This window comes from Turicibacter sp. GALT-G1 (genome assembly GCF_025594995.1).
Taxonomy (GTDB): Bacteria; Bacillota_I; Bacilli_A; order MOL361; family Turicibacteraceae; genus Turicibacter; species Turicibacter bilis.
In genome coordinates this window covers 1-45473 of sequence record NZ_JAMQUS010000072.1, presented here as the reverse complement: position 1 = coordinate 45473, position 45473 = coordinate 1, and the positions used below count along the sequence as shown (strand labels likewise).

General features: G+C 34.3%; 47 protein-coding genes and 1 other annotated feature. Of the genes, 5 read left to right on the top strand and 42 right to left on the bottom strand.

The window, feature by feature from the left end:
* Positions 1–298: 298 nt before the first annotated feature.
* From NEH74_RS12020 to NEH74_RS12010, 3 genes are all read right to left on the bottom strand, one after another.
* Positions 299–1465: a leucine-rich repeat domain-containing protein gene (locus tag NEH74_RS12020; RefSeq protein ID WP_262941411.1), complete on the bottom strand. Its 1167-nt coding sequence runs from the start codon at positions 1463–1465 to the stop codon at positions 299–301.
* 157 nt (positions 1466–1622) lie between these two features.
* Positions 1623–2882, bottom strand: a complete 1260-nt coding sequence (locus NEH74_RS12015; protein ID WP_055305331.1) for a VanW family protein — start codon at positions 2880–2882, stop codon at positions 1623–1625.
* Positions 2883–3011: 129 nt separating this feature from the next.
* Complete coding sequence (locus NEH74_RS12010; protein ID WP_055305330.1) at positions 3012–3629, bottom strand: hypothetical protein; 618 nt, start codon at positions 3627–3629, stop codon at positions 3012–3014.
* Between the two features lie 585 nt (positions 3630–4214).
* Here NEH74_RS12010 and NEH74_RS12005 point away from each other — a divergent pair.
* Positions 4215–4610 carry a hypothetical protein gene (locus tag NEH74_RS12005; protein ID WP_055305329.1) on the top strand — a complete coding sequence of 132 codons (396 nt, stop codon included), beginning with the start codon at positions 4215–4217 and terminating at the stop codon, positions 4608–4610.
* 110 nt (positions 4611–4720) lie between these two features.
* Here NEH74_RS12005 and NEH74_RS12000 read toward each other — a convergent pair whose 3' ends face one another.
* The 9 genes from NEH74_RS12000 to NEH74_RS11960 all read right to left on the bottom strand — a co-directional run bounded on the left by NEH74_RS12000 (position 4721) and on the right by NEH74_RS11960 (position 16156).
* Entirely contained in the window at positions 4721–5953 is a 1233-nt protein-coding gene (locus tag NEH74_RS12000; protein WP_262941410.1) for a DUF1002 domain-containing protein, read from the bottom strand.
* A 229-nt stretch (positions 5954–6182) separates the two neighbouring features.
* On the bottom strand, positions 6183–7574 hold the full coding sequence (locus NEH74_RS11995; RefSeq protein ID WP_262941409.1) for a 6-phospho-beta-glucosidase: 1392 nt from the start codon (positions 7572–7574) through the stop codon (positions 6183–6185).
* A gap of 335 nt (positions 7575–7909) precedes the next feature.
* Positions 7910–9337 carry a 6-phospho-beta-glucosidase gene (locus NEH74_RS11990; RefSeq protein WP_055244081.1) on the bottom strand — a complete coding sequence of 476 codons (1428 nt, stop codon included), beginning with the start codon at positions 9335–9337 and terminating at the stop codon, positions 7910–7912.
* An 80-nt stretch (positions 9338–9417) separates the two neighbouring features.
* On the bottom strand, positions 9418–10707 hold the full coding sequence (locus tag NEH74_RS11985) for a PTS sugar transporter subunit IIC (protein ID WP_055305328.1): 1290 nt from the start codon (positions 10705–10707) through the stop codon (positions 9418–9420).
* 28 nt (positions 10708–10735) lie between these two features.
* Complete coding sequence (locus NEH74_RS11980; protein ID WP_055275833.1) at positions 10736–11038, bottom strand: PTS sugar transporter subunit IIB; 303 nt, start codon at positions 11036–11038, stop codon at positions 10736–10738.
* A gap of 18 nt (positions 11039–11056) precedes the next feature.
* Positions 11057–11371, bottom strand: coding sequence for a PTS lactose/cellobiose transporter subunit IIA (locus NEH74_RS11975; protein WP_055244086.1), 315 nt, complete (start codon positions 11369–11371; stop codon positions 11057–11059).
* A 12-nt stretch (positions 11372–11383) separates the two neighbouring features.
* Positions 11384–12817, bottom strand: a complete 1434-nt coding sequence (locus NEH74_RS11970) for a 6-phospho-beta-glucosidase (protein ID WP_055305327.1) — start codon at positions 12815–12817, stop codon at positions 11384–11386.
* Positions 12818–13008: 191 nt separating this feature from the next.
* Positions 13009–13749, bottom strand: a complete 741-nt coding sequence (locus tag NEH74_RS11965) for a MurR/RpiR family transcriptional regulator (protein ID WP_055305326.1) — start codon at positions 13747–13749, stop codon at positions 13009–13011.
* 238 nt (positions 13750–13987) lie between these two features.
* Complete coding sequence (locus tag NEH74_RS11960; RefSeq protein ID WP_055305353.1) at positions 13988–16156, bottom strand: DNA topoisomerase III; 2169 nt, start codon at positions 16154–16156, stop codon at positions 13988–13990.
* A gap of 134 nt (positions 16157–16290) precedes the next feature.
* Here NEH74_RS11960 and NEH74_RS11955 point away from each other — a divergent pair, with 134 nt between their 5' ends.
* Entirely contained in the window at positions 16291–16893 is a 603-nt protein-coding gene (locus NEH74_RS11955; protein WP_055244091.1) for a C39 family peptidase, read from the top strand.
* Positions 16894–16897: 4 nt separating this feature from the next.
* On the opposite strand, the gene NEH74_RS11950 is transcribed toward NEH74_RS11955, so the two are convergent.
* Positions 16898–17062: a hypothetical protein gene (locus NEH74_RS11950; RefSeq protein WP_156343937.1), complete on the bottom strand. Its 165-nt coding sequence runs from the start codon at positions 17060–17062 to the stop codon at positions 16898–16900.
* 133 nt (positions 17063–17195) lie between these two features.
* Between NEH74_RS11950 and NEH74_RS11945 the strand changes: the two genes are divergently transcribed.
* A complete protein-coding gene (locus tag NEH74_RS11945; RefSeq protein WP_055244093.1) occupies positions 17196–18110 on the top strand; it encodes a cation diffusion facilitator family transporter in 915 nt (304 codons plus the stop codon).
* Positions 18111–18259: 149 nt separating this feature from the next.
* On the opposite strand, the gene NEH74_RS11940 is transcribed toward NEH74_RS11945, so the two are convergent.
* Both NEH74_RS11940 and NEH74_RS11935 read right to left on the bottom strand, forming a co-directional pair.
* On the bottom strand, positions 18260–18928 hold the full coding sequence (locus NEH74_RS11940; protein WP_055305325.1) for a hypothetical protein: 669 nt from the start codon (positions 18926–18928) through the stop codon (positions 18260–18262).
* A 100-nt stretch (positions 18929–19028) separates the two neighbouring features.
* Complete coding sequence (locus tag NEH74_RS11935; protein ID WP_055275844.1) at positions 19029–19829, bottom strand: HAD-IIB family hydrolase; 801 nt, start codon at positions 19827–19829, stop codon at positions 19029–19031.
* Positions 19830–20017: 188 nt separating this feature from the next.
* Between NEH74_RS11935 and NEH74_RS11930 the strand changes: the two genes are divergently transcribed.
* A complete protein-coding gene (locus tag NEH74_RS11930; protein ID WP_256637890.1) occupies positions 20018–20146 on the top strand; it encodes a hypothetical protein in 129 nt (42 codons plus the stop codon).
* A 94-nt stretch (positions 20147–20240) separates the two neighbouring features.
* Here NEH74_RS11930 and NEH74_RS11925 read toward each other — a convergent pair whose 3' ends face one another.
* On the bottom strand, positions 20241–20462 hold the full coding sequence (locus tag NEH74_RS11925; protein ID WP_055275846.1) for a hypothetical protein: 222 nt from the start codon (positions 20460–20462) through the stop codon (positions 20241–20243).
* A gap of 54 nt (positions 20463–20516) precedes the next feature.
* A complete protein-coding gene (locus NEH74_RS11920; protein ID WP_055305324.1) occupies positions 20517–20927 on the bottom strand; it encodes an alpha/beta fold hydrolase in 411 nt (136 codons plus the stop codon).
* Positions 20928–21062: 135 nt separating this feature from the next.
* Between NEH74_RS11920 and NEH74_RS11915 the strand changes: the two genes are divergently transcribed.
* A complete protein-coding gene (locus NEH74_RS11915; protein WP_055305323.1) occupies positions 21063–21494 on the top strand; it encodes a hypothetical protein in 432 nt (143 codons plus the stop codon).
* A gap of 133 nt (positions 21495–21627) precedes the next feature.
* Here the strand turns inward: NEH74_RS11915 and NEH74_RS11910 are convergent, their stop codons facing one another.
* From NEH74_RS11910 to hemA, 25 genes are all read right to left on the bottom strand, one after another.
* Positions 21628–21750, bottom strand: a complete 123-nt coding sequence (locus NEH74_RS11910; protein WP_262941408.1) for a hypothetical protein — start codon at positions 21748–21750, stop codon at positions 21628–21630.
* A gap of 248 nt (positions 21751–21998) precedes the next feature.
* Positions 21999–23306: an IS1380 family transposase gene (locus NEH74_RS11905; RefSeq protein ID WP_055305830.1), complete on the bottom strand. Its 1308-nt coding sequence runs from the start codon at positions 23304–23306 to the stop codon at positions 21999–22001.
* Between the two features lie 151 nt (positions 23307–23457).
* Positions 23458–23610, bottom strand: coding sequence for a hypothetical protein (locus NEH74_RS11900; protein ID WP_262948522.1), 153 nt, complete (start codon positions 23608–23610; stop codon positions 23458–23460).
* A gap of 86 nt (positions 23611–23696) precedes the next feature.
* Entirely contained in the window at positions 23697–24176 is a 480-nt protein-coding gene (locus tag NEH74_RS11895) for a glutathione peroxidase (protein ID WP_055305831.1), read from the bottom strand.
* A 77-nt stretch (positions 24177–24253) separates the two neighbouring features.
* Complete coding sequence (locus NEH74_RS11890) at positions 24254–24685, bottom strand: MarR family winged helix-turn-helix transcriptional regulator (RefSeq protein WP_055305832.1); 432 nt, start codon at positions 24683–24685, stop codon at positions 24254–24256.
* Positions 24686–25239: 554 nt separating this feature from the next.
* Positions 25240–25563, bottom strand: coding sequence for a hypothetical protein (locus NEH74_RS11885; RefSeq protein ID WP_055305833.1), 324 nt, complete (start codon positions 25561–25563; stop codon positions 25240–25242).
* Between the two features lie 314 nt (positions 25564–25877).
* Positions 25878–26207, bottom strand: coding sequence for a hypothetical protein (locus NEH74_RS11880; RefSeq protein ID WP_055305834.1), 330 nt, complete (start codon positions 26205–26207; stop codon positions 25878–25880).
* Between the two features lie 227 nt (positions 26208–26434).
* A complete protein-coding gene (locus NEH74_RS11875) occupies positions 26435–27145 on the bottom strand; it encodes a hypothetical protein (protein WP_055305835.1) in 711 nt (236 codons plus the stop codon).
* 534 nt (positions 27146–27679) lie between these two features.
* Positions 27680–29284 (bottom strand): hypothetical protein, encoded by a 1605-nt coding sequence (locus NEH74_RS11870; RefSeq protein WP_262941407.1) that lies wholly within the window; start codon positions 29282–29284, stop codon positions 27680–27682.
* Positions 29285–30129: 845 nt separating this feature from the next.
* Positions 30130–30546, bottom strand: coding sequence for a GNAT family N-acetyltransferase (locus tag NEH74_RS11865; RefSeq protein WP_202966210.1), 417 nt, complete (start codon positions 30544–30546; stop codon positions 30130–30132).
* A 5-nt stretch (positions 30547–30551) separates the two neighbouring features.
* The gene (locus NEH74_RS11860) at positions 30552–30953 is read right to left on the bottom strand and encodes a hypothetical protein (RefSeq protein ID WP_055275862.1); all 402 of its coding nucleotides are present in this window, start codon (positions 30951–30953) and stop codon (positions 30552–30554) included.
* Between the two features lie 206 nt (positions 30954–31159).
* Entirely contained in the window at positions 31160–32389 is a 1230-nt protein-coding gene (locus tag NEH74_RS11855) for a response regulator (protein WP_262941406.1), read from the bottom strand.
* 167 nt (positions 32390–32556) lie between these two features.
* Positions 32557–32748, bottom strand: a complete 192-nt coding sequence (locus tag NEH74_RS11850; RefSeq protein ID WP_262941405.1) for a hypothetical protein — start codon at positions 32746–32748, stop codon at positions 32557–32559.
* Positions 32749–33516: 768 nt separating this feature from the next.
* On the bottom strand, positions 33517–34506 hold the full coding sequence (locus NEH74_RS11845) for a phosphotransferase enzyme family protein (RefSeq protein ID WP_055275868.1): 990 nt from the start codon (positions 34504–34506) through the stop codon (positions 33517–33519).
* A 68-nt stretch (positions 34507–34574) separates the two neighbouring features.
* Entirely contained in the window at positions 34575–35297 is a 723-nt protein-coding gene (locus NEH74_RS11840) for an amino acid ABC transporter ATP-binding protein (protein ID WP_055244650.1), read from the bottom strand.
* Positions 35290–35973, bottom strand: a complete 684-nt coding sequence (locus tag NEH74_RS11835; protein WP_055244647.1) for an amino acid ABC transporter permease — start codon at positions 35971–35973, stop codon at positions 35290–35292. The genes NEH74_RS11840 and NEH74_RS11835 overlap by 8 nt, the downstream gene beginning before the upstream one ends.
* Before the next feature lie 25 nt (positions 35974–35998).
* Positions 35999–36772 (bottom strand): transporter substrate-binding domain-containing protein, encoded by a 774-nt coding sequence (locus tag NEH74_RS11830; RefSeq protein WP_055305839.1) that lies wholly within the window; start codon positions 36770–36772, stop codon positions 35999–36001.
* A gap of 174 nt (positions 36773–36946) precedes the next feature.
* Positions 36947–37171 (bottom strand) — a binding site (T-box leader).
* 92 nt (positions 37172–37263) lie between these two features.
* Positions 37264–37398 (bottom strand): hypothetical protein, encoded by a 135-nt coding sequence (locus NEH74_RS11825; RefSeq protein ID WP_262941404.1) that lies wholly within the window; start codon positions 37396–37398, stop codon positions 37264–37266.
* Positions 37399–37558: 160 nt separating this feature from the next.
* Positions 37559–38155: a bifunctional precorrin-2 dehydrogenase/sirohydrochlorin ferrochelatase gene (locus tag NEH74_RS11820; RefSeq protein WP_055275874.1), complete on the bottom strand. Its 597-nt coding sequence runs from the start codon at positions 38153–38155 to the stop codon at positions 37559–37561.
* A gap of 77 nt (positions 38156–38232) precedes the next feature.
* The gene (gene hemB, locus NEH74_RS11815) at positions 38233–39210 is read right to left on the bottom strand and encodes a porphobilinogen synthase (protein WP_262941403.1); all 978 of its coding nucleotides are present in this window, start codon (positions 39208–39210) and stop codon (positions 38233–38235) included.
* A gap of 16 nt (positions 39211–39226) precedes the next feature.
* On the bottom strand, positions 39227–40732 hold the full coding sequence (gene cobA / locus NEH74_RS11810; RefSeq protein ID WP_055305842.1) for a uroporphyrinogen-III C-methyltransferase: 1506 nt from the start codon (positions 40730–40732) through the stop codon (positions 39227–39229).
* Positions 40722–41627, bottom strand: coding sequence for a hydroxymethylbilane synthase (gene hemC / locus NEH74_RS11805; RefSeq protein WP_055305843.1), 906 nt, complete (start codon positions 41625–41627; stop codon positions 40722–40724). The genes cobA and hemC overlap by 11 nt, the downstream gene beginning before the upstream one ends.
* 80 nt (positions 41628–41707) lie before the next feature.
* The gene (locus tag NEH74_RS11800) at positions 41708–42499 is read right to left on the bottom strand and encodes a sirohydrochlorin cobaltochelatase (protein ID WP_055305844.1); all 792 of its coding nucleotides are present in this window, start codon (positions 42497–42499) and stop codon (positions 41708–41710) included.
* A 196-nt stretch (positions 42500–42695) separates the two neighbouring features.
* Complete coding sequence (gene hemL, locus NEH74_RS11795; RefSeq protein WP_055275882.1) at positions 42696–43991, bottom strand: glutamate-1-semialdehyde 2,1-aminomutase; 1296 nt, start codon at positions 43989–43991, stop codon at positions 42696–42698.
* Between the two features lie 17 nt (positions 43992–44008).
* Positions 44009–45244 (bottom strand): glutamyl-tRNA reductase, encoded by a 1236-nt coding sequence (gene hemA, locus NEH74_RS11790; protein ID WP_055275884.1) that lies wholly within the window; start codon positions 45242–45244, stop codon positions 44009–44011.
* Positions 45245–45473 lie beyond the last annotated feature (229 nt).

The window sequence follows — 45473 nt, the reverse complement described above, 5'->3', positions numbered from 1 at the left end:
CATATCAATGAAAGACCTTCAGAAGTGATCCAAAGACTCTGCGAAAAAATGTGAAAAACTTATCTGTTTCTATATATATGAACCAATAACCGTCATTGCTCGCCTAAGTGAAAATCTTAAAACGTCATAAAAACAGACTTCTTATAGAGCGAGCCTTATTATAACATCTCCTTTACTTCTTGCACATACATATTCAGTAGTTTACAACAAAAATCCCTTCATTTTCTCTATCATCCAACGAGAAAGATAGCTCTAATTCACGGATTATCCAAATAAAAAAGCGATCTAACGACCGCTTTTATTCTAATTCCTTGAATGAAAGACGAAGTTCACCACTAAATGGAATCTCTTCATTTTGATTATGAAAAAACACAGTAATCAGTGGCTCTAACTGATTAACAATCAGTCGTGATTTTAAAACGTCGTAGGTGACTGTTTTGGGACTGATGGCTGTAATCAATGGAACCTCCCCATTTGTATCAATTAATCTTCCTTTCAATTCAATCGCATATTCAGATTTATTAACCCAAATCGATTCCCATTCAACCGACTGATTTTCAAGGCTAATGATGGGTAATGCATGTATCCCCTTTAAAGAGGTAATTTGATTGCCTTGAGCAAGTAAAGCTAGCAAATGTGGAAGCTTAGTAATCGGCGTTAAATCTTTTACCCGATTATTCATAATACTTAATGCTTCTAATGACTCGACGCTAGCTAACGGTGTTAAATCCTCTATATGATTATGATTTAAATCTAAAAACTGAAGTTGTTTCAATTTTTTTAACGGCTCTAGATTCTCAATTTGATTTTGATTGGCAAATAACATTTGAAGGTACTTAAGTGCCGAAATTGGCTTCAAATTATGTACTTGGTTCCCATTAATATTGAGTTGGTACAATAAATATAACTGACTTAATGGTTCAAGTGATTGTATCTTATTATCATCTAAATAAAGGACTTCAAGATTCACGAGTGGTAACAAGACTGCCAAATTAGAAATCCCAACTCCTCTCATCGATAATAAGGTTAATTGTTTCATAAATCGAAGTTCATCATAGCTTTGAAGCGGATTATAATCAAGAAATAACGTCTTTAAGTTTTTTAATTTTGTTAAAGGCCATACACTTTGAATCTGATTTTTACTGAGGTTTAAACTTTGTAGATCTACGAGTGAACTCATAGGTCTTAAATCTTTGATTTGATTATTCATTAAGCTGATTTGTCGAAGATTAACCATATCTTTTAAAGGTGTAATATCAATAATCTCATTATGATTTAAATATAGTGCGGTAATCTGAGTTGCATAACTCATCCCAGTCAAATCTTTGATTTCTTTGTTATCTAACGTGACAGTTCCTTGTAAATTTGCTAACTGATCTTTAGTAATTACTTGGTCAGCTGGCTGATTTAAATATTGCTTATTTAAGGCAGCTTTTAATTTTTCGTCTCTTATAACATTATTCAATGGTCATCACATTCTTTCTAGTCTGCTACAAATTCCTTTCACTTATCTTGCTGTTAATATGACCAGGATACAATATAAGATATTCTCTGTTTCTTAGGTTGGCACGTTAAATGACATAAAAAAAGCTTCACTTCCGCTCGGAAGTGAAGCTTTTCTCTTACTTATAAGTACTTGTATCAATATATTCATTATACACCAAGCTACCATTTGTATCATACCCCAATAAGTAAGTTTGATATTTGTTCTGCCCTACTTGTTTAACCTGTGGTTTATACGTCACTCCATCCAGGGCATCTTCATTTGACCAAAATTCAATCGTTAACGTTCCACCACTCGTATAGGCATTAATATAAATTGGATAATCTAATGTATTTACGAATTTAAAATCGATTGCATTTTCTGCCATCGTCGCATCCAGTCCGACAGGTACATATCCAACTTGTAAACTATGATTACGACGTTCAGTAGGCATAATTCCAGCTAGTAACACAGTGTTATAAAGCGTTGACGATACTTGACAGATTCCGCCTCCAACTCCATTAACCGGTTGAGCGTTAACAAAGATAGTTGCATCAACATAACCATTTGAATAAATAACAGGTGACACTTTATCTGTATACGAGAACTCATCCCCAGGCATTAACAATGTCTTGTTAATTTTAGATGTTGCTAGTTCTACGTTTTTCGATCTTGGAATACCGACTGGGAAGCTTGAGCTATAAGTTGAGATTTTATAGTTCACTGACTTTAACAGTTCAGGATCTTTCGCTTGTTTATCAACGATTCCTTCTGCTGTCACTTCTATAGTCTCTGCGGAAACTTCATTTAATGCCGTTTTAACCTGCTCTTTAATTGCATCTGCATCAATCGAATAGCCTGCATGTCCTTCCGTCACTTCAAAGTTCCCTGCTGAAACCATTTTAAACGTTGGCTCTTCTTTGTCAACATAAAGCTGCTGTGCAATGGATTGAATCCATTCATCCACTAATGACTCATCATAGCTATATTCAATAGTATATTCAACTACTGGTGCTGCTTCAATTCTTTTTGCTTGTTCAAGAATTTCTAAATCTTTACCAAGTGCAAAAATTTCATCAGTTAATTCATTAACATCTTCACTCGCAACAAAGCCTAATTCTTTTAACGTCTTTGAAAAAGTTTGATCATCAATTTTAACTTCAATCAAACGTGATTCAAGCCCTTCAACTTCTTCTTTTAAGACAAGTTCTAAATTAGCTTTAGAGATTTCTGATACATCCTTCTCATTCACTTTAATATTTGGAAATGTAATGTCCTCATACGTCAGAACTAATTCTTTAGCCTGATAGTATTCATATGCTTTAATCCCCCCGAATACTAATCCAACAGTTAAAATTCCGACAGCCCCTCCAATTAATAATTTTTTCTTCTTACTCATAACATGACCCCTTTAATTCAGTCTTTAATCTCCTTATCTCTCTCTCATAAGCCCACATTTATCATAACATAATGTCACGTTTTTTTAAGAATATTTCATTTTTTTGGTGTTTTTTTCCAATAATTCGACTTACTCTTTGACATTAATCATGTAATTAAAATGTTCTCCCTTTCCACTTTCAAAACTGATGAGATATTCGCCAGGTCCTGCATAACTATAATAATTAAAACAGCTTTGATCCGTATTGGCTTGCAAATAGACGAGCTTACAAATCATTTCATCATTAACAATAGGTTCATAAAGAATATGAGGACTTTTAGCATAATTCCCAATATTATATGCGATGGTTGCTTCAGCTAAACTTTGTGGTTTTAATGCAATATCTTGATAAAAAACAGTCGGATGAACAACAGACTGTAACGTTTGAGACATAATAAACTCTGGCATAAAATAACGATAATTAAAATGGAGGACTAATGCCTTTTTAAATCCCTCATGCGAATCTTGAATAACTTCATAATCAGTCAACGTTACTTGCCAAAGGACATCGTTTTGATCTCCAGATAAAAAGACAACAGGATCTCCCATCGCATAAAATCGATTACTTTCATAATCCTCTCGATTAACCTCATCCATAATTAACAAACGTTGATGTTCTTCCGACACCTCATCATTAATAGGTTCAGATTTTTTTTCACACCCACAAAGATATATTCCTAGCATTAAGATAACAATCCAGCGCTTCATCTACCCCATCCTTCTTTTAAACTATTCTATCATTAACGGTTGTTTAATTGCGACACTTACCACTTGGTGACTAATGCCCTAAATTTTAAATCCTAATTCAAACTCAACAAATTCACGTGGTACCTCGCCATAAACGGACAACTCGCTTATCTTTCATAAAAACAACTAAAACCATTTAATCACTAAGGTCATCTGTCACTTCTATAACGACTAATTTATTATAAATTAAGACTACCATTAAACCCACTATCATGACAATAAAAAATAACCCTACACGTTTCATTTTCCCACCTTTTTTTCAATCTAATCCTTTTCACCCTCAAAATTCTATAAGTAATTTACAAAATGATGCAGGACTGTCATTAATGATCTAGCCTCATTTCTATTAATTAACATTTCCCTTAGTTCACTCGTCACAACGACCTTTTCTAACGATAAATCATTCTCTTCTCATTCATGTAACTACACTTATAGTGTATATTCATCTTAAAAATACAAATTGTAAAAATAAGGAAATAGACTCATTGAATCTTTAATCCATACAAACTATAATAAACTTAACGATTCAGGAATGGGGGAAATTAAATGAATCAAACGTTAATCATCATAAAAAAAGTTTTAAAAAACGGATTTTACTGTCTATTATGGTTCTGGATGCTTATAAACTTAGGATGGAGTTTAACCATTGGGTGTGCCGATCCAATGATTATCATGCCAGAAGAAGTCGTTCCATGGATGACGTCCATGTTCATTGTCACAATGATTTATTTATTAATGGTACCATCTCAAAAATGGAACTGGACACTCCTTCCCATTATCGGACTTTGGAGCATTCAATATATTTATGCACTTATTTTTCACTATCATCCGTACGATACATTAATGGATGGAATCGGATTTTTCGCAACTTTGACATGCTATTTACACAACTATCTAAACTCAAAAAAGCAATCAATAAACCAAACAAATAAAATGGCCTAATCGGCCATTTTTTTATCTCTTTGATTCTATTTGATATAATTCCTTTAAAAAAAGAGAACCCTTAAGGTTCTCAAATAAGTATTTTACTTTTCGCTTAAATATTAATTTTGTTATTCTGATACACTTTCGTTGTTTTCAAGATCATTGCTTGTCTCTTCTGGTACTACTTCTGCTTCATTTTCTTCAGAATTTTGTTCAACATTATCTTTTGGCTCATTTTCATCTACGTTCTCACCGGCTGTTAGATCTTCTGTGTTGATATCTGTTTCTTCTGAAGTGGTAGGTTCAAAAACTTCAACCTCTCCACTTTCATCACTATTTTCAATTGAAGCATTCATATCAGACGGTTCCTCTTCATTTAAAATAGGAAGATCTACTTCGTTTGATGAAATAAATAAACCTTTAATCCATTCACCAATTCCTCTGACTAAATCAACGAACCAGTTACCAATTTTTTCTAAAACCCCAGACTCTTTCAGCTTAACTCCCGCTTCTTTTAAACTTTCAGAAATACTGTCACCGATATTTTTCATCGTCTCTTTAATATCTTTATAATCGATATCTAATTTATTCACGTCTTCCATTAAGTTGGCTATTCTTTCAGTTGATTCTTCACTCAAATCGACTCCATAATTATTTGTGACGTTCACAATAATTTGTTCGATTTGAGTGGAGTTTGGAGAGTCTTTAATAACTTGCTGCTTAATATCATTGATAATCCCAGATGCTACCGTTGAAGAATCACTTGAAGAATTAATTTCATTGTCTGGATTATTCAATATTTCATCCGCTATTTCTAACGTTGTATCGATTTCTTCTTTAGCAACAATTTTATTTTCTTCAGATAAACTTTCTCCCATAATTTCCTCTGCACCCGCTAAAATCCCTGCTAATGCAGATTCACCCGTTACCATAAACGGTGCCGATACAATAACCTCACAATTTAAAATCCCAGAAGTGATTAATGCATTCGCAAACATTTCATTCGTTACTAAACTTACATTTTTAGAAGAAACATTAATTCCTCCTTGGTCCGTTAACTTCACATAAGCTGATGAATACCAGCCACCTTTATAGTCATCTAATGCATCTGGCGCTAATCCTAATTGTTTAATCGCTGTTTCATTATCTACATAGATAGCCTCCATCTCATCTGAAACACCAAAATAATCTCTTAATGCTGCTTCTTCACGTTGATTCAAACTTGAACCAAATGATAAAATTTCCCCTTGACGATACTCACCAGTAAATGATGATTTAGCAAAGGCTGTCATTGATACACTTAATCCAGCAACTACTGTTAAAGCTAGCACTGTTTTTTTAATCAAACTATTTTTCAACATATTATAGTTCCTCCCTAGTTCTGCTATATGATAACAAATCAGTCATTTATCTCTACCTCTTCCAAAATCAATGGTATTTTACCATGTTTTAATTCATGATGAAATATAAATTTAACAGAACTATCACTTAAAGTCATGTAAAAGCTGTATAAAAACAACACAATTTTTTAACTACTTCACAAAAAAAACGGAGCAAAATCACTCCGTTTTAGTTCTCTATTTGTAACAATTAATAGCCCTCGGCTATTAACCTTTGAACTTTTTCATCTTTAACCTTAACACCAGCTTCTTTTAATTCTTGAATTTTTTTTGCAAATTGAGGAAGATATTTTTCATTAGCAACTAACATTTCATCTAATACTTGCTTTGCAATATTTCCTCCCATCACTTGTGGATTTAATAAGAAAGCCTGTAAAGCTAAACCATAATCACCTGTTATTGCAGCTTCAATTGTACATTCTTCCATAGCCTTCATGACTTGTAGCCATCCTTTTTCAGCACTATTTAGTTTCCCCCACGCAACAGGAGATGCTCCCTTGGCTGTTAAATAACTCGTTACTTCAATGATACTATCAGCATCTAAATCAGGTAATGCTCCATTATTTTTTGTCGATACCACCATCGGAATATTTTTATTATTATAGATTGCATTAATACATTCGCAGGCAGCATCGCTATAATATGTTCCTCCACGTTGTGTGAGTTGTTCTGGCTTATAATTAAGAGTTGGATCTTTATATAATTCAAATAGTTCCGCTTCTGTCTTCTTAACTTGTTCTCCTCGTGTACCTATCCCATGATACTCTTCTAATCCATGCTTTAACATTTCATCTTGTAAATAATAATATCGATGATATCCACATGGAATGACTTTCATTTGTTCTAATTGTTCTCTCACAAAATCAACTTTAAAAATATTAGTAGGGGTTCCATCATCTTTGGTATACATGGCATCAATAATATCTTCTGTAATGTCTTTTCCTGTTTTATCAAATACTTTATGCCAGTGAAAATGATTTAAGCCAGCAAATTGATAAATTAATTCTTCCCCATTTATCGAAAGCATTTCAGGTTCTTTCATCATCGAGTTCACGGGTACATTACATAAACCAATGCATTTTTCCCATTTTCCATATTTGATCACTGTTTCCGTAATCATTCCACTTGGATTTGTAAAATTAATTAACCAGGCATCTGGACATAACTCTTTCATATCCTCTACGATATCTAAAATAACCGGAACTGTTCGGAAGGCTTTCATCATTCCCCCAGCCCCATTTGTTTCCTGACCAAGCATGCCATAAGAAAATGGAATTCGCTCATCTTTAATGCGTGCATTTAATAAGCCTACTCTAAATTGAGTTGTAACAAAATCTGCATCAATTAATGCTTCACGACGATCAAGAGTTAAATAAACTTTTACATCATACGGTGATGCATCCCACATTCTTTGTGCCATTTGTCCAACAATCTCTAATTTTTCTTTTCCCTCTTCTACGTCGACTAACCAAAATTCTTTAATCGGGCACTCTTCATATCGTTTGATAAATCCTTCCATTAATTCAGGAGTATAGCTACTTCCTCCCCCAATTGTTACAATTTTAATGCCATCCCTTTTCACCTTCATCTACCTCCGAATGAACTTATAAGAATCTGTTAAGAAATTACCTTTACTAATCAAGAAACGTAGAGGTTGCTCTCATGATCTCCAATTAAGATAAATATTCTTTTTTTTACCTAGACCTCAAAAGATAGTTCCTCTAATTATAATCAACCTTAGAAATCAAAAAGCTTTACCGTAAATCCCCTAGAATTTCTCAGAAAATATAGTTTTTGGCTAGAAGTGTTATCTCTCCTTCAATCAAAAAATTACCTATATTATAAAATAAGTTTATAAATTTGTAACTTTTCCCTACTCACGCTAATTTTAGAGTTTAGAGGTGAGAAAAATTTATATTACGCTAATTGTTCACCATTCGACTCAATGACTTTTTTATACCAATCATATGATTTCTTTTTCGAACGTTTTAGTGTTCCATTCCCATCATTATCTTTATCGACATAAATAAAACCATAACGTTTTTTCATTTCACCTGTTCCAGCGCTGACCAGGTCAATACACCCCCAAGTGGTATAACCTATTAAATCTACACCATCTAATTCAACAGCTTCTTTCATTGCTTTAATATGTTCACGTAAGTAATCAATTCGATAATCATCTTTCACATAACCGTTAGCATCAGGAACATCAACGGCACCTAGTCCATTCTCCACGATAAAGAGTGGTTTTTGATAACGGTCATATAAGGCATTCATTGTAATACGAAGACCTAATGGATCGATTTGCCATCCCCATTCACTAGCTTCTAAATATGGATTTTTTAGAGTTTCAAAAGCATTTCCGTCTGTTGTTTTATTCACTTCTGGATCTGCACTTGTTAAGCGAGATGAGTAGTAAGAGAATGAGATGAAGTCAACGGTATGATTTTTTAAGATTTCAACATCCCCTTCTTCAAATGGAATTTCAATTCCTTCACGTTCAAGTTGTTTTAATGCATAGGCTGGATATTCTCCACGTGATTGAACATCAATAAAGAAATAATTTTCTCGATCTTTTTCCATTGACTTCCAAACATCAGCAGGATGACATGTATTTGCATATGTATTTCCCGCTGCTAACATACATCCAATTTTAAACTCTGGATTAATTTCATGACCAATCTTTGTTGCTAATGCACTTGCTACGAGCTCATGATGAGCCGCCACATATTTAACTTGTTGTTTATTTTCACCTTCTTCAAAGCATAAACCAGCTCCCATAAAAGGGAAATGTAAAATCATATTAATCTCATTAAATGTTAACCAATACTTCACTTTGTTTTTATAGCGTTTAAAGATGACTTCACAATAGTGTACATAATGATCAATCATTTGGCGACTTCTCCAAGAACCAATGGTCTCAATTAGATGCATTGGTACATCAAAGTGACAAATCGTCACAAGTGGCTCAATCCCATACTTTAAGCATTCATCAAATAAATTATCATAAAACTGTAAGCCTGCTTCATTTGGCTCCAATTCATCTCCTTTTGGAAAAATACGAGACCAAGCAATGGATAAACGATAACACTTAAATCCCATTCCTGCTAACAGTGCAATATCCTCTTTATAATTATGATACATATCAATAGCCTCATGACCCGGATAAAAATGATCATCATCGCATCTAAACATCTTCATTTCACCTGAACCAACTGAAAAACGATCGACACCTGCAGGCATCACGTCAACATTCGCTAATCCACGTCCACCTTCTAAATATGCTCCTTCACATTGATTGGCTGCCGTTGCGCCTCCCCATAAAAAATCCTCTCTAAATGCCATACTACTTCCTCCTTATTATCGTCGAATAAATTTTCCTAATATTTAAAAAAACTAGCTGAAGAAATTCAGCTAGTTTTGAATTAATTAGTGCCTTTCTCTGCTTGTAAATTCATCTTATCTATTTTGCGAATAAATGGTAAGTAAACGAAGAAGGATAAAGCTAAAATAAAAGTTTGTAAGACAGCCATTTTCCATCCTCCTACTAAGAACCCTGAAACAATTGGTGGTGTTGTCCATGGAACCATTACTCCACCAAACATTGGGACTAATCCAACTGCAATTGAGAAGTATAAGATTAATCCAGAGATGACTGGCATAGCAATAAATGGAATCGCTAAGAATGGATTCATTACAATTGGCGTCCCGAATAAAATTGGCTCATTAATATTAAATAGCCCTGGAACCCCCCCTAATCTACCTAACTCTTTACATTGGGCAGACTTTGCAAAGAAAATCATGTAAATAACTAATCCAATTGTCATTCCAGCTCCTGTTACATTTATAAATTGATCAAGGAACTGTTGGGTTACGATGCGTCCACCATTTTCAATTGTTAAAGCCATTCCAGAATCTAGGATTGCTTGATTGGCTAATGAGTTAGCCGTTAAAACTGAACCGATAATTCCACCAACAATCGTTGATCCATGAATACCAAAGAACCATAAGAATGGAATCATTAAGGTCATCACAATAACTCCACCTAAAGAATCTGTTAAACCTTGTAATGGTGTTTGAATAAATGCATAAACAGCTTCAATGAATGTTGTATCTAAGACAAATTTAAAGAAGGAATAAATAAGTGTCGCTCCTGTAACAATGACAAACCCTGGAATCAACGCTGTAAATGAATTGGCCACTCCTTCTGGTACACCAGCCGGCATTTTAATTCGAATATCATTCTTCATGAACCAAGAATAAATCCAACCAACTAATAAACCAATAATAATTGCTGAAATCATCCCTTGACCTGCTGTCCATGTTTTGTTAATAACATTGCTTACAATTTCTCCACTTTCAGTTACAACAAAAGAATCTGTTGTTAAAATAAATGTTACCGCTGCCAATACCCCTGCATTTAATGCCTCATATCCTTCATTTTTAACATATTTATAAGCAATACCGATAACCCCAATAAGTGCAATAATATTAAATGTAGCACCATATGCTTGATTTAATGGGTCAATCCATCCCATTGAATCAAACCAATTAACAACAGCTGGAACTGGAAAATTAGCTAATAATAAGAATACTGAACCCACAATTGTTAATGGCATCGTATATAGTAGCCCATCTTTTAGGGCTACAACTCCCTTTAAACTAACAAACTTCATAATTGCTGGAATTACTTTGTTACTAAAAAACTCTTGCATCTAAATCCCCCCACTATATGTATAGTCTCTATTTTAATTTTAATGCAAAATCTAATACATTCTTTCCATTCATCATCCCGTAATCTACCATCGGAATTACAGCTACCGGAATATTTTTAGGCTTACAAATTTGCTCTGCTGCTTTTAATCGATAACCAACTTGTGGACCAAGTAAGGCGATATCACAGTCATTTGTTTCCTTTTCCATTTCAGCTTCAGGATAAGCTGCAATTTGTACCTCCATTCCCTTTACAGCTGCTGCTTCTTCCATTTTTTTAACTAACATACTTGTTGACATTCCACCTGCACAAAATAATTTGATTTTTAACATTTTACATTCCCCCTTGAATTATTGATGATATTTATCGCTATAGAGTTCAATAAACTCTTCCGCTACAATTTTTAATGTCTCAGTTGTCATTAATTGATCTTCGGCATGCATAAGTAATAAGCTAAATTCTGATTTTTCACCTGCTGCTTCTTTTTGAATCAATGAAGCATGTGCATGATGACCATCAACAAACACTTTAACTCCATCTTCAATTAACTGTTTTGCTGCTTGAATGTTACCTTTTTTTGCCTCTTGAATTGCCTCGACATACATACTTCGCGCTGTACCTACAGCTGAAATAATTTGAAAACTAATTAATTCATTTCCATTCACTCAATTTTCCTCCTATCCTAATTGTTGCCCATTACTTTCAATCACTTTTTTGTACCAATCAAATGAGAGTTTTTTGCTTCTAGCTAACGTTCCATTTCCTTCATTATCACGATCGACATAAATCATCCCGTAACGCTTCTTCATTTCACCTGTTCCAAATGAAATGAGATCAATACATCCCCAAACGGTGTATCCTATAACATTCACGCCATCTAAGTTAATAGCTTTTTCCATTTCCTCAATATGATTTCTTAAATAGGTAATTCGATAATCATCATAAATCATTCCATCTTCCGATATTTGATCAATAGCGCCAAATCCATTTTCTACGATAAATAGTGGTAATTGATAACGATCATATAAGATATTTAACGTGTAGCGTAATCCAACAGGATCAATCTGCCATCCCCAATCTGACGCTTTAATGAATGGATTTTTAACAAAGTTTTTAAAAGCTTCATTAGCTTTTGTTTCTAAATTGGCTTTAACGGCCGCCGACATGTAATAGCTTAACCCAATATAATCCACTTTACCTTCTTTAAGGATCTGTTCATCGCCAGGTTCGATTACAATATTTAGTCCGTTTCGTTCCCACATCTTTTTCGCATAGTTTCCATATGCACCACGACAATGAACATCGGCATAATACCAACGTTTTCTCATCTCTTCTTCACAAAGCATCATATCTTCTGGGGCACACGAGTACGGATAGATCGGAACCATGGCCATCATACATCCGATTTTAAAATCTGGATTTATTTCATGACCTATTTTCACGACTTTCGCACTTGCAACTAATTCATGATGAACAGCTTGGTAAACAACTTCTTCCCGATTGTCATCTTCATTAAATATAATTCCTGAATTACAAAACGGAAATAAATCTTCCTCAAAATCAGCTTGATTATTAATTTCATTAAATGTCATCCAATATTTGACCTTATCTTTGTATCGTTTCATAACCGTTTCAGCAAATCTTACAAAGAAGTCAATACATTGACGATTTCTAAATCCCCCGTACTCTTTAACTAAGTGATATGGCATTTCAAAATGAGATAATGTAATGACGGGTTCAATCTTATATTTTAATAATTCATCAAATAAGTTATCATAGAATTTTAACCCTTCTTCATTTGGTTCTAATTCATCTCCTTTTGGAAAAATACGTGTCCATGCAATTGAGGTTCTAAAACATTTAAACCCCATCTGTGCAAATAATGCCACGTCTTCTTTATAGTTTGAATAAAAATCAATTCCTGTATGATTAGGGTAATAGTTTCCATCCTGTATTCCATCAGTAATCTTTCGTTTGACACCATGAGAACCTGCTGTCATTACATCTGCAATACTTATTCCCTTTCCTCCCTCATTCCAACCTCCTTCAAGTTGGTGAGCAGCTACTGCTCCTCCCCATAGAAATCCTTCCGGAAATTTATTTGACATCATCAATCCTCCCCCTAGAGTTTGAACTCTCTTACTCTTGATTACACGCTCATTATAACAAACGCTTACAAGTCTGTCATTAATTTCAAATTTCAAAAAAACAAGTAACGAATTCAAAAATTTTTTCCATAAAAAAAACTTGTTTTTTACTATTTTACAAACAAAAAAAGCTTATGAATGCATAAGCTTTTAAGCTAAACGATCTCAATATCTTGTAGTAAGTGTTGAACTTTTTTTCCAATTTTCTCTAAAATAAAAATGACAGGCACTTGTGTGGTGAGGTCTCCATACTGTACTCTATCTATCGGCATATAGTAAGTTAAACAAACATCTGACATTTTAGCAATAGTACTTGTTTCACTATTTGTTAAACAAACAATCGCACAATTAAATCTAATAAAACGTCGCAATTGTTCCATCACTTGTCCCGTCTCACCTGAAACCGATAAAACAACAATTACAGCTCCATCATAAAATCCAGCTGGAACTGGATAATAGGGATCATCAATATACTGGGCAACCTTTCCACTATTTGTTAAATATCTCGCTCCATACTTTGCTACAATTCCTGAACTTCCAATTCCAAGGAAAATGACCTTTGAAGCATAATAAATTAAACTTGCTACTTCATCCAGCTGTTTATTAAACTCTTCTGAATCTGCTCTATAAAAAAAATTTACCAATACTCTAATATCCTCTTTTTTAGCCTGATTAGGAACCTCATTTAGGTACATCTTATACTTTACTTTAAATTCAGAATACCCATTACACCCCATTTTTTTACAAAATCGAAGAACTGTTGTAGTTGAAACATGTGAACCTTCAGCTAACTCTCTTATTTTCATCTCAAGAACTTTCTCTTGATGTCTCATAATATAATTATAAACTTCTAATTCCAAGTCATTTAAATCTTTAACCTGCTCATATTTAAACACTTTGATTCCCCCATTATTCAAAGATTTCTACTTTCCAACTCACTTGTCACTCTATTCATTATAAGCAAATAATTAACCGTTTACAGATGTTGATTTAAATTTAATTATACAGTTAATATTTTTTAAATTCAATATGAAAATAACCTGAGACAAAAGGATGATATGTTTATCTCTTTTTAAGAAACTAATGACTACACTTATAAGAATAAAAGCCTCTCAACATTGAGAGGACCTTATTTTATAGTTTTAAGTTAGCTAATGCATCAGCTAAAGCTGAATTCATAGGTTCTGCATTTTTTTCTTGTTCTCGAAGATATTTTTGAACGTCGCGCTTGCTTCCTTGTTTTTTCTGTTCTTGTTTTCGTTTATTATAAGTACTTAATTTTTCACGGTGACCACAAACACAGGCAAACATTCGGTTTTCGCCTTCACCACGAAGCTCTAACTTCTTATGGCAGTTTGGACAACGTGAATTTGTGATTTGAGAAATGGTTTTACGTGTTCCACATTCACGATCTTGGCACACAAGCATTTTTCCACGTTTTCCATTAACCGCTAACATTGGCTTTCCGCACTCTGGACATTTCGTTGTCGTCAGATTATCATGCTTATATTTTGCATCACTGCCTTTAATTTCTTGAACAACGGTTGTCGCATACTCACGCATTTGATTAACAAAACTTTGACGTTTCAATTTTCCACTAGCAATGTCACTTAATTTTTGTTCCCACTCTCCTGTTAGTTCAGGTGATTTTAAATCGGTTGGGGCTAAATCAAGCAACTGGCGTCCTTTTGAAGTCAAGTGAATCTCTTGACCTTTCTTTTCAATCATGAAACTATTAAATAACTTTTCAATAATATCTGCACGGGTTGCAACCGTTCCAAGTCCACCCGTTTCATTTAATGTTTTTACCACATCACTGGATACCCCATTCATAAAACGAGCTGGATTTTCCATTGCTGATAATAAGGTCGCCTCATTAAAGTAAGCAGGTGGTTGCGTACGACCTGATGTTTGAATGATTTTTAAAATTGGTAAAATAGTACCCGCTTCTACCAGCGGTAAGTTTTGATGATCATCAGCCTCTTCATCTTGATGGCTATAAATTTCTTTAAACCCTAATGAAAGGACGCGTTTTCCTTTCGCTACAAATGTCTCACTTCCAATTTTCGCTGTTAACGTTGTTTGTTCATAGACGAACGGTTTCGAGAGTACCGCTAAGAAGCGTTTCACGACTAAATCAAAAATCTTACGTTCTTTATCACTTAAATCCGTTAATAAAGCTGTTTGTTCGGTTGGAATAATCGCATGGTGATCACTTACCTTTTTATCATCAACGAACGATTTATTCGTCACAAGTTTACCTTTTAATAACTGATTTGCCACTGCACGATAAGGCCCAATCGCGACTGCTTTTAAACGTTCAGGTAACGTCTCGACGATATCTGTTGAAATGTAGCGAGAATCCGTACGAGGATACGTTAAGACCTTATGATGTTCATATAATTTTTGCATGATCGATAACGTCTCTTTCGCCGAGAAACCAAACATACGATTGGCATCACGTTGTAACTCCGTTAAATCATAAAGTCCTGGCGCATACACTTTTTTCTCTGTCTTCGCTACCTTCTCAATTTGAGCCGACTGGCCTTGTAACGACTTGAATAACTGCCCAATACGCTCCTCATTAAACGTCTTAATATCTTTCGACTTCCCATCTTGCCACGTCCACTTGATTCCTTGACTGATCGCCGTTAACCCATAATAAGTCTTTGGCTTAAACTGCTTAATCTCCTCCTCACGTTTAGCAATCATCGCCAATGTTGGAGTTTGAACCCGTCCACAAGATAGTTGCGCATTATGTTTCGTCGTTAAGGCACGTGTCGCATTCATCCCCACAATCCAATCCGCCTCTGAACGAGCAATTGCTGAAGAATATAGATTATCATAGTTGCGACCATCCTTTAACGTTTTAAATCCTTGTTGAATCGCTTTATCCGTCACTGAAGAAATCCATAAACGCTTGATCGGCTTTTTAACGCCAACTTTCTCAATAATCCAACGAGCTACTAACTCCCCTTCACGTCCTGCATCAGTAGCAATGATAATTTCAGAGACATCTTTTCGAAGCATTTGTTCCTTAACTGCTTTAAATTGTTTCGATGTTTTCGGAATCACCACTAATTTAAACTGTTTAGGTAACATCGGTAAATCTTCTAGATTCCATGATTTATATTTCACATCGTAAGCTTCTGGATCGGCTAATGTTACTAAATGACCAAGTGCCCAAGTTACAATGTAATCTTTTCCTTCTAAATAACCATTTCCTTGCTTGGTACAATTTAAAACGCGCGCAATATCGCGTCCAACGGATGGTTTTTCAGCTAACACTAATCGTTTGCTCATGTTTAACATCCTTTCTTGAGTTAAATTCTTATTCATTGTATCATTTTCACCTAAAAAAAACTACGCTTCGATATTTTTACAGAAAATGTAAACCTATGATATAATAACTCTAATCAAACAGGGAGGATTTAATCATGAAGAAATTTTTAATTTGGGGAAGTCTGATTTTACTCGTTCTGACGACATTAGTTCTTTATTACCTATCGCCATTTCCAACAAGTGATCCAGTACAAGTGAACTATCCCGATTCATTTATCATTACGACGGAGAATCATTTTGAAACACAAGTCATCAATGAATGTTCTGCGTTCTCAAGTGCTTATGTCATGCGACACTTTGGGGAAACTAAAAAAGGCCTTGAACTCTATGAGGAATTTGATTATAAACTTCCGTTTTCCGGATATGTCTTGCCAAAAGGAATTTTAGATTATTTCAAAGACAGTTCTTATGATGTCACTATGTATCATGGAACATTTGAAACGTTAAAAACACGACTCACAGAAGGCACGCCAATTATTGTTTTAGTCGGAGATGGGCTAAAATGGCAACATTATATGACAGTTGTTGGCTATGATGATTCACTCCATGAAGTCTATTTCTTTGACTCTTTACGTGAAGGGGATGAAAATCAAGAAGCACCAGGAAATCGCACCCTATCAACGGACTATTTTTTAAGTATGTGGGATAATGGGGTTCCAATCTTTCATCATGTCTACTTTACCACTCAAAAAAGGTAATCCTTTAAAATAGAAAAGGATTACCTTTTTTTTGTTTCTCTTGTTCTTGTTCAAACACTTCATGACGTCTGAGTTGTTGATCATAAGCACACCAACAAATAAGTCCCATCCAGACGACACTGAGAATACAAATGATTAAGAGTATTTGAATGAAGATGTTGACACTCACACTGAATCCTTCCTTTATGTTTAAGATAACCTTACTATTCCAAAATCACGCCTTATTATACATCATTAGGCACGAATCCTAACTTTTCTCATATTTTATCATAACGATTAATTGAAACTTAGAGGTGATTCGTATGACTCATTCTACTCGTGAGCAAATTGGTAATCGTACGATTTTAATAACGGTCGTCATGAATATCTTTTTATCCTTGATTAAATTACTAGCTGGATTCATTGGACATAGTACGTCAATGATTTCAGACGGAGTTCACTCATTATCTGATGTCATTAGTTCCATTGGCGTTTTTATTGGACTTCGAATTTCTCAAAAACCAGCGGATATTGATCATCCTTATGGGCATGAAAAGTTTGAAGCAGTCCTCAGTAAAATTTTAGCGTTCATCTTATTTTTAACAGGATTATCAATTGGATACTCTGCCATTGAAACGATTGTATCCAGCTCTTATATCATTCCTAAGATGATGACCATTTGGGCTGCCCTGTTATCAATCGGAGTTAAAGAATGGATGTATCATTACACCATTCGCCAAGCGAAAAAAATTGAATCAACCGCCTTAGCTGCTGATGCTTGGCATCATCGAAGTGACTCATTATCTTCGATCGGAGCCTTAATTGGGATTATAGGGGCACGTCTTGGATTCCCCATTTTAGATCCTTTAGCTGCATTAGTCATCACTCTCATCATTTTAAAAGTCGCGATTGAGATTTTCGTTGAAGCAACGAATCAAGTCATTGATAAGGCAGCCAGCCCTGAACTCGTTAATGAAATCATTCAACAAATTCAATCGGTTAATGGCGTTTTAGCGATTGATTCTTTAAAAACACGCGTTCATTCTAATCGAATTTATGTCGATTTAGAAATCTCAGTTGAAGCAACCTTAAGCTTAATTGAAGCTCATACGATTGCAGAAGCGGTTCATTATCAACTCGAACAAAACATTCATAAAATTAAACATTGTACTGTTCACGTTAATCCTCTGAAACTTCCAAGCGATCCTCCTTGTAAATATCATCATCCTCATGAATAAGCCTTTCATCCTATATTCTAATTATTACCCACAAATATTATTAGAGCACAACAAGAAGTAAAGAATCTGTTTTACTTGAAGTGAGTGATAACTTTGAAGTCGCAAACGATCAAATCCCATTAAAAAAAGCCCTACGCTAAGTGGGGCTTTTACTGTTGCACTGGAAACATATAATACGGCATCGCCGTTGTTACCGGGCGACCAACCGTTGGCAGTTGATAACTTGTCACACCCGATTGAACCATGGGATAGTTAGCAACAGCTTGTTGAGCCATTGGATAAGGTGTCATACCAGCTGGATACATCGCCGTCATTGGCATTTGATAAGTCGTGGGTTGGACATAGGTGGATTGCGCAGGAATGGTATACACATGGTGAGTCTCTTTAATCGGTTGTTTTCCCTTCCATTCATCAAAGTCAGGATATAACTCCTCATCTTCATCTACTGCACTTGATGAAATGATTTGTTTTTGTCCTTGTTGATTTTGAACTTGTGTTGCTTGTGGCGCAGAGCCATAAGGTGAATAGCCATACGGCATCGGCTGAGCAATTGGAATGGGTTGAACAACTGGCTGTGTAATAACAGGTTGAGCCGCTTGTGCATTTTTAGAACCAAATGCATTAGCCAAAAAAGCACCCGTTAACCCACCAATAATAAATGAACCTATACCACCAAAGCCAAATCCACCCCATGGACCACCACCTCCACAATTACCACCTGGTCCACATCCGTCTCCATCCCAAGCTCCATCATCCAAACCCCGATATCCTCTCATTAAATGATACGGGATTCTTCTATATGAACGTGGCCAATACATCAATTCACTCCCCTTCACTAGTCTGTTATATTATATCCAACTACACGGAAAGTGGTGTCTAACCTTGAAACAAAAAAAGCTAAAGTTCCCTTTAGCCTCTTTAATGATGATTTAAAATATAACGCAGAGCTTCCCCTACTGTTTCAAAAACTGCTTCTGCTTGTTCTTTAATTTCCTGACGAGCCTCAGGTAAAGTAAAACCATGATACTGTTCAAACATGGGAACATCATTAAAACTATCTCCCATACAATACACATGTTTATCTTTAATCTCATGAAGCTTCGCTACATATTCAACACCTGTTGCCTTTGATAAGCCTTTAGCTGAAATATCAACATGTCTTAAATTTGAAAAAGCAACCACTTGATCCCCAAACTCTTCATTAATTTGCTTCGCAAATGCCACGGCCTGCTTATGACTTTTTGTTTTAACTGAAATTTGTACAACAGGACGATTTAAGGCCTGTTCTAACGTCAAACTATACTTTCTTAAAAAAAGCTTAAACATAGCAAACAAATAAAATGTCTTATGCGTTAGACCAAATGTTGTTCGATAATGTCCACAAATTCCATCCGTTACCGCATATTGCAAAACATCCTCTTCTTGTATTCGCGTGATAATCTTTCGTGCCACTGCTTCATCCATCGATTGCTGAAATAAAATCTTACCCTCCCTAGACATAATAATTCCACCATTCAAGCCAACAATGTAATCATACACAATCCCATGCATTTTTTGCTCGAGTTTCATCATCGAAATTGGACGACCAGTGGCAAAAACAAATAAATGTCCCGCTTCTTGCCACCTTTTTGTCACTTTAATATTTTTTCGTAAGTCCAATTGCCCTTTCTTCGTATGCTTCCAATACGTTCCATCATAATCTGATGCAAATAGTTTCATAAACGTCCCCACCTAAATTTAATCTTACTGCCATTATAACTGATTTTGTTGAAAATGAACCCATTATTTCACTTTAATTTAACATCTAAGCATTAAACTTCCTTCTTTTTATTACCTTATGCACACTATCTAACCTCTAATTCCAACCACTTACCACTATTTAAAAGATTTTAACCAAAAGGTATCGTATGCTAAAAACATCAGAAGGTGAGTTAATGAAAATTGAACTTCAAATTAATGAAGAACTAGACGAACCAACTATTCTTATTCAAACGCCTAAGTTAACTGAAGATATCCAACAAATCCTTCAACAATAAAAACGTAATCTTGTTATTTAAGGCCCCAAAAAAGTAATTGTCCCCCTTGACGCGATTTATTTAATACGTATCGTCACATTACCCGACTAATAAATTATTTATGGAATAACTGGATTCCCGATAAGACAGAAATAGCTCCAATTAATGCAAGATGTGTCCACTCTAACCAGACCCCAAAATTTCCACCTAAAACCACACTTGGTGATGTATTAGCTTCATCCACATAAATTCCTAATTGATAAAATAATTTAGCTGAAATGATTAAACAAATTAAACTCAAAATAAATAAAATCAGCTGTAACCCTTTATTCTTCATCAACCATTCTCCTTATCATTATTTCTATTTTTTTAAAATCTTATCATTCTCATCCTACCTTGTAAATAGCTTTATTTTTTTCCTTTCTTGTTCTATGCATAATTGATTTTGAATCTCTGTTTCTTTTGCTTTATTTAAAAAGTAGGTTCTTCCTGTACTCCGTTGTTCCCAGTTAACGATCGTATACTCATCTTCTAAATATTTTTGATATTTATAAATCATCGGTGTCATTGGGCTTCCAGGTCCACCATGAACAAATAAAATGATTGGATGATTGGCATGTTGACCTCGAATGGATAACCACTGCTGGATGCCATTAATTTCAATCACTTTTTCTTCATCAAGGCTATCATTAGCTAATATTTCATAATCCTTTAATGCTTTTTTTCGATAATATTCTCGATAAAGTAAGGCACCTCCCACTAATCCAAGAATGCCTTTCAACAAAGCTTGTCTCACATTCATTTTTCCTCACTCCTCCTATTATCTTTTACACACTAAACTTATGCTCTTTTTTAGCAAATCAGCCCAAAACTAGGCATATATTGATAGTGAGAGTCTATATTCATCTCAAATGATGATTAAGGGAGATTGATGATCATGGCTAATGTAAAATTTAATGAGAAAACATATTATGTTCCATCTGAAAAGTTTTTAGTTGGTGTTAAACAGCATTGTAATGTCTATAAAGATCCTTCAACAAGCTCTAAAAAAGTAGCGTCTGTTGAAGAAAATCAAGTCTTTTCTGTTTCATCTAAAGTCAATGACATGTATCGAATTAAATTAGGCTGGCTTGAAAATGAAGCCTGTGACATTTTAAAAGGACCAACCAATGAAGTCATCCAATTAGCAGAGTCTTTCGTTGTTAAAATCATCAGTAATATCCCAGTCTTTACTGAACCTTCGATGAATGCTCATACCGCAACAGTTTTACGTATTGGGGACGTAGAGCGTGTCGTTGGGGAATCAGAAGACTTCTTTAAACTCGAACATGGCGGATATATCGAAAAACGCGGTTGTCGCCGTTATTAAGTTTCTATCCTGAATGCCTCCCCTTCATACACTTTAATTATTTTATGCTGTTCTTATTTTCCAATAATTTAATGTATTTTTTTACCAACAAATTTTGATATAAGAGAAGCCCGATTTGACATCGGGCTTTTTCTTATCCTGCTAAAGGTATTGCACATTCCTCTTGCTTCAATGTATACAATTCATAAAAAGCACCTTGACGTTGCACCAATTCATCAAACGTTCCCGCTTCTACAATTTGACCATGATCCATCACGATAATTTCATCATACTGTGATAAAATTTCCTCACTTAACTTATGAATAATCGTAATCCTGAATTATTCATGACCATTCAAAAAAAGCTGTGGACAGACTAAATTTTAGTCTAAACCACAGCTTTTTATCGTTTTGATTTTAAATTTGAGTCAATTGATACTCCAAATCTCTAAAAAAGGGTAGACTCCCCCCTTGGTGATGTGTTTCTCTAAAAAATATCTCATTTTCAAAGAACGACTTCAGTCACTTACTCTAACTGAATGGCCTGAATCGTTTTTAAACAATGATGGAAAACTTCTTTGTAAGGATGGTGACTACAGAGTTTGAACATGATTCTTCGTGATTGTTTCACTCGCTTGGCAGCGATTTTAATGAGTTTGATCCGTAAGGTTTCAATCTGCATCTTAGAAAACTCATGAGGTAATGTTAATCGTCTGACTCCATTGATGAGATTGTAAGCTAACACCATGAGTTGAATTCGGTTAACATTTGTCATCCAGTGCTTATGACTGACTTTATCCATTCTAAATCCATTTTTACACTCTTTGATATAGTTTTCCATCGTCCCACGTTTAGCGTATAGACTGATAACCATCTCCGGTCTTGTTTCCATGTTCGTCACTAAAAATAAATAATCGGGAATAAGTTCGCCTGCTTTTCGTCTCACTTGAACGATGACACGTCTTGGCCGATCCCAACTTTTTGCTTGATACTCAAACTCCCCATAGAATTGTTGAGAATATTGAAGTGAACACTCTTCCAAAAAAACATCCATTACTTCTTTAGCTAAACGATAGAGAGTAGCATTTGCCTTTAAACGGATCACATAGTTTGTGTTTAACGTTTCGCATAACTTATACAGTTCCTTATGAGCAAATCCACTATCTCCGCGAACGATTCGATAGCTCGATGTAAACCTCTTTTGATAGTGTGATAATAAGGGACCGATAAAAGAAACGATATTTCGTGAGGTATAAACATTCCCCGCACGAAGCTCAACTTTTAAACAGTCTCCAGTCATTCCATCAAAAACCATGAGAGGATGAAAGCCTTGTGCTTGATAGTGGGCATTAAAGGCCTTCCCATATTGATGACCATAGGTTTGAAAATGAGTGGAATCCACATCAAAAATAAAATGATGAGGCGTTTCGACTTGATAAAATTGCGATAATAGTTTTTGATTGATGAGTTCAAATTGCTTGCTTGTTTCCTTCGTCAATCGATGAGTAAAACGAGATAAAGTCGGTTGAGAAGCTAACGAGGGCTTATCAAGCAAAGTAGTTAATAAAGGGTCAACTCGTAACTCATCCGCATCATCAGCACAGTGATAACCAGCAATGGTTTGATAAATTTGTTGGAGACAGAGGTCGTGATTCGTATGAGTTCGAATCGCCTGATCAGTCTCTAAATAAAAATACTGTTTTAAGAGTTCTGGAAACTTCATGTGATGCATAAATTCTTGGATTAACAACAGTCCTGCATCCGACGTTAAATCCCCACCCTTGAAATTAAATTTAATCTTTTTATTGAAACGAAGTTGTTCTTGATGTATCATAAAAATGTAATCTCTCCTTAGTTTTGGTTTGGCGATTAAAACGATATCAAAAGAGAGATTATTTTCATAGTAAAATGCTTCACTTAAAAGGTGAAATAAAAAATAAAGAAAAAGCGTTGATTCCACTAAGGACTCAACGCTTTTTACATTTTTATAGTGAATAATTTAGGGTAATGACTGTTAACTCCTCAATTTCCAACAACGTCTTTTCAATGTCATACGCCGTTTGCAAATCAAGGGCTGACGTTCCTTCATCAAGCATTAAAATTGGCATCTGTTGAATAAGGGCACGTGCAATCGCCACTCGTTGCTTTTGTCCACCCGATAAATTTTTTCCATTCTCACCAACGCTCGTGTTTAAACCATAAAAAAAGACTACCTACGGTAGCCTTACTTTGATAATAATATTTCAATATCGTTCGCTATTTTTGATGGTTTAACTGTCGGCGCATAACGCTTAATCACATTTCCATCACGATCAATTAAGAATTTTGTAAAGTTCCACTTAATCTCTGAACCAAATAATCCTTTTACTTCTTGCTTTAAGTAACGATAGATCGGATGTGCATGAGCACCATTTACCTCAATTTTCTCAAACATGTTAAATGTAACCCCGTAATTTAACTGACAAAATTCTTGGATTTCTTGATTACTTCCTGAATCTTGTTTTGCAAATTGATTGCAAGGGAATCCTAAAATTTCTAATCCTTTTGAATGATAAGTCTGATACAATTCTTCTAACTCTTTAAATTGTGGCGTTAATCCACACTTACTTGCTGTATTAACGACTAAGACAACATTCCCTTTATACTGCTCCATTTTTACCATTTGACCATTCATTTTCTTTGCTTCTAATCCATAAAAATTCATTATTATCGCTCCTTATTATTTTATAAAATTTAATTTTATACAATTTATTGATGGAATAAAGAAGTTAAACCACTGGTTTAACCTAATTTGTGAAGTAATTGATCTAATAGTTGCTTAAGAGGTAGTAGCTCTTCATATGTTCCACTAATCTGACAGAACACGCGTTTTGGAACATCACTCATTTGATCCTTTAACTGTAAACCTGCTTCGGTGAGTTCAACGACTACGACTCGATCATCATTTGGATCACGATATCGATGAATTAAACCCATATTTTCTATTTTTTTTAAAAGAGGCGTTAAGGTTCCAGAGTCAAGATGTAACCTTTGACCAATCTCTTTTACTGTTAATCGCCTATCTTCCCACAACACCAACATCGTCACATACTGAGTATACGTTAAGCCATATTTATCTAGTACCGGTTTATATAACTTAATGACTTTGCGTGAAGCAGCATACAATGAGAAACATAATTGATTTTCTAACTTTAAATGCTCATAGTTATTCATGATGCTTCCCCTTTCGTCAAATTTAATTGCATACAATCAATTATGGGGTAATCATAGCATACTCCAAAGAACCTGTCAAATCTTATTATAAAAGGCTACATCTCATCTATCGATTATTTCGATCTGATTGGATTAACTATCTATGTTTATTTTCTTTATGTTTAGTTAAGGTAACTCGACGATCTATATCTTTCATAAAACCATTAAATAAAAAGAAAAATAAGAGACCTGCCACTATCACCCCAAACTTTCCCATTAAAACAATAAAATCCACAATCATCCGTTACTCCATCTTCCTACTCTATTATTCACATTTATTAACATATTCGTTATAACATATTTTTATTCCCTATTCATTTAAAAAGTGCCTTCCCTTCAGTGATTAGGTAGGCACTTTATTATGTCATATTCTCTTGATTAATATTTATCACCTCATAATTAATCAACGGCTCCACAATTCTCTCACGAACAACATGATTTAATCTAAAAGCATAAAAATTTAAAGACTAGATACCTACTTCATCAACCTTTTCCCTTTCAGTTCAAGCTAATTACTAATGATGTCGATGTTTGTACTCAAAGATAGCACTTATAGCTAGAGTGAGAATTAAATAAATTAAAATATAAATCCAAGAGGATTGATTTAAAAATAAAAACAAAGTCACAACATAAGAAATTGACGTCATAATAACTGCAACTAATAAACTACCACCGTAAAACGCAACTAATATTCCTTGCAATAAATACAAAAATGGAAATAATGCTAATAACGGAACATATACTTGAGCTCGATCAATTTCCGTTTCAGCTAACAATTCTCCAGCCAGTAAAGTAACAAATGGTAATCCATAAATCACATACTTCATCAACCGCTTCATCCACTCATCCTCCTTCATATGATTAACACCTAATACATCATATGACAGAAGTAGACGTTCCGTTTATAATTTTTTAATCTTTACTCATTTCGTTTTTTCCTTTATACAAAGAACGTTAGAAATAGTGAACTATTTACCATATAGTCTGAACTGATTGTTTCCTTAATAAGATTTGGATTCCTTACCCCAATTAAGCTCCTAGCCAAAAAACGATCAATCTCTTAAAAGTAGATACTTTAATAATTTTCTTAGCTGTGTTAGATAATCTTGTTGATATTTTAATTGAAATAAAATTTAACTCAATATTTTTTACACTAAATTCCTAAAATCCAAAAATAATCATTTTTATTAACATCATTATTTATCCAATCATCTATTTGAATAAAAAAAGTAATAATACATTCTTTTTGATTTTCTTTACTCAAAGCTATTTTCTTTACATTTTCCCACTCATGCAAAGTTATTTTCTGAGGCCCATAATAATGATATTGCGAAAAAACTTTATCTAAATAAGGCATTAATAATATAAACTCTTCATCTATAAGAAAAAGAGAATCTTCATTCCAATTTTCAGGATAATCTTTAGCGTAACAAAACTCATACATATCATGACTTTCTAAATCATTCTTCTTCAATAACTTCACATTATTTCCTCCCACATCCTAAATTTTCACTTTAAATTTTAGCAAATCCCCTGACTAAACGGTATTTTTATGACATTTTTGAATCCTTTATACTTAAACCATAGCACATTTCACCTTAAAAACTTTATTTCCCCATAAAAAAAGACAAGTTCCTATCTGTCAATATGTCCAGATCTAAAGACTTGCCTCTTGCCAAACTTCCTACGAGATGACTTTCTCTATCCTATTTAATAATAGAGTGAACGGGAATCAAAGTAATAGTTATCCATTGTTCCATTAAAAACTACTTCCCCCTCCTCATTAAATAAAACATATTCAAAAGCATGGGTTGAATAAGCTGAGTACTTACTTTCGTTACTTATATTCATTTCTTCATTAAGATAGATGGTTTGTCTTTCTTTTGGATAGAGAATCACCTTCTGCTCTAAAGTAATATAATCTTTGCCTGTCGCTACTTCTACTAAAGATGGAGATTTTATTTTAATATAAAACATCTGTGTATCTCGACTACAATTTTTAAGATCAATGATTCCATTTATGCTAAGTGTCTCCTCATTTCCTTCCATTTGCACCGATGTTTTTTCTCGATCTAGATAAATTGCATTTAAATCCTCCGAAAATCCTTTATAAATTTGAATGATATTTATCCAAATCCCCGAAAAAATATTAAACAAAATAAACATAACAATCATTCGTCGAAAGGCAGTTTTAATCAAAGTATTCTCTCGAATATTATTTAACTGTTTTAAACACACATACATCCCAACAACGACAATAATGCCCGAATAATGTATCGCCCAATTGCTCCTTCTAATCGATTCAAATATTCGTTCAATAAACAACTCTGGAATGTTATTACTGTTCCCTACTAAAATAAATATGACTAGTAAACCCAAATAACAAAGTAAAGCTTTTTGTTTATTAGATAACTGATTCATTTGTCCTCTCCCCATCAACTATCATTTAAATTTCTAGAAAATTATACCACAAATTTCCTATTGAATGAAATAAGTCTCTATTTAGTTCTGATTGTAAGATTAAGTGTAACATAGAAAAAAACGATTATTAATGATACTTACCTTCAATTTTTAACTTTTCCATATCTTACAACTACATATAAGATATAACCAAACACTGCTAGAATGAAAAGATACGTGAATAAAAAGCCCTCGATTCATGAATAGGATTCGATATAAATATAAGCCAACTCATATTCCGCTACAAGTGCCACGAATGTCGGTAAGATAAACTTCTAGAAAAATTGCTTTACCTTTGATAAATAGATCGCAAATACAAGATAAATATTTAAACATATCCCTTTCTATTAAATTTATCACATCCATTCTAACCGACTCTTCTTCTCCGTTAAACTCACTATCCCCTTCAAAAATGAATCTACTTTTGAGTTCTCCTCTTTTTCTATCAAATATAAAAAGGATAATCTCAACAGTAGGATTATCCTTAATATCTTTTTATTTTTTAAATTTTAACGTTAGTTTCATTAAATCACCATCGATTACTGATTCGAATACGCCTCGTTGTTGTTGAACTAATGCTTCTAAAGTGGCTAATAACTTCACATCTACCTCATCCTTTAAGACACTACGTGTAACGAAAACAATAAACTGCTCTTCATAAACGACCTCTAGATATACACGAGAATGTGGTAAAGCCTCATCTGCAATTCCACCTAATAACGTCTCCATTAATAGCTTCATTGAAGCCTCATGACTTGTAACAAAAATCGTCTCCTTTGGGAATCTTGTTTTTACCTCAAGCGAGACAAAACGTTCCTCAAATAATACCATCGTATCTGAAATTAATTTTGTCACATTAACGGGTTGTAGTGGTTGATTTAAATCACAAAGATTCATCATCGAATCTAACTGCTCAATGACTTCATCGACACCTTTAACTTCTTCTAGGCGTGGTTTCATCTCACTCAATGTGTCCCTAAATAATGCTAACTGTGAGGTGATGACCGCCACACGTGGATCTTCCTCAATCACCACTTTCTCCTCAACCATCGTTTTCGTCACAACTTTTGGACGACGCCAAAGCCAAATCAGCTGTCCTAAAATCGTATGACGACGAATCATCTGCCACGGACCAATAATAAAGAATTCTTTCAGATAAAGAGCATGAAGCGTGATAACCCCTATAAATCCACCCCAACAGATTAAATTGATAGCCGTTACTATCCATTGTGCACGATTCATTCCAAAATAGTAATCCATCGCTTCTAACAAATAACCAGATTGAGTAAAAATTAATAAAAATGGTGCTCCTATCACTGCAAAACACGTTCCGATCACAAATAAAAACCTTAACTCTAGGGGTACCACCATAAGTCCACGAACAATGGCTAAACGCTCGAACCAAGCAAATGGTACGATAAACGTGATTAACACGACAATAGCAGTTCCTACAATTAAATAAGGAATCACTGCTATCACATAACCTTCTTCTAGATGGTACTGTAATTGATTCGCAAAAAAACTATGACTCGAAAGTTCTTTAGGTACTCCGAAAATCATGCTCATGTCTTTTGCTTGATTATTATAAAACACATCATAATCGTTTAAAAATTGTTCAGTTGAGACACGATCCCCACCATAAATCTGCTTAATCGCTTCTTTCCCTTCTTGATCAAATTGAAACTCTACGACATACTGATACTGCGATTTAAGTTCCTTTGATGAAATCTCTTTTTTCCCCTCTAAAACTTGTGCCAATAACGCTCCATTTCGTTCTAATGTTTTTTCACCAGTTGAACTCTTCACATAATAATCTAAATCATTCCCACAAAGATTAATCCAATCTCCACCATACTCCACATCACTTGGAACCTCATCACGAGTGATGATATCTCCCGACATCTCAAATCCTAAATACTGTACCCCATCCGATAACGAATCTAAAAAACTATACGATTCAAAAAAGTTTCCTGCCCAACGATTCGCTTGAGTTTTCATATTTGGATATTGAGAATAAATTTCAACCGCACCTCCAATCACCATCACGGCTAAAACTAACCACGCGATGACTTTTTGACTTCTATTTAAAATTGCCTTCACCAAAGCACCACCTTTCATAAAATTCTGCTCTCATAAGCTCATCTATATTTTAATCCCTAAATCTTAATAAAAAACTGTCATAAATCTTAAAAATTTCTTAATATGCAACCTCATTATACACGAAAATCATTTTTTACCAAACCAAGAATTAAATTTCTTCTCCCTAATAAAAAAAGATGATCTCTAACCATAGAAATCATCGACTATATAGAAACAGACTGCTTCTTATCTATTCACTATTTCACAATAAAGTGATACATGACAGCTACGACTAAACCGATTGTCATCATATTTCGTAATACATAACCAAAGCTCACACGGTCTTGTCCATACTGATATTCTCCTCTTCGTTGCATCCTAACTACACTCCCTTAACTTTTCATTACGCATGATAAAAATGATTAGCCTTAACCATCTCACCTACAATTATACATAAAAAATGACGATTTCCAACAAAAGAAATCATCATTTTGCAATTATTGTATAATGAAATGAAACATAACCGCTACCACTAGTCCGATTGTCATCATATTTCGTAATACATAACCAACACTCACACGTTCCTCTTCATACTTATATTCCACTTTTCGTTGCATTTTGCATCGCACTCCCTTAACTTTATACAAACCGATAAATAATCTAGATATAAATAGAATTATTTTTTATCTTTCTAAGTCAGTCTTAGTACTTAAAGCTTTTGAATACTAAGGCATCCTAGATTCTATCTCTACAGAAAATTTATCGTGGCTTATATAATCGATACCCCTAATATATACTTAAAATCTTAAAATAACCTAATGATAATTCTTAATAATTTCTTAAGGTTCAGCCATATTTCAAAAAATCTATAATTTCTTCTTCAAGAAATACTCTAAATGACCTCTTGGGCAATCTTCTAATACTCCAAAAATTTCATAACCACACATTAAATAAAAAGCCTTCGCTTGAAAATCAAACGTTGACAAATGAACTAAATACCCACCTAATGCCTTGGCCACCTTTTCAGCCTCTGCTAACAACTGACTCCCATACCCTTGACGACGATACCTTGGATCAACCCACAACACATCTACATACAACACATGCCAACATACAAGTGTTGCCAAAACTCCTGCAATAACTTCACCGTTTTCATTCTTCAAACAACGATTTACTGGAATAAATGGATTCGTCTGCAAAAAAGGCTCCCGCGAATGATTATAAGCCATCAATGATTGATCGATGTAGTTCACCTCTTCATGAGTTGGAATTTCTAATAACACCTTTCTCATCCTTTCTGTTGTACCTTTTTATACCAATCAGATAACGTTACCCCCTCATACTCAACCTCAAAACAAAGCCCACCTCGAAACAGGCGTAACGTATCCTCTCCATTAAACATTAATATCTGTACTAGATCATCTCCATCATACAACTCATAAAACACCGCCGGTGCCAATAATAACTCATCATCCCGAACAAGATCCCCCTTTTTTGCGGTGTCAAGAATCTCAACTAACTCTGCAACGGACGATGGATCATTGATAACAACCGACACTTTACCAAGCGTTGAGGTCTCATCATTTAACACCACATGCACTCGATCAATCGAACAGGCACCGTCACTAGCAACCTGACTGCATCCTCCTAAAAACAAAAGCACCGCAACACTAAACCATCCTTTTTTCATTCCGTCGCCTCCTTACTAAAGTTTAATCACAACACTATCAAAATATGAAAAAAACTGTCTTCTCATAGACAGTTTTTAATTTATAACCGATTATAAAATTAGTAATGACGTCGATATATTTTATCAGACAAAATCTCTAAGTTTGCAGCCATTCACATACTATCATTTTCATAGTATTATCTTATCCATAATCCAATAAAGGATTATCATTTAGAAACTAATTTTTTCACACGATCCTGATAATCAGTTGGATTCTCTCCACAAAACTTTTTAAAGACGCGATTGAAATACAGTTGATCTTTGATCCCTACTAATTGAGCAACTTCTTTGACCATAATATTTGGACTTTTTAATAACTCTTTCGCCTTATAAATCCTTAACTCATTAATATAACTATTAATTGTTTTCTTTGTCTCCATTTTAAATAGTCGACTTAAATATGCCTCATTTAAACAGGCAAACGCTGATAGATCTTGAAGCGTAATGCGCTCATCATAATGCTCATGAATATAATTTAAAATAGATTGAATCTCTGGCCGATAATGTGATAACTGTTCAGCAGCAATAACAGACGACACATCACTTGGAACATCATTTTGAAATAACTTCGTACATGAAGTTAACTTATCTGTTGAATCAATCAATAATCGCTTAGATGCCTGTAACTCTGCCCTTAAATAATTTTTAATATTTTTAACAATCCTGAGCCAATGATCCATTAACACTTGCTCTTCAACAATCGTTCGTTCATATAAAGCCACTAAAATTTTCTCCTGAGTTAGATGAAGAACATCATGATCATACTTTTGAAACTCCTCTGCGATAATGGCATCAACATATAAAAACTGTCTTAATTCAATCGGTTGTTGAAATCTTAATCGATACAAACTTAATCGAGGCTCAAAGAGATGATACATCTTCACATATTGAGATAACTGTAACTCATTATAATAAACATCCCCTGTTAAAACCGTTGTTAAAAAAGTCTTACGTCCAATTTTAAAATTGTCTATTTTAAGTCGCTTTTCCTCCTCAAGTGCATGCTTTTGTAATAATTGCTTTTTTACTTGTTCTGAAACGAGCTCAATCATTGAGATAATGTCTGCTTCTTTTACATTGGTTTTCACATAGTAATCTAGCGCACCAAGCTTCATTACTTCACGACTCAAATCATAATCACTATGATTACTTAACACAATCACTTTCGTCTGATATCCTCGACTTCTGATTTCTTCAATTAACTGCAGACCATTCATTTTAGGCATTTCTAAATCCGTTAATATTAAATCAATTGGTTGCTGTGCCATGACCTCTAATGCTTCCATTCCATTTTCACACGTTGTTACAACCTGACAATCATACTGTTCCCAGTTCACAATACTCTGTAAATAGACACGAACAACTTGTTCATCATCGACAATTAAGATCTTTAACAAAGGATATTCCCCCTACCTATTTTGGTTTTGGTATCTTAATGATGACTACCATTCCTTCATTAAGGTGACTCACACTCATGTAAACATGATAATTGTATGTATTCAATGACATTAATCATTCCTATTGATGATCATCTACCAGCTAACTTTCCTTTTGCCTTCTTCGATCATAGCACTCCCGCTCCAATATCCTTCATTAACACCCAAATCGAATCTAACCTGCTGCGAACTTTTATCATAACTTTCAAATGACTTGATTTATTTAATACATGTAGCAAACGATTTACTACCATCAGATGCAAAATAAACTTCGGCATATTATTGCCTAAACACGCTTCATCTAAATCGAGCTCAGACATAAACAAATCCCTATAACGCCTTCGCTAAATTAAAATCTACTCCTCCAGGGTTCTTTAATTGTAGCCTTTTCCTTCATATCACTAATCGTTCTGCCCAATAATCATGAGAGTCCCCCAATTTCCTCAAATGGACTTCACTTCCAACATCCTGCTTATCCCTATCATCAAATTTAAATTACTAAAGAAGAGACGTGAATTAGGCCTTATCCTATCCTTCAAGTTAAATAAATATCTCTAATCCCTTATACTCACAATCAGAACTGTGCTCATCAATGACATCACTTCAACAAATCAATTCTAAAGCTTATACCTTAAAAATCCATTTTACCCTCTTATCATATAACACCAATGTAAACTGGCATAAGCTTACCTCAACCCTGTATCCATCCTCTCTTCTTTACTTTTCCTAATTATACCACAATAATAAAGCGCTTTCTATATTAGAGAGTCTAAAATAGTCGTATATTTTCACTTAATTAATAAAAATAAACCTTAATCAAACAACAATCTAATAGAGTAACATCAACTACAAGCATGACCTGGTTTTATAAATGAACTTTCTCTAATATATAAGTCTCGATAAGTTTTTCACAATATAAACTCTTAGAGCCCTAGTAATAGCGACTTATTTCACAAGTGAAACTGCTCGGTCACTCATCCCATTAAAAGGAAACTTACATCAAGACAAAATTAAAAATATGAGTTTGATACTCAACAAATTGAAGGAAATAATAAAAGGACTGCCTCAAAATGAGATAGTCCTTTTTATCATTCACAATTACTTAATAATTCAATTAAGCGATTCCCATTTTCTTCAATCCAACTCGATTGCTCAACAAGTTTTACAATCTGCTTACTTAAAAATTCACCTTTTCCTACAATTTCCGAGGAAATATTACGTCGATAACGTACGATAAAATGCATGACAACATCTAGTCGACGAAGTAAAATTAATGACGGTAAAACCTCAGTCTCTTCCTTCGTTAATTGCAATGATTGTTTTAATCCTTCGATAAACGCTTCTAACCTCGGCCAAACTTCATCCTGACCTTCAGATAAAATCTCAGACAAACAAATCGCAATCTCCATCGCTCGTAAATCTTTCGTCACAAATTCAAAATCTAAAATGCGTGAAATCATTCCCGCTTCATCCATCAACAAATTTGACGAGTTAATATCCCCATGAATAAGTTGTTGAGGTAACGTCTTAAATCTCTCACTTAAGTTCATTAAGTCCTCATAAACTCTCTCAACCACTTTTAACTCCTCATGTAATGATTCAAACTCTTCGTATGGATGTTGACAAAACTCACAGATTTGATGGTTAGGATATGCCTCATCTAACTCATAATACGGTGAATAGCCCTCTTTATCAACCTCTAACTTTCCTAACGCGCGACTTAGCTTTCCAATCATTTCACCATAATTTTTGTATTGATCCAGCCTCTCTAATTTTAAATTAACCCCCTCCTGATACTCAAATAGTACCGCAATCTTATCATACATGCGTACTAAATAATCCCCTCTCATTGTCGGCACTAAAACAGGAACTGGGACTCCTTTAATCCTTTTTAAAATCTCTTGCTCGACTTGAACCAAGTTTTCATCACTATGATTTTGATACACACGTAACACATATTTTTTTCCTTCATGTTCAATGAATCGAGTCAAATTATTCATACCCGATGCACCCTGATGAATCTGACAGTCACTTAGAAAATAACAAGCTAAAATCTCTTTTAATTGATTTAATTCCATGACTTCTCCTCCTAAAATATCTTCATTATAACATAGAAAAAATCACTAGTTAAACTAGTGATTTTTGTTTATAAAACTTTCGCTAAAAACTCTTTTGTACGTTCATGTTTTGGAGCAGTAAATAACTGTTCAGGGGTCGTATCTTCAAGCACTTGTCCTTGATCAATAAAGATTGCACGTGTCGCGACTTGACGGGCAAACCCCATCTCATGCGTCACAATGACCATCGTCATGCCACCTTCTCCTAACTCTTTCATCACATCTAAAACTTCCTTCACCATCTCAGGATCTAATGCCGAAGTTGGTTCATCAAATAACATTAACTTTGGATTTAATGCTAATGAACGAGCGATGGCCACACGTTGCTTTTGTCCCCCTGATAACTTCGATGGATACACATCTATTTTATCGGCTAAGCCTACACGTGTTAATAAATTAAACGCAATTTCCTTAGCTGATTGATCATCCATTTTCTTCAGAAGTTTTAAAGCTAACGTAATATTTTCACCAACCGTTTTATTCGGAAATAGGTTAAAATTTTGGAACACCATCCCGATATGCTCACGAATTTCATTTAAATTCGTTTTGGGGTCTAACAAATTAGTTCCTTCAAACAAAACCTCTCCAGCTTCTGGAACTTCTAACAAATTCATACAACGTAATAAAGTCGATTTTCCCGATCCAGATGGTCCAATAATCGTTACAATTTCCCCTTCTTTAATTTCTAAATCAATCGAATGCAAAACTTGTTTTCCGTGGAAATATTTTGATAATTGATTAATCTTAAGCATCTTGGTCTAATCTCCTTTCAAATACTGATACTAGCTTTGAGCATACTGATGTTAAAATGAAATAAATGAATGCAGCTACAATATAAACCCCAAATGCATTATAAGTTGCTGCCGTCACCTTATCCGCATTATACATTAAATCTGCCAACCCAATCACTGAAACAATTGCTGACTCTTTAATAATGACAACAAACTCATTTCCAAGCGCCGGCAAAATATTTTTAATCGCTTGTGGTAAAATGATGTGCTTTAACGTCTGTTTCTCACTTAATCCAAGTGATCGTCCTGCTTCCATTTGTCCTTTATCAACGGCTTGAATTCCAGCTCTGAAAATTTCTGCCACATATGCCCCTGAGTTAATGGCTAATGCAATAGCTCCAATAATAAACTCTGCTGGAATTGGTCCCACAGGTTTTAGCCTAATATGGAACAACTGAGGAATTCCAAACCAGAAAATAAATAACTGAATCATTAACGGTGTTCCACGGAAAAAGGCAATATAAACATCAGCTAACTTATTTAAGATTTTCCCAAAAAATCCTTTATTATTAAATCTTGTAATGGAAACTAACACTCCTATCAATGTTCCAAAAAGCACTGTTAATAAGGCTAATAAAATAGTGACTCCTGTTCCTTTTAAAAACATAGGATAGTAATCAATAATAAAATCAAACATCTCTTCACCTACTTCATTTCTTTAATTATTCATTCGCAATTTTCATTGCTTCTTCTAACATTTCTCCAAGTGTCCCATCTGCTTTTAACTTCGCAATGACTTCATTGACTTTTGCTGTTAACTCATCTGATCCTTTCGGAAGAGCAACAGCCATTGCCTCTTCTGAAGAAATTGTGACATCTGAAACAACAACATTATCAAACTCTTCAGCGTAACGATCCGCAATATCTTTTCCTAGAATAACAGCATCTACATTCCCATTACTTAACTCTAAGACAATTGATTGAGTCGTAGCTAATTCTTTGACACTTGATGTAAATGACTCTGCAATTGGGGTTTGAATACTTCCTAACTGAGTTCCAATTTTAATATCTTTTAAATCAGATTCTGTTTGATACTTAGCTACATCATCTTCTCTAACTAATACTGCATTCTCACCAGTGTAATAGAAATCTGAAAAATCAACTTGTTTAAGACGTGTTTCATTTGGAGACATTCCTGAAATCACCATATCCACTTGCCCTGACTGTAAAGCACCAATTAACGAGTTAAAATCCATGTTTTTAAATTCTACTTCTACCCCTAATTCCTCTGCAATTTTTTCAGCTAACATCACATCAAAACCAACTAATGTCTCTTTTCCATCAATCATTTTGTAGAACTCAAATGGAGGATAATCTCCTGATAATCCAACTAATAACGTTCCCTCTTTTTCGATATCTTCAATTGAGATTCCCTGTTGACCACAACCAACAACGCCCACTAACATTAGCATTAAAACCATTAACATCTTTTTCATAATTTTTCTCCTCCTTATTTTCTCTTTCATTTAATTTGACCCTTTTCGACAAACAAAAAAGACCGCCTCTTTAATCAAGAGGCGATCTTTTACCGCGGTACCACTCTTATTGATACATTCTATTACATCAATTAAAATGGCATATGTTTATAAAAAAAGTCATCTCTTATAAACATAAGAGACGACCCACTGACCGCGTTACCACTCTAATTGATACAACAAACTTGTATCCACTCTGCTCTGTAAGGGGAGTACCCAATTATCATACTCTATACTCATGTATATTTGTGATAATTTCCATAGAAGGGCGTTTCACACATAAGAACTGGCTAGACTCTCACCAACACTAGCTCGCTTGGCAGTTGACCTTATTGCTACTTTCTTCGTCAAAGGATTTATTCAAATCAAATTGTTAGTTACATTTTAAGGCACGATATTTAAAAAATCAAGAGCTTTTTTTAAAATTTTTTTCTGGAGCCTTCTAAGAAATTTTACCACATACTTCCTATTAACCATAAAAATCTTACAACCTTAACATCACTTAAAAGCGTTGTCATCATGATGAAAACAATGATTGTATCCCCACCACAAATCTCTTCTTTTACCTTCGAAAAAAGAGACATCATGCCTCTTTTTCACCCTTAAAATATTTTTTATGTTTGATTATTAACGTCTCTTATTTGCTTTCGTTAGATGAGTTAAAAATATAAATTTTTCCATATCTCGTAAGAAGGCTGGTCATAGATCTATAATAATATGACTCCCTAAATTCCAAATCATTGGAGTCTATTCCCCCTCTGACATATACTTTCTACCTTCTTCTTTAAGTGCATCTAAATCGAGTTTAATCAGTTCTTGAATCAACCTTCGTCTGACCTTCACATCCTCATACTGCTCAATAATCTGTTGCCTTATCACGCCCAACAGATGCACATATTCCTCATAACTATCATCATATTTTTTTTCCAACTCCATCCGAATCTTTTTTGACAATGATGGACTTTTACCGCCGGTTGAGACACTTAAAAGTAAATCGCCTCTTTTCACATATGATGGTACTGTGTAGTTAGAAAGACTAACACTATCAACTACATTCACAAGTTTTTGATGGAGATGACAATACTCCCCAATAGCTTGATTAATCACTTGATTATCCGTTGCTGCCACTACCATCTGAGCATGTTGAATATATTCTTCTTTATAACTATCCCAGATTAATTCCACATTTTCTAGTTCATAAAATAATTCAATAAATGATGGTGCCACAACCTTAACCGATTTATTAAACTCGCTAAAGTTTTTACATTTTCGATAGGCTACTTCTCCTCCACCAATCACCACAATTTCAACATGATTCAACTCTAAATTAATTGGATAAAGCATCGTAAAAACCTCCCTCCTAACAGACTTAAAAAAGCTAACTACCATTTATCGTAATCAGCTTTTTTTATGCCATACACTTATTTCATCTCTTTTAACATCTTCGCTAAATCTTTTGCAAAATAAGTAATGATAATATCTGCTCCAGCACGCTTGATTGACATCACTGATTCATAAATCGCCCCTTCAGCTAAAATCCCGTTTTTCACTGCTGATTTTAACATCGCATATTCCCCACTCACATTATACGCTGCCAATGGTAAATCAAAACGATCTTTTACACGTCTAATGACGTCTAAATAAGAAAGAGCTGGTTTGACCATTAAAATGTCTGCCCCTTCTAAGACATCTAACTCTGCTTCTATTAAAGCTTCATTCGAATTAGCAGGGTCCATTTGATACGTTTTACGATCCCCAAACGCTGGTGCTGAATTTGCCGCTTCTCGGAATGGTCCATAGAACGTTGATGCATATTTTACACTATATGACATAATTCCGATATTTTCAAATCCCGCCTCATCTAATCCATCACGAAGTGCCTTAATTCGACCATCCATCATATCTGAAGGTGCCACCATATCAGCCCCTGCTTTCGCATGACTAATCGCAATTTTAGTTAGATAGTCTAAAGTCACATCATTTTTGACATAACCTTGTTCATTTAAAATTCCACAATGGCCATGACTCGTATACTCACACATGCAAACATCCGTAATCACATTCATCTCTGGATCCACTTCTTTAATACGGCGAATGGCACGTTGAATCACACCATTCTCATTAAACCCTTCACTCCCACACTCATCTTTTTCATGATCATGAGGAATCCCAAATAAGATGACGTGCTCAAGACCTAATTCTCTTAACTCCTTAATCTCATCTTCTAACCTATCAACTGAAAAATGATACACATCAGGTAGTGATGAAATTTCTCGTTTAATTCCTTCACCTTCAACAATAAATAGTGGGTAAATAAAATCTTCTACATTTAACTTCGTTTCTCTCACTAAATTTCTAATTGCCTTATTTGCTCTTAAGCGTCGTGGTCTTCTTAACATGATTCAAACCTCCAAATTACTCAACTACAATGGCTTCCACAATCTTCTCAATTGTTGCCTTTTCTGCTTCCTTATATACATCAACATTCAAATCTCTCGCTGTTTTTGATGTGACAGGACCAATCGAAATCACCTTAGAATTTTTAATTTTATCTAAATTTTCTTCTCCAATAATCTCTACAAAATTTTTCACCGTTGAAGAACTTGCAAATGTAATATAATCCACACGTTCTTGATTTAAAATCTCTAAGATTTCATCCTTCTTACTGAGATCAATCACACTCTCATACGTATGAACTTCTTTAACTTCACAAATTTCTCTTAATTTTTCCACTAAGAAATCACGAGCATTCTTCGCTCTTGGAATTAAAATTTTATCTTCAGACGTTAGCTGTTCTTTTAATGCTTCATATAACTCTTCTGCAACAAAACGCTTCGGTATAACATCCGCTCTAATTCCTCTTGCTTTAATCTCTCTTGCTGTTGCCGCTCCAATCGCACAAACCTTTACATGAGCAAGGGCTCTTGCATCCAACTCCATCTCATCTAATTTATCAAAGAAAATATCAACCGCATTCTTACTCGTTAACACTAAATACGTATAATCCTTTAATTCACGGATTTCTTGCTCCAATGCCACATTATTTTCAATCTTTTCAATCTTAATCGTTGGAATCTCAATTGGGTTCCCGCCTAAATCCATAATCTTCTCAACTAATGAACTACTTTGTGTACGACTTCTTGTTATCATGATATTTTTCCCAAACAACGGCTTATTCTCAAAGAAATTCAACGTCTCTCGTAAATTCACAACCGATCCCACCACAATTAATGTCGGTGGCTTTACCTTTTCTCTTACCGCTGTTTCATGAACCTCATCAAGCGTTGAAATAATCACTCTTTGATTTGGTCGCGTCGCCCAACTAATTAAAGCCACTGGCGTATCTTTCGGCTTCCCCTCTTTAATGAGGTTCTCACTAATCTTTTTCAAATTAGCCACTCCCATTAAAAATACAAGCGTCCCTCCCGTATTCGCTAAAGCATTCCAATTAATTTCAGGATTTTCTTTATCATCCGCTCTTAAATGACCAGTAACGACATGAAAAGATGACGCATGGTCTCGGTGGGTAATTGGAATTCCAGCATAGCAAAGCCCACCAATCGCAGACGTAATTCCCGGAACCACTTCAAAATCGATACCTTCAGCTTTTAAAACTTCACCTTCTTCTCCACCTCGACCAAATACATAAGGATCTCCCCCTTTAAGGCGTGTGACAATCTTTCCTTCCTTCGCTTTATCCGCAATGACGCGATTAATCTCTTCTTGCGGAAGTGTATGCTGACTTGATGCCTTCCCAACATAAATAAACTCACAGTTTGATTTTGCCTCTTTTAAATAATTAACATTAGCTAATCGATCATAAACAATAACATCTGCTTCCCTGATACAGTCTAACCCTTTTAACGTTAATAATTTATAATCACCAGGACCTGCCCCTACAAGGTATACTTTACCCTTCATAATTCTCATACTCCTTTAAGACTAATTGGGCTAACTCAACTCCAAGATCAATCGGAGATTCTATACTTCCTTCTAATGTTTTAATAACCAATTTACTTCCCTCTTCATTTCCATACAACCCTGTTAATTTCAACTGATCACCAACAATCTCACAATAAGCTCCCATAGGAACATGGCAACTTCCATTAACACCAATTAAAAAACCTCGTTCAGCAGCTACTCGAACTTGTGTCACTTCATCTTTAATACTATTAACTAAACTCTCAATTTCTAAATCATTCTCACGAATCTCAATGGCTAGTGCTCCTTGTGCAGGGGCTGGAACCATTAAATCAACAGGGAAATAGTAACTGATTTGTTCAGTCATTCCTGCTCGAATCATCCCTGCTGCTGCAAGGACGATTCCATCTAAATTTTCATCTTTAATCTTTTGAATACGTGTATCAATATTCCCTCGAATTGGAACAATCTCTAAATCTGGTCGATACTTTAATAATTGATACTTTCGTCGCTTACTACCTGTCCCAATTTTAGCACCTCGTGGCAAATCATCAATATTCTTGTAACCCTCTTTTAAAATTAAAACATCACGTGGATCTTCTCTTTCAGGCGTTCCAGCAAATCTCAACCCCGCAGGTAAAGTGGAAGGCATATCCTTCATACTATGTACCGCAATATCGATTTCTTTATCTAAAAGTTGTTGCTCAATTTCTTTAACAAATAATCCTTTATCGCCAATTTTATCTAAAGATAAATGTTGAATTAAATCACCTTTCGTTTTAATAATCTTTACTTCAAATTCAACCTGTGGGTTTCGCTCTTTTAATTGATCAATGACCCAATTTGTTTGTGTAAGAGCCAACTTACTTCCTCTTGTTCCAACAACTACTTTCATCATGAATCTCCTTGTATATCGATCTTCTGTACTAATTTCTTTACTATAAGTATATCACTGTTTCATAAACTCATATTTAACTAATTGATAATATTTAATGATTCTAGACATTTCAGCGCACGCTTCACAAATATCTCTTGTATCTTAATATTTTCTCCTAATCCTTGAAGATGAACCTCAACCTCAAATCCTTCTCCTTCCAATACATTCCTCCAAGAATCTTTTTTATCACCAGTCATATCCTTGACCGCATGATAGCCCGCAACTAACATAAGTGGCATTAAATGAACCCCTCTTATATTCTGACAATGCAAATTCTCAATCACCTGTTCTAACTTTAAGTCCCCTTCTAACGTTGCTACATAAGCATTGATTCCATGACCTATTATCATAGACTCTATTTTTGAATACTGTTCATTTGATTGAGTCATCGTACCGTGTCCCATAAATACTAACGCTTCATTTTCTTTCAAATCAGGTAGCTGATCCTCAATCGCCTCTACAACCTCATCATAATTTTCATGATCTACTAGTAAAGGCTTCCCTAAAACAATCTTCTGGAATTTAGATTTATATTGTCTGACCACTTCGCTTAACTCCTGATACTCCTCCCCACAAAGAATATGAAGTGATTGAACAATTACCTCTTGGTACCCCTTTTTATATAAATTTTCTAAAGATTGCTTTGGGGTATCGATATGGATTCCATCCTTGATTTTTATCTTTTCAATGATCTTATCTGAAGTATAAGCATGATAAAAATCATAATCACTTAAACAGTCATGTATTTTCTTTTCACATGCTCTAATGGTTTTATCTCGTGTTTCTTTATAACTTGTTCCAAAACTTACGACGAGTACTGCTTTATTCATACTTAACCTCCTTATTCATCATCTATTTACTATCTTACTTAGTCTATCTAAATAAAATCGAATTTATTTTTGAGAAAAAATTAACCTAGCCAAATGGCTAGGTTTTTTTGTTATACTTATTCTCAAATGTTTTATGATAAATCTCTTTAAATGATGTAAAATAGAGGATTTTATTTCGTTTAATATTATTCTGCTATTATAAATTATGTGCAACTTTTAATGCTTCATAATTAGCTGCGATTGTTTTTTCAATATCTTCGTCAGTATGAGCATTCGATAAGAACATTGCTTCATATTGACTAGGACCAATTAAAATCCCTCGCTTTAGTAGCTGGGCAAAATACTTATTAAACTTTTCTATATCACATTTTTTTGCATCATCATAGTTCTCAATAGGACCTTTAGCAAAGAATAAGCATACTAGAGAACCTGCTCTAGTCACAGTATAATCTAAATCTAATTTTTCTAAATTAGTATTTATTCCATCCTCTAATTTTTTAGCTTTTCTCTCTAATTCAGTATATATTTGAGGATTATCTCTTAAGATTTCTAAATTCTTTTTCCCCATATACATCGCTAATGGATTCCCAGATAGGGTTCCTGCTTGATAAACAGGCCCAATAGGAGAAACGACACTCATGATTTCTTTTTTTCCACCGTATGCTCCAACAGGAAGACCAGCACCTATAATTTTCCCAAAGCAAACCATATCTGGATTAACACCAAAATAGGCTGGAGAACTATTATAACTTAATCTAAATCCAGTAATAACTTCATCAAATATTAAAACTGCCCCATACTCAGTACATACTTCTCGTAGTAATTCAATAAATTCTTGTTTACCTTTAACTAATCCCATATTTCCAGAGATAGTTTCCACGATGACTGCCGCAATCTCATTCCCTTCTTCTTTAAAAATTTCTCTTACGGCATCTAAGTCATTATACTTACAAACTAATGTATGTTTAACAACATCATCTGGTACACCTGGACTTGTTGGAACCCCATAAGTAATCGTTCCTGAACCTGATTGTACTAGTAGAGAATCGGAATGACCATGATAGCATCCTTCAAACTTTAATATTTTGTTTCTTCCAGTATATCCTCTTGCCACTCGTAATGCACTCATAGTTGCTTCTGTCCCAGAGTTAACCATACGAACTTGATCAATGGCCGGATAAGCCTCAACAATTATTTTTGCCATATCAACTTCTATTTGAGTAGGAACTCCATAGCTTGTTCCCTTTTTGATAACCTCTTCTATTCCCTCACTTAATTCTTTTGGAGAATGACCTAACATCAGAGGCCCCCATGAACAGATATAATCAATATATTCATTACCATCTACATCATAAATCTTACTTCCATGTGCATGATCAACGAAAATAGGACTTAAACCTACTGATTTAAATGCTCGAACGGGGCTATTAACACCGCCAGGAATATACTCAACCGCTTCTTTGTAAATTTGTTCTGACTTTTCATTTATCATATAGGTACCTCCACAGGTTAAACTTCAAATAATTCTTCGATTAATTTAATATACTCGTCTCTTTTTCCTTTATCTTTAACTTGCTTTAATTTAACAATGGGCTCTCTAATTAATCGCTTAAGAGCAGACTCCATCATGCGATCAACTAATTTCTGTTCTCTTACATCAAGATTTAATTTTCTAAATAAATATTCTAATGAATCTTCTTTAATTTCAAGACATTTTTCATTTAATGACTTAATAGTAGGATCAATGTTCGCTGATTCTAACCATTCTATAAATTCATCAATTTTTTCATGAATTATTTGATATCCTATACCTGCTAATTCATTTCTTTTGACATCATTTTCATCATGAATTTTCTTTAAATCATCTATATCATAAACTACCACATGGTCAAGGGTATTAATATTAGGATCAATATCCCGTGGGAGTGCAATATCCATCATATATATCCTATGATTTAATGTTGGCATTTTATCTAATTTTAATACTGTATGAGGAGCAGCAGTAGCACTAACAACGATATCAACATTTTGTAAGACTTCATACCTTTCATCATATTGAATAGGTATGACATTTTGAAATTGATCGCTTATGTTACTAACTTTACCGTGACTTCTATTAGCTAGGTATATATTTCCTATTCTTTCTTCTTGAAGATAAGTCATTGTTAGTCGACTCATTTTACCATATCCAATTATCAATGCATTTTTATTTTGTAAGCATCCAATTTTTTCTTTTAAAAGTTTCACACCAATGTAACTAATAGAGAGTGGCTGTTCAGAAATCTTTGTTGTCGTTTTAATCTCTTTTGCAGTAGTAACCGCCTCTCTAAAAAGTTTATTAAAAACCTTTTTACTTGAACCCAATTGCATAGCAAATTCATGTGCTTTTTTTACTTGTCCTAAAATTTGATCCTCACCCAATACAATGGAGTCTAAGCCAGCTGTAACCTCGAAAATATGACTGACTGCGTCTCTTCCTATCTTTGAAAATAAATAGTTCTTAATTTCTTTCTCATCAAAAAAATCTTCATAAAAATTAGCTAGAAGATTTATTTTTTCCTGTATATTTTCACATCTAACATAGATTTCACTTCGATTGCATGTAGATAGTATAACAATTTCACTTATATCTTTATCTAATAAGGAGTTTATAGCCTCTATCTTTTTTGTATCTGTAAATGATACTTTTTCTCTTACACTAATGGGTGCCGAATTATGATTGACTCCTATAACTCCTATATTCATAGCTGACCTCCAACAATAATTCTTGATTTATTATCCCATAATAGTATACCCCAATTAAAGTTCATTTGTAAATTTGCATATAGAAAGTTCATGATATTAATTCTAAACATCTATAAATTTTAATTTCTAAATAATCGAGTTTAAAATACCTCTAGATAACAAAAAAAATGCTCTTTAAGCATCTTCATAAATTATAAAAAAAGCACTCTAAGAGTGCGACTATTCGAAT

Bases quoted from the DNA above. Each gene is read 5' to 3' on its own strand.
- NEH74_RS12010 (WP_055305330.1), bottom strand. From the start codon at position 3,629: ATGAAGCGCTGGATTGTTATCTTAATGCTAGGAATATATCTTTGTGGG.
- NEH74_RS11840 (WP_055244650.1), bottom strand. From the start codon at position 35,297: ATGCTTAAGATTAATCAATTATCAAAATATTTCCACGGAAAACAAGTT.
- NEH74_RS11885 (WP_055305833.1), bottom strand. From the start codon at position 25,563: ATGAAGCGGTTGATGAAGTATGTGATTTATGGATTACCATTTGTTACT.
- NEH74_RS11945 (WP_055244093.1), top strand. From the start codon at position 17,196: ATGACTCATTCTACTCGTGAGCAAATTGGTAATCGTACGATTTTAATA.
- NEH74_RS11990 (WP_055244081.1), bottom strand. From the start codon at position 9,337: ATGGCATTTAGAGAGGATTTTTTATGGGGAGGCGCAACGGCAGCCAAT.
- NEH74_RS11830 (WP_055305839.1), bottom strand. From the start codon at position 36,772: ATGAAAAAGATGTTAATGGTTTTAATGCTAATGTTAGTGGGCGTTGTT.
- NEH74_RS11960 (WP_055305353.1), bottom strand. From the start codon at position 16,156: ATGAGCAAACGATTAGTGTTAGCTGAAAAACCATCCGTTGGACGCGAT.
- NEH74_RS11955 (WP_055244091.1), top strand. From the start codon at position 16,291: ATGAAGAAATTTTTAATTTGGGGAAGTCTGATTTTACTCGTTCTGACG.
- NEH74_RS12005 (WP_055305329.1), top strand. From the start codon at position 4,215: ATGAATCAAACGTTAATCATCATAAAAAAAGTTTTAAAAAACGGATTT.
- NEH74_RS11875 (WP_055305835.1), bottom strand. From the start codon at position 27,145: ATGAATCAGTTATCTAATAAACAAAAAGCTTTACTTTGTTATTTGGGT.
- NEH74_RS11890 (WP_055305832.1), bottom strand. From the start codon at position 24,685: ATGAATAACTATGAGCATTTAAAGTTAGAAAATCAATTATGTTTCTCA.
- NEH74_RS11970 (WP_055305327.1), bottom strand. From the start codon at position 12,817: ATGATGTCAAATAAATTTCCGGAAGGATTTCTATGGGGAGGAGCAGTA.
- NEH74_RS11930 (WP_256637890.1), top strand. From the start codon at position 20,018: ATGCTAAAAACATCAGAAGGTGAGTTAATGAAAATTGAACTTCAAATT.
- NEH74_RS11860 (WP_055275862.1), bottom strand. From the start codon at position 30,953: ATGAAAAAAGGATGGTTTAGTGTTGCGGTGCTTTTGTTTTTAGGAGGA.
- NEH74_RS11985 (WP_055305328.1), bottom strand. From the start codon at position 10,707: ATGCAAGAGTTTTTTAGTAACAAAGTAATTCCAGCAATTATGAAGTTT.
- NEH74_RS11980 (WP_055275833.1), bottom strand. From the start codon at position 11,038: ATGTTAAAAATCAAATTATTTTGTGCAGGTGGAATGTCAACAAGTATG.
- hemL (WP_055275882.1), bottom strand. From the start codon at position 43,991: ATGATAAATGAAAAGTCAGAACAAATTTACAAAGAAGCGGTTGAGTAT.
- NEH74_RS11800 (WP_055305844.1), bottom strand. From the start codon at position 42,499: ATGAATAAAGCAGTACTCGTCGTAAGTTTTGGAACAAGTTATAAAGAA.
- NEH74_RS12015 (WP_055305331.1), bottom strand. From the start codon at position 2,882: ATGAGTAAGAAGAAAAAATTATTAATTGGAGGGGCTGTCGGAATTTTA.
- NEH74_RS12000 (WP_262941410.1), bottom strand. From the start codon at position 5,953: ATGTTGAAAAATAGTTTGATTAAAAAAACAGTGCTAGCTTTAACAGTA.
- NEH74_RS11915 (WP_055305323.1), top strand. From the start codon at position 21,063: ATGGCTAATGTAAAATTTAATGAGAAAACATATTATGTTCCATCTGAA.
- hemC (WP_055305843.1), bottom strand. From the start codon at position 41,627: ATGAAAGTAGTTGTTGGAACAAGAGGAAGTAAGTTGGCTCTTACACAA.
- hemA (WP_055275884.1), bottom strand. From the start codon at position 45,244: ATGAATATAGGAGTTATAGGAGTCAATCATAATTCGGCACCCATTAGT.
- NEH74_RS11820 (WP_055275874.1), bottom strand. From the start codon at position 38,155: ATGCTTTATCCAATTAATTTAGAGTTGAATCATGTTGAAATTGTGGTG.
- NEH74_RS11845 (WP_055275868.1), bottom strand. From the start codon at position 34,506: ATGGAATTAAATCAATTAAAAGAGATTTTAGCTTGTTATTTTCTAAGT.
- NEH74_RS11935 (WP_055275844.1), bottom strand. From the start codon at position 19,829: ATGAAACTATTTGCATCAGATTATGATGGAACGTATTGGAAGCATACG.
- NEH74_RS11835 (WP_055244647.1), bottom strand. From the start codon at position 35,973: ATGTTTGATTTTATTATTGATTACTATCCTATGTTTTTAAAAGGAACA.
- NEH74_RS11895 (WP_055305831.1), bottom strand. From the start codon at position 24,176: ATGAATTTTTATGGATTAGAAGCAAAGAAAATGAATGGTCAAATGGTA.
- NEH74_RS11925 (WP_055275846.1), bottom strand. From the start codon at position 20,462: ATGAAGAATAAAGGGTTACAGCTGATTTTATTTATTTTGAGTTTAATT.
- NEH74_RS11825 (WP_262941404.1), bottom strand. From the start codon at position 37,398: ATGATGTCTCTTTTTTCGAAGGTAAAAGAAGAGATTTGTGGTGGGGAT.
- NEH74_RS11920 (WP_055305324.1), bottom strand. From the start codon at position 20,927: ATGAATGTGAGACAAGCTTTGTTGAAAGGCATTCTTGGATTAGTGGGA.
- NEH74_RS11940 (WP_055305325.1), bottom strand. From the start codon at position 18,928: ATGTATTGGCCACGTTCATATAGAAGAATCCCGTATCATTTAATGAGA.
- NEH74_RS11850 (WP_262941405.1), bottom strand. From the start codon at position 32,748: ATGTCTGAGCTCGATTTAGATGAAGCGTGTTTAGGCAATAATATGCCG.
- NEH74_RS11905 (WP_055305830.1), bottom strand. From the start codon at position 23,306: ATGATACATCAAGAACAACTTCGTTTCAATAAAAAGATTAAATTTAAT.
- hemB (WP_262941403.1), bottom strand. From the start codon at position 39,210: ATGTTAAGAAGACCACGACGCTTAAGAGCAAATAAGGCAATTAGAAAT.
- cobA (WP_055305842.1), bottom strand. From the start codon at position 40,732: ATGAAGGGTAAAGTATACCTTGTAGGGGCAGGTCCTGGTGATTATAAA.